This window comes from Paenibacillus sp. 102 (assembly GCF_039549175.1).
GTDB lineage: Bacteria > Bacillota > Bacilli > Bacillales > Bacillaceae_G > Bacillus_A.
In genome coordinates this window covers 115,343-163,271 of sequence record NZ_JBCGHT010000010.1, presented here as the reverse complement: position 1 = coordinate 163,271, position 47,929 = coordinate 115,343, and the positions used below count along the sequence as shown (strand labels likewise).

Below are 47,929 nucleotides of genomic sequence, written 5' to 3'. Positions count from 1 at the left end.
CATAACCCGAAGGTCGCAGGTTCAAATCCTGTCCCCGCAACCAAATGGTCCCGTGGTGTAGTGGTTAACATGCCTGCCTGTCACGCAGGAGATCGCCGGTTCGACCCCGGTCGGGACCGCCATTTATTTCTGGCTCGGTAGCTCAGTCGGTAGAGCAGAGGACTGAAAATCCTCGTGTCGGCGGTTCGATTCCGTCCCGAGCCACCATTTTCAATAAAATACGCCGGCTTAGCTCAATTGGTAGAGCAACTGACTTGTAATCAGTAGGTTGGGGGTTCAAGTCCTCTAGCCGGCACCATGTAAGTTTCGGAGGGGTAGCGAAGTGGCTAAACGCGGCGGACTGTAAATCCGCTCCTTCGGGTTCGGCAGTTCGAATCTGCCCCCCTCCACCATTTACATTTTATACAGGGGTATAGTTTAAAGGTAGAACAGAGGTCTCCAAAACCTCCAGTGTGGGTTCAATTCCTACTACCCCTGCCAAAATACAACATGGCGGTTGTGGCGAAGTGGTTAACGCACCGGATTGTGGCTCCGGCATTCGTGGGTTCGATTCCCATCAGTCGCCCCATTTTTATTTTTAAAATTACAAATAAATTAATGGTTACTTACATATAATGAATTAAAACTTCGGTGGGCTATAGCCAAGCGGTAAGGCAACGGACTTTGACTCCGTCATGCGCTGGTTCGAATCCAGCTAGCCCAGCCATTTTTGCGGAAGTAGTTCAGTGGTAGAATACAACCTTGCCAAGGTTGGGGTCGCGGGTTCGAATCCCGTCTTCCGCTCCAATTTAATTTCATATGGCGGCATAGCCAAGTGGTAAGGCAGAGGTCTGCAAAACCTTTACCACCGGTTCGAATCCGGTTGCCGCCTTTCTTATTATGCCGATGTGGCGGAATTGGCAGACGCGCACGACTCAAAATCGTGTTCCTTCGGGAGTGTCGGTTCGACCCCGACCATCGGTATCAAAAAGACGAGTGAATCGTCTTTTTTTATTTGTTTTTTAATCATTAATTAAACGTGAATATACAGTAATATCAAGCGTTCCTACTTTGTGGGGACGCTTTTTTTGTGTTCAAATCACTGTTAATTTATCGTCTAATACGTTGACTCCTATACGTTAACGTAATGCCTTCTAATCGTACGTAGTAAGTTTAATTCACTAAAGGAGGTAATTCGGTAATGGCAAGACGTAGCAACGTTTTAGACGATGGGGAATTAGCTATTATGCGGCGTAAAACAAAATCGTATGTAGAAACGTTTGAGGATGCAGTGAATCTCTTTTTAAAGGATTGTGATATCCGTAATTTAAGACCTTACACAATGCGTTATTATCGCAATGAACTTGCGACGTTTTTCAACCTATTGACGGAACAAGATATCGACATAGCACAATTAAAACCATATAACGTTACAGAGGAACATATAAAGGAAAATGTCATTCTATATATGCGAAAGTACAAGGGAACAAAGGTTATCTCAATTAATACTCGTTTGCGGGCATTACGTGCTTTCTTTAACTTTCTTCATAAAAATAAGCACATCCCCAATAACCCTATGGAGAATATTTCTTTATTAAAAGATAGAAAGCCAATCATTCCGACTTTTACTAAACACCAATTGAATCAATTATTTCGGCAACCTGATTTAAAATCATTCACTGGTGTTCGTGATTATACAATTATGATGTTGCTTTTAGAAACTGGAATTCGTATCCATGAACTTGTAGGGATTTCGTTAGCGGATATTCGTTGGGAAGACAATTTTGTTTGTATTCGTAATGCTAAAACATATAGAGAACGATTAGTTCCCATACAACGAGAAATGAAACAGCAAATGAAAAAATATATTGCCATTCGAGGTTATGTTGAAACAGATGCATTATTTGTAACAATTGATGGTACTCCCTTAACAAAGCGGGGAATTCAGCAGAGGATTGCAATCTATGGTGAAAAAGCACAAATAAAAAATGTCCGTTGTAGTCCACACACGTTTAGACATACCTTTGCGAAGTTAAGTGTACAGCAAGGGGCAAATATATTTGAACTTCAAGCAATTTTAGGACATACAAGCATGGAAATTGTGAAGACATATGTTAATTTGTTTGGGACTGATGTGCAAGATAGTCATAAGAAATTTTCACCATTAAAAGTAATTGAAAAGCGACATTTATAAAAATGTTACATAGAAAAAAGCCACCTATTGCAGTAGGTGACCAAGTTTAAATAAGTAATAGCAAAAATTAAATAACGGATATTCCGTACATTTAACACCTTCATTATAAATTTTTAAAAAGTATAATGCAAAGGTTTAATTTTCTATTGTCTTTTTTAGGTAACTTGTACAGGGATTTACGAACGTGGGAATGACCTAACACCACGCTAAACACTTGAACAGGTGAGAACCAGCCAACGTCAGAAAATGGGTTCGTAGACACGTTAGAAGCTTTCCTCGTTTGCTTGTGTCTAGTCTATGTGGAGAACGCACATAATCAGTTTGGTGGTTGCTTGGTGTACTACGGTACAGGTAGCAACGAATAAGAAAAATAACATTAGGTTACGAGTAATTAAGGGTATGTCAGCAGTACAATTCCTTCCCTAAGTTTTTCAGCATGTTGGACAAGCATGGCATGTTAAAAGTTCGTTGTAGGTGAAAATCTAGTGTTCAAACGAGGTGTTACTATACGGATTCCTTAACCCGATAGACCATGAGAAGTGACAATGAACGTCTGCTTTATGTTGCATTAACTTTCTTGTTTTTGCAATGTAAGGTAGTCATTCTCTGCCCTAGCCGTTGTCCTATTCCCTCATCCCATGATGAAGGACAGACATTCCCGGTCATTCTTATTCCACATTCATAAGTAAAATCACTTAATTATTGTTGTACGTATTATTCAGATAATTATCGTCGAAACTTATAATGCAAGGAAGGAGAGAGGGAGTATGATTTTAACTAGAAAAATTAAGTTAGTAATTGTATCAGAGAATCGGGAAGAGGGATATAGTTTAATTCGTACTGAGATAAGAGAACAGCATAAAGCACTTAACTTAGCCTATAATCATTTGTATTTTGAACATAATGCTATACAAAAATTGAAGCAGAATGATGAGGACTACAAACAGAAAAGAAATAAGCTACAAGAACTAATTAACAAGAAATATGAGGAACATCAAAAGGCGAAAAACTTAGAGAAGAAAGAAGCACTACGAGAAGCGTACAATAAAAAGAAACAGGAACTATATAATTTTGAAAAGGAATATAATGAGAAAGCACGTCAAGCTTATCAACAGGTAGTTGGGTTTACACAACAAACAAGGGTACGAAATTTAATTAACCGTGAGTGTAATTTAATGAGTGATACTAAGGATGGGATTACAAGTAAGGTAACACAAGACTATAAGAATGATTGTAAAGCGGGTTTATTAGCTGGGAAACGTTCGTTACGGAATTATAAGCAAGATAATCCTTTGCTTGTTAGGGGCAGAAGCTTGAAGTTTTATAAGGAAAACGGAGAGTATTTTATTAAGTGGAATAAGGGAACTATCTTTAAATGTATTTTGCATATTAGGAAAAAAAATATTGCAGAATTACAAAGCGTCCTAGAAAATGTCCTTCAGGGTGCATATAAGGTTTGCGATAGTAGTATCGCTTTCAATAACAGGGATATGATATTGAATTTAACGTTGAACATCCCCAATAAAGAAACACAAGATTATATCCCAGGTCGAGTAGTTGGTGTTGATTTAGGATTGAAAATTCCAGCTTATGTGTCATTAAGTGATAAGGTGTACGTCAGAAAAGGGATAGGGAGTATAGATGATTTCTTGCGTGTGAGAACACAAATGCAAAAGCGTAGACGCCGATTACAAGAATCTTTAACAGCTGTAAAAGGTGGAAAAGGAAGAAAAAAGAAATTAAAAGCGTTGGAACATCTGAAAGAGAAAGAAGCTAACTTTGCTAAAACCTATAACCATTTTTTGAGTACACAAATTGTAACATTTGCAGTCAAAAATCAAGCTGGTCAAATTAATATGGAGTTCTTGGAATTTGATAAGATGAAGAATAAGTCTTTATTAAGAAATTGGTCTTATTATCAATTACAAATGATGATTGAATATAAAGCAAAACGAGAGGGAATAATAATAAAATATGTTGATGCTTATCTTACCAGCCAAACTTGTAGTAAATGCGATTATTATGAAGAAGGACAACGTGAAAAGCAGGAAAAATTTATTTGTAAAAGTTGTGGTTTTGAAGTAAACGCTGACTATAACGCTTCACAAAACATTGCAAAGAGTGCAAGGTATATATCAGGTAGTATAGAGAGTGAGTATCAAAAGAAAAAGCAAGAAGCTTTAAAAGAAATATTAGGAGAGAACGACACGTTAAATGAACAGCTATCATTGTTCGATAATTGCGATGATATAGCTTAGGCGATTTAGCGTCTAAAGGGTGAGGGTGTTCTATTGTAGGGAACAAAAATCCACTCACCAAGGGTTAACTCTAGTCTTGTTGTGTTACCGACTAGACATTCTATATTGATATCAAAGGAACATTCCGTAGAGTTGCCGCAAAGCTAATTTTTGAATAATTTGCTGAAAGTATTGATACATAAGGACTTATGCTTATTTTTAAATGATAGTTGAAAAACTTATTGTAGGTTTACGGCAGAATAGTTGAATTTGGATGTGCCGAAGGGTTGTTATTGCAGCTTTTTTAAACAGATTTACGTAGGGTTTGATATCGACTATATGAAATGTAGATAATTGGGATTTTGTCTGAAAGTGTGGAAGAAACAAGTGTTTGATATTAACTATATGGAATGTAAATATGTATTATTCAAGAAGCACAGGTTCATTGTGCTTAGTTTGATATCAACTATGTGGAATGTAAATGTATTCATAATCTTTCCCTTGATTTTTAGCAAGTTCGTTTGATATCAACTATGTGGAATGTAAATATTACAGAACGCAATAAACCATTGAACAAGATACCGTGTTTGATATCAACGATATGGAATGTAAATAACGCCCAACGCTTCAATGTCTTCCAATCAGCACCGGTTTGCTATCAACGATATGGAATGTAAATTTAATCACATCAAGAGACTCTTCTTTGTTGTCATCAGTTTGATATCAATTTAGGGAATGTAAATTCAGGAGGTATAAACAGCGTGAAGGGAAAAGAACAGCGTTTGATACCAACTATATGGAATGTAAATCTCTCTCACTCAGATAGTTTGAACTAGTTAATTGCTTGATATCAACTATATGAGAAGGAGTTCTTATCAGTAGACTTCTTATTTTAGTGAAGTGATAAATATATTTTGAAAAACTTATAAATCAATGTGACAAACTACCGAAAAATATTGTATTTATTATTGTATAAGACGAGAAAGAAGTTAATACTACGCAACAATAAATTATGAAACCTTACGTAATACTAACTATTAACATTCAGTATCTATTCGGATAAATAAGCTAATAAGCCACGTACAGCAACCGAAGGGCGGTAGAAGGCGATTAACAATGCAATGGTATGTAAATCAAAAGTTAATTGCGTCAGAATGTGTTTCTCGGAGTTATAAAAAAGGGAAGGTAATAAAATACTGGTAAGGTTAGTATAGTGAAGGATATATGAAGGGAAGAATAGCCTGATAGTAAGGGATTTTGGTATACCATAGTGTACTTTAATTAACAAGTTGTTTTGTAAACTTTAAGTTGATATATCTTGAAAAAAGGGAAGCATTGAACGTATAATGTATTTAAGACAAAGTTTGAGTGCTTAGACTGACCAGTTGAGTGCCTGGACTAACTAGTTTTACCTTAGACAGCAGATAGCTGTCAGTATTAATTATCTGTTTTCGGATAATTTTTTTTAGACATCAATGTATATTGGATGCACATTGAATGTACGTTGAATATACATTACTTAACAAAGAAAAAACCTCTTAAGTGCTACCAACACAAAAGAGGCTTTATAAAAACAGGTGAGTCTAGAGGAAGAGTCTAAAAACATTGAACATCACAGTAAAGGTCACATTAAATACAAATCCCAAAACAGCAAACAAAACTTGAATCTTTTCATGTGTTTTCATGTTTATCTCACCACCTTATGAAGTTTACCATCTGACCATGGTAAACTTTTTTGTAATTCTCTTATCTCCCGATATTAGCAATTAACTTGCACGCCGGCATATTAATTTACTAATAGCTTAGATTAAGAGAATTTGTTGCATTTATGAAGGGAATAAATCCCATCGTTTCCCTAAATATTGTATTACGTTTCAAAACAAGACACAAGATATATGTATAAATTCTTTCTTTTTTTAACTTTTACTTTTCGACATAGCAAGCCGTTTTTTTCAATACAAAGACTATGAAATCACACCTTAAAACACATAGCAATAAAGTGCTTTTCAAAAAAGTTGTCAACGAATTTAACCATTTTCACAAAAATGCTAGCAATATTTTTTGTAAAAAAACGATAAATACTGGACTTAAAAAAATAACCTTTTTCATTCGTCTAAAAAAGAATAGACTCTATTAAGCAATCTATTTCAATTGGTTACACTTTATTGATTAAATACATAAATTATCTCTTATAGAAAAGGTGAAAATTTTATCCTATCTTCCACCTGTCGACAATACTAATTATTGTTTTCTAGTGCTATTTCTCTACATATATTCTCAATGTGTCGCAATCTCCGCACCCTTTCTTTAAAATATTTTACATCTTTATTTGTTCCAGATAACTCGAATTTTGATACATATGAAGCATGTATAGTTTTTTTACCTTCAATCCGAAAAAATATCCCTTATAAATAAATGATGAAAATACGCATCTGTATATAAAGGGGATTTTAATACGCCTAAATTGACTTATAGGGGGCATATTTCGCTATTTTTATAGGGTCTAACCGAACTTTTAGCAAATTGCGGTTTGATTGTGCTTGCAGTATATTAAATTCGAGACTAGCGTTCTAGTTTTTCGACTAATCCAGTAACAAGCGAAATTACATAACATGTCATTCTCCTCTAGATGGTATAATAAGGAAAAGAGGGGAGGTTCGATGAATATTCTCATGCTAGTTTTTGATGTCATATTCGATACACTGTATACGTTTTTTTCAAAGGGAATTTGGGTAGTCTTGTTCTTCTTTTTCCTGAATAAGTTGTACGAGAATCAAAGATTGGCGGCAACATTACGTGTGATTACTCCCGTTCTTCTTGGATTTTATCTCTTATACATTATTTTAAAACCGCTTATTATATTTTTGGATTAGCATGTTTTTTTCAAAAATGCTGACGGTACCCCTTATAGGTAAATAGCCCGTTTGACTCACGATGACCTGTCCCTTGTGCTGTGTGCTTAATAATATGATTCATACCGCATAGAATCGGTGTTTCTTGTGGTAATGAGGTACAAGGGACTGTATCCTAGGTTTTGTGATTATTAAAATGGAATATAATTCCTACAAGGGATTTTCTATTAAGCACAAAAGTTGTTACTTTAAAAAACTCAGTCGTATCAAGGGTTCATTTTTTGTCACAAAAATTTAACATTTTATTTCTTGTAAAAAGTACCTTCAGCTTGTGCTGTATATAGAGAGAGTTAAACGAACGAAATGAATAAGCGTTAGCTTAAATATGGTTTTAATGAATAGGTCTAACGATATATCGTTGAAGAGATATAAAAGATATACGAGAACTTCGTTCTCGTAGCCTTCGGCAAGTTTGTTTTATAACTATTCCTATAAATCTTTTTCCTGTTTCAACAATCTACAAACCATAGGGCGGTCTTTCCGCTTTTATTGCTAAATAATACTCCTTCCTTTGCCCGCGGTTCTTTGCCGTGGGTTCTTTTTTTATACCTTTATTTATACCTTCAAATAATTTTCTCATTTTGTCTAAAAAGTTTCATTTTCTTCTTGTAAAAGTTCTTCTTAGTTAGCTTATATAGTGGGAAAGCTTAACGGCTTCCCTTCCAATGCCAATCATTTCAGAGAGTATTATCGCTATTGAATCTTCCTAAATTTAGACGAACGTGATGTAGGAGTCATGTTCGTCTTTTTTCCTTTTAAAAAAATCAAATTCACATACACACAAAAAACGGGGGTTACGTTATGGAACAAAAAGAATTGAAAATCGCAGTTATTTTGAATCCAAAATCAATCGGTATTCTACGAAAAATTAAAGGTGTCACGGCTTCTCAATTAGCTGAGAGAATGTTTATTGGTCATTCGACGTTGATGAAGGTAGAAAGCGGATTTACACCAATTACAGACTTAATGAATGTGCGTTTATGGAAAGGTTTAGCGGGGCTTGGCTATTCCGTTGAAGAAATTTATTTATTAGATGCCTTTGTAAAGCATAAAGGGGGCGTTGTTGATGAAGCAGCGTAAACTTACACCTCAACAATTAGAGACCTTAGTCGATGTATTCGAGAAGCAAAGAAGCGGGCAAACGTTAACAGCTATCGCAAACGATATTGGAGTGTCCCGCAGGAATATTTACAATTGGCGAAAATCTGAAGAGTGGATAGAGATGGAACGTCAATTAAAAGAGAAACTTATTCAGGATGCTTATTACAGTGTCATGGACACGTTAGTTCGTCGGGCTATTGAAGGTAAATCACCAAAGTTCATTGAGTTGTACTTGAAGACACAAGGCAAGCTTAGAGAACAAGACGGCGTACAAGTTAACGTTAATAACAATATCGTACAAGACGGCGTACCAGACGATATATTTGCAGAACTGGACGCAATTTTACAGGGGGAATATTAATTATGAAAAACGCAGTAGAGACAGCAAATGAAACAGTAACAAAGTATACGGAAAAGCGTATCGAATTACAAAATAAATTAGTAGAATTAGACACGGATATGCGTAGATTAAACAAAGAAATTGAAGCCGATTTCCAAGCCACCGTTATGAATGGCGGCACGCCAAACGAAAAGCTACGCATGGAATTATCAGTAGTTCAAGGGACAAGAGAACAGGTGTTAATCATGTTAGGAAACATGGACAATTTACTTCAAGGTGCTTTAGAGGGAATGCGTGACCAAGTCGAAGCAGACCGCGACACGGTATTTGCAGGAATCCGTAAACAAGAAGAAGCACTTGCAACTGAAATCAAGGACGCAAAGCTAAACTATTTACAATTACTCGTAAAGCAGAACGAATTAATTATGCAAGGCAGCGGTGAATTAGGTGCGTTCCGTGATATTGAATCACGTTTAGGTATGAGACCGATTGATATGCGTACGCGTCGTTTAGTAGATTTTGATATTGCACAAACTTTTTACAAGGGCTTCCATCCTATTGTGACCGTTGAAGAAGTACGCAAAGCTTACTTTGGAGAACTTGAGTACCATGCCCAACAATATGCAGAACAAAAGGGAAGTAAGTAATGGCGATGACATCGAGAGAGAAAATCGCGGAACATTACAAGCGTAGTGCGATAGCGTTGGAAGTAACAAGAGAAGTATCAAGCGAAATGGATACTCAAAAGCGTACTGAAGGCGAAGTGCAAACCTTCGGGGAAATGCTGAATAATCCGTTTTTGAATGTTAAGGCGGGTTATGATAACCATAAAACAGAATAGGAATTATCAAAGGGCTAGTGACGTTGTAGGGGCGTTGCTAGTCCTTCTTTTTTAACCATCTAGTGAAAGATAGGGCGTCGATATGAGGACGATAGGCACGTTAAAATTGACGCTGTAACTTCCAAGAAACCGCCCATTTATGTAACAGATTTCATTTTAATATTTGTGTAGCGAATCCAAAGGAATCCGCATCATTACTAGCTTTATAAGTAATCACAAGGGATAGTAATATTAATAGTTGTGAAAACAAAAAGAACGCGGGGCAGCCGTGCCGCCTAGCGTCCTTCTTATAAAACGAATTGGTTTAAACTATCTTCAATTTCTTCTTCGGTGATTCCGATGTAAGTAAGCGTAATTTGCGGGTGGGAATGGTTAAGGATTGTTTGTAGTTTTGCAACGTCCTTTGTCTGTTTGTAGAACCAGTAACCGAATGTTTTACGCATTGTATGAGTGCCGATTCCTTCCGTAATATCAGCCATTTCAGCCGCCTTATTTAGCTGTCTGTATGCTTGCGTTGTTGTAATAGGCTTATCCCCTTTACGAGAAGGGAACAGCCATTCAGAATCTACCGTATTAGCGTATGCTTGTATTTCATCATAAATATTAACAAGGCTAATTGTCCGCGGCTTCTTCGTCTTTCCTTCTTGAATGGTAATCTTCTTTTTCTTTTTAACGTCGCTAGTCTTTAGTTTTAATAAATCGCCCACACGTAATCCCGTATTGATTCCAATTAGAAACATAATGTAGTCGCGTTCTGAACAATGGCGGCGTAAACTCCATTTCATATCTTCAATTTGTTCCTTGCTTCGTATAGGTTGCACGTCTTTGATTTGATTCATCATAAATCCGCCCTTTGTATATGTAGTAAAATCAATGATTTGAATGTACGTTTTTTTAAGATATTTATAGAATAACGGTATTTCAGGATGGAGTCAATAGAATCAATAAAACGAATGTAAGTTTTTATGTAGAAACATACATTTATACTATCGTTATTATTTTGGGAAATAAATCCTTTTAACCTATACATTACATATTTTGTATAGTATAATCAGAAACGGAACCTATGTTCTATTTTAAAGGAAAGTGAAAGGAGGAGATTGTAGTGGAATTGTACTTTATGTTATTCATTGCAGGAGTGTTTATAGTAAAGTGGATTTTAGAAGATAAACCACTTCGTAGTCTGTTAGCTAATGTTCTGGGATTACCGCTTGTAATTGCAGGGGAGAATTAAAGAGTTTTAGAATTGAGGAATTAATATGTTGCTTAACAAATGGGGTGCTATTTATTTAGTCCCCTATCTTTTTTTAGACGCACGTTTATTTTGTGGTGGGTCTATTCTATTGCGGTACGTATAACGTACCCCGCATCTTATCCCGTATCCCATCCTATCCCATATCCTACCCGATATCCTCACGCTATTATCTATTACTTATATCAATACTAATATCATAATGATATATCTATGTCCCTATCCCATATCGTAATGCGTATCATATCCCGCATCCCTACATTATAATCATTACTATCTAATAGTATTATAGATGTTTCAATAACGTTGAGTTCTGAAACAATAACATTAGTTATCTACTTACATATTATTAGTATTGATTTAATAATGTTTATTATGTTTCATTAATATGTTTCAAAACCTTTTAATATATTTTGTTTTATTTTGTTAAAAGATTTATTATTTCTTCGTTCATCCTTCGATTGTTGTGTGTGAACAACATAGTTATGATACAACGTAAATAATTTGCATATAAAAGAGTGAATTTTCTGAATTTACACCCACCATGGGGGACGGCGGCTTAGTTTTGCGGGGTAAAGGGTATTTAAAATACACGTATCAAATTTTAACCATATGGAAATTAATTCCCAAGCGTTAACAATCCGATAACATTCGAATAGTCCCGTATTTTTATTTTAATTAATCACAAGTTATGTGTCACAAAATTAAAGCACTCGTACGAATAGAGGATGTAAAAGGAAAAATATCTATTCGGAGGAATTTTATTATGAACACAACCATTACAAACCCTGAAACATTCATTATTGACGGCAACATTCGTGAAACTTACATGAACCGCGTGGACGTATTGGAAAAAGTGAAAGATTTATTACTATTACCTAATTTAGAAATGGCGACAACAAAGCAAGTTGCGGATTTCTACGAAGTTAACACAGAAGCCATTAAAAAGATTATGGTACGTCATCGTTTTGAACTAGAAAGCGACGGAATGTCGTTAGTAAAACGAGGAAATATTGGTGATTTTCTAAAGGGACAACATGTCCATATAGAAACCGTGTCTAGTGTTGCCATCATTAAAGACGCAAACGGAAATGACTACAAATTTACAAACAGAGGTTCAATGCTGTTCCCGCGTCGTGCAATCCTACGTGTCGGAATGTTGCTTCGCGATTCAGCTATTGCGAAAGAAGTGCGTACGCAACTATTGAACATCGAAGAAAAAGCAACCCAAGAAGTTAAAGTCGCGGACATTAACGAAGAACAATCATTACAAATTGCCGTAGGACAGGCGTTTATGTCGGGAGATATCAACGCACTAGCACAAGCCGCAACGGGTTTAATGGCGTTTAAGAATCGTCATATTACCGAAATTGAAAACAAGTTGAAAGAAAAAGAACTAGTCGTTAAAACATTAGCAAAAGAAGAAGTTTCTTTTAAAAATCCAGAAAAGGTACTTCAAAGTTTAGCGGCTAGATACGGTAAAGCACATGGGGACAATTATCTGATAGCGTGGAAAGACCTTCGAAGTCATCTGCGGTACAAAGTAACGCCGGGAATAAATTTAAAAGCAAGAAAAACACGGGCTATTAGAAGTGGGGGAAAAGGTGTTACGTATCCAAAAGTTATTAAGGAACACGAATTCCCTAAGGTTATTTCCGCAATGGTAGCGTTATGTGAAAATAAAGGTATCAAAGTCACAGACATTTTAAAAGAAGCCGTAATCTAATTCTTTTATTTTTATAACAAAAAAGAACGCCTAGTGTGAGGGTTTGGCGTTCTTTTTTCGTTAATTAAATTGTTTCACCATGTTCTTCTAGTTTACTTATTCCACCGTCCCCACGGTTATCAGCAGGTGAACCAGTGTTGCCATCAGCTTCATTACTTACAATACCAGTATTTCCATGTGCATAAGATGAAGACCAAGTGTCACCAAGATTTTCAGCAGGTGCACCACCACCATCACCATCAGCATCACCTCTATTATCGGCAGGTACAGGAGTATCACCTATATTTAATGCTAAATCAGGTCTTTGTGGTGCGGGTGTGTCACCTTTGTTTAATGCCGAAAATCCTGGAATGTTGTTAACACTAAAAGTCATAATTCCAGCTAACGCTAATCCTGTTATTGTTAATCCAATCTTTTTCATTACTTTAACGCCCCTTTAGCTAATAGTTTTTTTCTTGCTTCATTACTAATGTAGAAATATTTACTAGCCTTCGCATGATTTTCCTCTGCATAAAATTTATTCGCTAGTCGTTCTGCATATTCTTCAATACAATCCCATAATTCTTCTTTTTTAAAGTATGAAACTCCTGCTAATACAGCAGTTTCTAACTCTGTAGTGTTAGATGTGTTGTTCATTTCTCTTAGAATTGTAAAACGGTATTGATATTCCTTATTCCCTAATTCATTGCAGATAGTTAAACCCTTTTCAATGAGTTGAGACGCAATTTCTGTTTCACCTAATTTTAAATTTTCATCTGCTTGTAAATATATGGCTTTAAAGTGATTTGGTATGTTTTCTGTAACCTCTGATAAGTGACGAATTGCTAAAGAGGAAAGATTTTGATTTGCATACAATAGTCCGATGTTATTTCTAACACGTAGTAACAGTGTTCTTTCATTTTTATTTTTTAGAATATCTATGGCGGCGTTAAAGTTTTCTTCGGCTTGTTCAAATTGTCTTAAATCTATACAAGATAACCCAAAAATGTTATCACATAAAGCTACATTGATTTCATAGCCCACATGTTTAGAAAATATATCTTTTGCTACTCGTATGTGGTCAATAGCTAAAAGCGGTTTATAGATTTGATAATAAAATGAAGCTAAACGATAATTAAATTCAGCTTTCTCTAATTCATTAGGTACATACATTAAAAATTTTTCAGCTTTCTCAAAATGTTCTTTTGCTACATTGTAGTCTGCAAGAATGGTGCTGTGAATTGCTTTGAAGAAGTGATAATAATAGGATAGAAAGCTGTTATCAGGTATATCAAAGGAGTTAATTTCATTAAAACTATCTTTTGTAATGTTAAGTCCATCTGTCAGCACTTTATATCTGAAGTTTAATAATGAATAATATAATAATAAATTTTCGTCTTCCTGTTTATTGGAAAGTTTGTCCTCAATCTCTTGTTTAAATGGTTTTGCTTTTTCTACTTGTTGCTGTAGTATCACCTGATACCAGTCATTTAGTAGCTTTGAAATTTGTTCATTCCCCTTCATTTGAACGTTCATGAAATCCCCTCACCTTTTTTGAATATTCTTATAAATAATGATAGCAAGAATAAAATATAATAGAAATTGAATTTCAATATTTCTCAACATTTGTGTAACAATTAAATCTCCATTATTAGACATCTTGTATGTTAGCGAATAAGTGTTGATTGTAAATTGGCAAGGGGTTGTTCCTTGTCTTTTTTGTGTTTCAGTGCCGTCATCCCATATGAAAAATAATTTTTATCGATATAGTGTCACGTTTTGTGCGTGTAGAGACGAATAGAAGGAGGGAGAGGTAGTTCCTTTCCTGTCTAAGACATACATAAATACAACATTTTTTTGCAGTTTTGTCACAACAAACTTAAAAATTATGGGGGTTGCAACATGAAATTATACAAAAAAGAAAAGAGAACACACATTCAAATACAGCAGGAAGATAAGGTGGAACGAATAAAGCGAATTTATGATGATAAAAAAATAAAGCAGGTGCTTGCGGTAGAAAAGACATGGAATAAGTATGCTATGCTTCGATTAGACGAGGGGGAAGATGCTTTCTATATCGTGTTTAATAATTATTTAATAAAGGGTTTGATGCGGTCTATTTTGAATAAATTTGAAAGTGCATGGAAAAATAAACGGATTTTTCGAGATGATTTCGAGAGTGTATTTTGGGAGAAGTTATGGCGTGTTTGCCAAGAACATTCGTGGAATGATGAGTATTACTTATATGAAAAGATTAAAAAAGCCTTGGAGTGTGCTGCCTATAATCTTATAAAGTCAAAGTTAAGAACTGATAAACGAAAGGCTAATCATCAAAATGTTGACCTTGTGGCAGACTTAGAAAAGATTGATTCGACGTTTCGTATTGAAGGTAATGTAGAAACTAGGTTATTAATCGACCAGTATTGTAATGATGTTGAAGTGAGTTTAATAACAACTTATATAGAAAGTCCTCATTTATCATATAGAGACTTAGGGCGTTTACATGGGATAAATCATCCTGAAAGAGTGAGACGGATACTTGATTCTGCAAAGGGGAAGTTAAGGAAGGCTTTATCACAAAACATATAATATATTTTGCATAGTATTTTTGTAAGTAATCTATTCTTAAAATTAACGTTTCATTACGCTATTACGTTTTTGGGGTATATACAAATTGGGGAGATGGACAGTAGTATAAGAGTGGGGAGGGGGAAACATGAGTATAACTCTTAATTTGTTAACAGATAGGCGTGTGCCTATTAAAACGACGATGAAAATATTATCAAAATTAGGATTTGAAATGAAAGAATCGATAACATATTATTGGTTTGATGAATTCCAATCCAAAAGAGGCTGTTGGTTAAATGTTAGACATTATACGGAAATGCACAACAGGAATTTAGGAAGAAAGAGAAGTAAGGTTATTTTTGAATCGACTACTACTGAAGGTCGCAACTATCATGATTTGGAGATGCAAAATAAAGTTATAGAAAAGCTATATGAAGTTTTTGGAGGAATTATATATTCTCCTAATGATGAGACATGTGGATTTCTAAAAAATGATTTGCCAGAGTTAACACAAACAGAAATAGCTTTTGAAGCTACGTATTGGCACTTTAAACAAAATCTAGAAAGATGTAAACTCCTTATAGAAGATATAGATTATGACAATATAAATGATGATTATTTTTCTTTAACTCATGATGTTTCGGTAATAAAAAATAATGTATTGATACTTTCTATGTTCTCCATTTTTGAAAATTTTTTAAGAAAAATATTCAGTGGGTATATGGATACTAACGAGGAAGCATACGATAAAATACTTAGTCCAAAAGGGATACTATATACAGAAATAGAACAATTAGTGTCTGGTGAGAAATCTATTGCAGAGATGGAAGTAGACAAATACTCACTTCAAAACATTGAATCTATCATCAATGCGTGTAAAAAATATATGAATTTCAATGTTGAAAAAGAAATCTTGAGTCAAAGTACATCAACGTATAACTACGGTGAAAGATTTAATTCGGGAGATGTTTTAGAAGAGTTTATAGGAGTGAGAAATCAATTGATGTATAAGGCTGATTTAAATATAAGGCTAACCAAATACGAAATAAGCAAATACTTATTCAGTTTAAACGATTTTGCTATGAGACTTGTATCTTCCTTTTTAAAAAACAAAGATTTAGGTTCTTAATAGGAAAGGCTATAAGAAATTTATTTCAAATATGCTATTTTTATGAACGAGTTTCTTCCTATTATATATAAGAAGATTTTTTGGGGGCTAAGTAGATAGATTATCTATTTAGGTAGGGTTAATTTTCCTGTCTATTAATTAAAACAATAAGAAATAATTTCTCAAATTTCTTGCAGTGGTAAGAAGATTTCATTTATAATTAATATTATTAGTTAATCGTACGAATAGAATGTAAGACGATAACCACAATTAACGATTGAATATACTGTAATATCACATACAAATAATGATAAATACAAATAAAACTCGTTCATTACCGACTCAAAATCGTGTTCCTTCGGGAGTGTCGGTTCGACCCCGACCATCGGTATCATGTAACATGATGAAAAAAGACTTCAACAGAAATGTTGGAGTCTTTTTTTGTTTTTCAACACGACAAAAATAATCCGAAATCGTGTACCTCGATCGTGGACACTTAAGAAAGTTCATGAATCGGGGTTTTTGTTTATTTTTACACTTATTCCTCATTATAAATGTTTGAAACGTTGAAGAAAACATATGAACAATTTGGTAAAGAAAGATTCTATACGGAGCGCCGTGTAAAGGAAATGGGTATTAGGCAGTCTATGTAACGTAGAGGGAGTCGTCTAGATAACTCCCAGAATTTCTTCCGCAGTTTTTAATTCGTCCAAATTTCCCATCGCCTTTTTGAAGTTCACTATCAATTATAATAATTACTTGAAAATTAATCATCAATTTACCAATATTACATATAGAATACATTTTTGGTATAATATTCTTCATATAGGGTATTTAATGAGTGTAAGATGGGGGAATAAGATGCAAAAGAAAATAATAATTTGGTCGGGTTCAATTGTAGGATTAATTGCTCTTACTATCGGTATAACTTTTGGAATGCTTGAGCTTGCGGACAATCCAGCAGATAAAAAAGCTGGCGCAGAGATAGATACAAGCGAGTATGCAGAAGCTCCAAGAGAAAAAGAATCAATTAGTGGTGGAATACAAGGAGCAGATGAAAAACTTCGTATCACTAAAAATTCTACAGAAAATGATGTTGTTACAGCAATGCATAGTATGACTCACCAAAAAGTAGTAGCAGCTCAAAAGTGGGGAGCAATCCCAATGACGAAGAAGAATGCTGAGACAGTAAAAAATATCGTAAGTCAAAGTAATTTTGAAAAGAAACAAGAACTTTTAGCAATTGCTGAAAGATGGATAAATAGAGATTTTAGTAAAGTTGTAGATGACCATAACTACTTTTGGACATCACAAGAAGGAAACATTGGTAAAGCTACAGGAGTTATGGATCCATTAGAAGAACAAAATTTCTCTTTAAATAATTTCGGAGATGAAGTAACACGTCAGCTGCACAACTCAGGAGACCTTAAGCATATTTCAGGAAAATAAACATCCATAGTTTATAGTTAGAAGCTTCCTTTGGGAGGCTTTTTTCATTGACACTGTCAAATCATGTTATTTGATTGTTAAACTCGTAATGAATTATAGAATTAAGGTATAATATAACTTGGTGAATGAACAAAATTATATCGATGTATATTATGTCAATAATGTGAGTCGATAATGAACTTTTTGTATTTATTTTGAAAAAGTGTTGAATAAACATTATATTTCATATTAATATTTTTTATGTAGATTTAAATGTGAAAGAGAGTGGAACAGAATGGGTCGTAAATGGAATAATATTAAAGAGAAAAAAGCATCAAAAGATGCAAATACAAGCCGTGTATACGCTAAATTTGGACGTGAGATTTATGTAGCGGCAAAACAAGGTGAACCAGATCCAGAATCAAACCAAGCTTTAAAAGTTGTACTTGAGCGTGCAAAAACGTACAGTGTACCAAAAACAATTATTGACCGTGCAATTGAAAAAGCAAAAGGTGGTTCAGAAGAAAATTACGATGAACTTCGTTATGAAGGATTTGGACCAAATGGATCTATGGTAATTGTAGATACACTTACAAATAACGTGAACCGTACTGCAGCAGATGTACGTGCTGCATTTAGTAAAAATAGCGGTAATATGGGTGTAAATGGATCTGTAGCATATATGTTTGATGCGACAGCTGTTATTGGGCTTGAAGGGAAAACAGCAGATGAAGTGCTTGAAATACTAATGGAAGCAGATGTTGATGCACGTGATATTTTAGAAGAAGAAGAGGCAGTTATCGTTTATGCTGAGCCGGATCAGTTCCATGCGGTACAAGCAGCGCTTAAGGATGTTGGTATTACAGAATTTACAGTTGCTGAACTAACAATGCTTGCACAAAGTGATGTAACACTTTCAGAAGATGCACAAGCACAATTTGAAAAAATGATTGATGCATTGGAAGATTTAGAAGATGTTCAACAAGTTTACCACAATGTGGATTTAGGCGAATAATATAGGAAAAAGGGACCTTTTGTATTTAAAGCAAAAGGTCTCTTTTTATGTTCGAAAAGAAAAGGGTAATTCTTGTTAGTGGTGAATATTAAAATATAAAGTATTTTAAATTTTCGTTTTCTGGAGGATGCATAATGGAATATATAGTACCTAAGCATATTATTGCTGTTTCTGCTTACATAATGAATGAAAATAACGAAATTCTATTAGTAAAGGTGCAGTGGAGAGGTGATACGTGGGAAATGCCTGGAGGACAAGTAGAGGAAGGAGAACCTCTGGATCAGGCAGTTTGCCGAGAAGTGCTTGAAGAAACGGGGCTTACAGTAAAACCAATTGGAATTACAGGCCTTTACTATAATACTTCAAAGCATATTTTATCAGTGGTGTTTAAGGTGGAGTATGTGAGCGGAGAAATAAAGGTTCCAGCTGAAGAAATAAAAGAAGCAAAATTTATTGCTTTGAATGAAGATAATATTGATGAATATATAACGCGTCCTCACATGAAATCGAGAACCCTTGATGCCATAAAAGCAAAGAATTTCATTCCATATGAAACTTGGAAAGTAGATCCTTACAATTTGGTAGGCCGGTTATAGAACAAATAAAGTTATTATATCTAAAAAGAACAAGTGATTTGATAGATTTCAATTCACTTGTTCTTTTGTCTTATGTTGTATGAGAAAAAATGTCTAATCTGAAGTTGAAGAGGAAAAACTAAGTAATGAATTAGATAGGTATATTGGTGATTATTTAGAATAAATATATCGATTGATAGAACGTTTGTTTGTTGTTATAATTATAGTCTCTTAATTAAGAGTGAACCGTTTTATCCAATGTTTAAGACTATTTTTTAGAAGTAGTTTAGCTAGAAACTACTTAAAATTGAAAAAACACGAGATGGTATAATAGAAGAATGGATATGTGATTTTAAAAGCTATCAACAGGAATAGAAATTTATTATGATTTCAGTTAAAATATGTATTTTATAGCTTACAACATTGTAAGGTAAGTGTAAGAGAAATCAATTGGAGATTGCTTTGAGAAACAGTATTCTAAATGTAAGGACTATATATGTTGTAAGGAAAAGAGGTGTGCACGATGAAAGAACGAGTACTGTCTAGGGTTAACTATCATCAAAAAGTTTCATTCAATCCAATTACAAAGTTTCTTTATAAAGCTATTATTTTATTATTACTACTTAGTTGTACATTATTATTGATTGGAAATGTAATGATTGAACGAAGTGATATTAGTAAGCTACATGTACCCGCTAAATTAGAGGTACCAGAATCTCTGGCTCATGCATTTATTGCGACAGAAGATAAAAGGTTTTATCACCATAACGGTTTAGACTATATAGCAATTGTTCGAGCTTCTATTGAAAATATAAAAGCTGGTGGTGTTGTACAGGGCGGAAGTACAATTACACAGCAGCTTTCCAAAAATGCTTTTTTATCTAATGAACGTACATTTTCTCGTAAATGGAAAGAAATTTTTTATACAAAAAAAATTGAGCGCACATTTACTAAAAATGAGATTTTAAAATTATATGTGAGCAATATTTATTATGGAGAAGGTGCATGGGGGATTGAAAAAGCATCCCAGCTATACTTTGGTAAAAAGGTAAATCAATTAACATTAAGTGAGAGTGCAATGATGGCTGCTATTGTGAAAGCTCCAGCTTATTATTCTCCTGCTCAGAATTATGATAAAGCAATAGAAAGACGAAATGTCGTTTTGAAATTAATGGAACGGGAAGGGTATATTAGTCATGATGAATATATGCAAGCAATTGGTGAAAAATTAGTAATTCGTCATGATATTCCAAATAAGCATTCATTGCAAAAAGTAGCTCGTGAAAAAGCAGTAAGCTAAAAGCGAAGTTCCATAGAGGGAACTTCGCTTTTTTGAATAGAATAGCCAAAGAAGAGACACAATATTGACACATTTGTCGTATTTTTGGAAATTATGTGAGCGTGTTCATTGCATGATGTATAAAAGTATTGATATCATGTGTAATGTGTACAACAATGTATACAGAATATGAATTTAAAGAGGAATGTATATGAAATCATCAAATAAAATCATGGCTCTTGGTATTGTTTTTTCTATCGCAGTATTGATTGTAATTGGGACAATTGCATACAGTATCATAAATGACAAAAAAGATAAAGGGAATGAGATGTTTGCTTATTCCACGCAGCAATCTTTAGGTAAAGAGGATGCTCCTATTAAGGTTGTAGAATTTGGAGATTTTAAATGCCCAGCTTGTCGAACTTGGGATGCGACGGTATTACCTCGTTTAAAAGAAGAGTATATTAATAAAGGTAAAGTACAGTTTTATTTCATTAACTTCCCATTTATCGGAAAAGATTCTGATTTAGGTGCAGCTGCTGGTGAAGCGATTTATAAACAGGATCCAGAATCCTTCTGGATATTCTATGATGAAATCTATCAAAGTCAGAAGAAAGATACTGAAGAATGGATTACAGAAGAACTGCTTCTTAATATAGTGAAGGAAAAACTTCCAAAAGTTAATGTGGATCAGTTTACAAAAGACTTACACAGCAAAGAAATTCAAGAGAAAGTAAGTAAAGATTCAGACCGTGCACAAAAACTGAAAGTACAAGGTGCTCCTTCAGTATATGTAAACGGAAATCTTGCGAATCCAGATTATGATAGTATAAAAAAAGCAATTGATAAAGAATTGAAAAAGTGATGAGTATACTCATCACTTTTTCGACTTTTTTCGATAAAATTCTTGCTTAGGCTTTTGTGACATGCTATACTATTTTACATAAGTTATTCAGATAACTTAAATTTTTTTCACATTTGCGGGTGTAGTTTAGTGGTAAAACAAGAGCCTTCCAAGCTCTGGTCGAGAGTTCGATTCTCTTCACCCGCTCCAAATTTTATTTTATATTCTCATAATAAATTGTGATCAACGCAGTGTTTCGTTTCTAAGATAAACGAGGCATTGCGTTTTTTAATGTTTGGAAATGAAGATTTTATGCGAAAATAGAATTAAGAACTATGATGACGAAGTGAATTGCTAACCATCGGTAGGTGATTACTTGTTTGATGAGGATATGTATTCATCGTAGAAGGAGGCAAAACATGGATTTTGAACAATTAAAGCAAGATGTAATAGCGTATAGTAAAACAATAGGAATAGATAAAATAGGCTTTGCAAGTGCTTCACCATTTGAAGAATTAAAACAACGTTTAATTCAGCAGCAACAATTAAATTACCAGTCTGGCTTTGAAGAGCCTGATATTGAAAAAAGAACTAATCCACAGTTACTATTGCCGGGAGCAAAATCCATTATTGCAATTGCATTAGCGTACCCATCAAAATTGAAAAATGCACCGTTAAGTAAACGAGGAGAAAGACGTGGTATTTTCTGTCGTGCTTCATGGGGACAAGATTATCATCTTGTTTTACGGGATCGTCTGCAAAAATTAGAGGCGTATTTAATTGAGAAGCTTCCTGATATAGAAGTAAAATCAATGGTGGATACTGGAGAATTGAGTGATCGTGCTGTTTCAGAGCGTGCTGGTATTGGATGGAGTGGGAAAAACTGTTCCATTATCACGCCAGAATTTGGCTCTTATGTGTATTTAGGAGAAATGATTACAAATGTACCATTTCCACCGGATCAACCGATAGAAGACCAGTGTGGAAGCTGTACAAAGTGTATTGATATTTGCCCAACTGGTGCACTTGTACAAGGAGGGCAATTAGATTCAAAAAAATGTATTGCTTTTTTAACACAAACAAAAGGCTTCCTTCCAGAAGAATATCGAGATAAAATTGGAAATCGTATTTACGGCTGTGATACGTGTCAAACAGTTTGTCCAAAGAACAGAGGGAAGGACTTTCATAATCATCCAGAAATGGAGCCAGATCCAGAGCTTGTTAAACCATTATTAACTCCATTATTAACGATAAGTAACCGAGATTTTAAAGAGAAATATGGCATCATGTCTGGATCATGGCGCGGGAAAAAACCACTGCAACGAAATGCGATTTTAGCCCTTGCTCATTTTAAAGAAACCACAGCAATTCCTGATTTAATTGGTGTTATGAAAGATGATCCAAGACCTGTAATCCGTGGTACAGCAGCATGGGCTCTAGGAAAAATCGGTGGTGAAGGTGTAGGGGAAGCGATTGAAAAGGCGTTGGGACGTGAAAAGGATGAAGAAGTTCTTCATGAAATGAATCGCGGTCTTGAAATGTTGGCTGAGAAAAAACAGTAGATAATATCTCCTTTTTTCATATTGTAATATGGGAGGGAGAGGAAATGCTGGTAAAACAAAAGCTTGAAAAACAGATGCAACAATTTTTAGCGTATATTACAAATAAACGCGTAAGTGTCGATGAAATTCCTGCTGATTTACTACAAGTATTACAGAGAAAAAGAAATTTGTTTCAAAATCGTGATGCTGAAATTGTAAAGGCAACAGCAGATGTATCTTTTATAAGACAATGGAATAGTAAGCAATATCAAGAAGTAGATTATCGAGTTCATTTGAAATATTTAGTTCATCACCATGAATTATTCTATATGGAAGAAGAACAATTAGAACGACGTGTTTATTTGAAAGATGGACGTATTGTAGAAGATAAAGATATTGAAACAAAAGAAGAAAGATTCCAAGGTGAAACATTAGAGCGTGATGTAGCAAAAGGAAAGTATGATTCATATCAATATAATCGCTTAGAAGCTGTCAAATATGCGGAGTATTGGTGGGATGATCGGAATCCAGCATATCGAAATTTTCCTGATAATTGTACGAATTTTATTTCGCAATGTCTGCATGCTGGTGAAACACCAATGACGGGGTATCCTAACATTCGTAAAGGATGGTGGCAAAGGGAGAATCAATGGAGCTGGAGCTGGGCAGTTGCTCATTCATTTTATTGGTATTTATCAGGAGCTACAACGGGACTTCGTGCTAAAGCGGTAGAAAATCCAGAAGATCTTCTACTTGGGGATGTAATTGTTTATGATTTTGAAGATGATGGTAGATGGAATCATACAACAATAGTTGTAGCCAAAGATGCGGATGGTATGCCGCTTGTAAATGCCCATTCTGCTAATAGCCGTAGGCGGTATTGGAAGTATGAAGATTCCAGTAAATATACGCCGCGAATGAAATATAAATTTTTTCATATTATTAATGGGTAGAGATTTTTCATTCAAGTGGTATAATACGTAGTAGACAAAAGATTGAGGTGAATATCGCGTGGGAGTACATGTTGTTTTATATCAACCAGAAATTCCAGCAAATACAGGAAATATTGCACGTACTTGTGCAGCCACTGGAACAGAATTACATTTAATTAGGCCATTAGGATTTTCAACGGATGATAAAATGTTAAAGCGTGCAGGCTTAGATTATTGGCAGCACGTAAAAGTTACGTATTATGATTCAATTGAAGAGTTTTATGAAAAAAATAGTGACGGTGAATTTTTCTATTTAACAAAGTATGGTGAAAAAGCACATACAGCGTTTGATTATAGTAAGCCTGAGAAAGATTATTACTTTGTATTTGGTAGAGAAACAAACGGATTGCCAGCAAACGTAATCGAAGAAAACTTCGATCATTGTTTACGTATTCCAATGACTGACAAAGTACGTTCTTTAAATTTATCGAATACAGCAGCAATTTTAATTTATGAAGCATTCCGTCAACAAAATTATCCAGGTTTAGATTTAGAAATTGTATACTAAAAATTGGATGTAATAGATAACAAAAAGTGATGGGCCTAGGCCCATCACTTTTTGTTTGTACCTGGTTTATCATTATAACCTGAAGTGAAAATTGCAGTAAGAAACGTAAGCGATACACCTAAAATTAATAATAATTTCATATGAACCCTCCTTCTTCGTATTTTATTTTAGCTAATTTGGGTTTGAAGTTTATGTAGATTCTGTGGAAGTAAAGAAGAGATATCTATAAGAATAAGGGAGACGTTCCCTGATAATCTCATTATACCGAATTTTCTTTTAACTTTGGAATGAAATTTATAATGTTTGTAGGAGATTTCATTTTGATTTAAAGAATGTTTAAGGACATCCTCGCATACCTTTTATAATAATCCGATTGAACAAGGAGATGGGGGAGGAGCTATAATGGATATTCTAAAGAAAATTGAACAGCATCGAGAAGCAGAAGAACGTTTACAATGGGAAGGTACGTTTGCGGAATATTTGGAGCTTGTTAAAGAACGACCATGGGTGGCTCAAACTGCACACTCTCGCATTTACAATATGATTAAAGATACTGGCATTGAAGAGGTAGAAGGTAGAAAAAAATATAATTTTTTTAGCAATCAGCTATTTGGATTAGAAGATGCATTAGAGCGTCTTGTAGAAGAATATTTTCATCCGTCTGCGAAACGTTTAGATGTTAGAAAACGGATTTTATTATTAATGGGGCCAGTTAGTGGTGGGAAATCAACGTTAGTTACTATGTTAAAACGAGGATTAGAGACATACTCGCGTACAGATCGCGGAGCTGTTTTTGCGATAAAAGGTTGCCCGATGCATGAGGACCCACTTCACCTAATACCACATCATTTGCGGGATGATTTTTACGACGAGTATGCCGTAAGAATTGAAGGGAACTTGTCGCCATTAAATGTGATGCGACTAGAAAAAGAATACGGTGGAAGAATTGAAGATGTAATTGTAGAAAGGATTTTCTTCTCGGAAGATCGTCGGACAGGAATTGGTACATTTAGTCCTTCAGATCCGAAATCACAGGATATTGCAGATTTAACAGGAAGTATTGATTTTTCTACAATCGCAGAATATGGATCAGAGTCAGATCCACGTGCATATCGCTTTGATGGAGAGTTAAATAAAGCAAACCGTGGCATGATGGAATTCCAAGAGATGTTAAAGTGTGATGAGAAATTTTTATGGCATCTATTATCTCTTACACAAGAGGGGAATTTCAAAGCTGGGAGATTTGCGCTTATTTCAGCGGATGAATTAATTGTAGCCCATACGAACGAAACAGAGTATCGCTCTTTTATTTCCAATAAGAAAAATGAGGCCTTACATTCAAGAATTATTGTGATGCCGGTTCCATATAATTTACGAGTTAGTGAAGAAGAACATATTTATGAAAAGATGATTTATGAAAGTGATGTTGCAAATGTGCACATTGCGCCGCATACACTTCGCGTCGCAGCGATGTTTACGATTTTAACACGCTTGAAGGATCCGAAGCGCCCAGATATTGATTTAATTAAAAAGATGCGTTTATATGATGGAGAAATGGTCGAAGGATACAATGCAATTGATGTCGAAGAGTTGCAGCGTGAATATCAGGATGAAGGTATGAGTGGTATTGATCCGCGTTATGTCATTAACCGTATTTCTTCTACTATTATTAGAAAAGAAGTACCATCGATTAACGCACTTGATGTATTACGTTCGTTAAAAGATGGATTAGATCAACATCCATCCATTAGCAATGAAGACCGCGAACGCTATATGAATTTCATTTCATTAGCACGAAAAGAGTACGATGACATTGCCAAGAAAGAAGTACAAAAAGCATTTGTATATTCGTATGAAGAATCAGCTAAGACGCTTATGGATAATTACTTAGATAACGTTGAGGCATATTGCAATAAATCAAAATTACGGGATCCATTAACGGGTGAAGAAATGAGTCCAGATGAAAAACTTATGCGTTCTATTGAAGAACAAATTGGTATTTCAGAAAATGCGAAGAAAGCATTCCGAGAAGAAATCTTAATACGAATTTCTGCCTATGCTCGTAAAGGGAAACGTTTTGACTACAATTCACATGAGCGTCTTCGAGAAGCAATCCAGAAAAAATTATTTGCCGATTTGAAAGATATTGTGAAAATTACAACATCTACGAAAACACCAGACGAAAATCAGCTTAAGAAAATTAATGATGTTGTAGCACGCTTAATCGATGAACATGGCTATAATTCTTCATCAGCGAATGAATTACTTCGCTATGTAGGTAGCTTGCTGAATCGATAGTTTGATAATAAAACGCTGTCTCTTATGAAACCAGAGGCAGCGTTTTTGTATCTATCTGATTGAAGTAAAGAAACGATACTATATAAATTCATCTTGATTTTCCAACATCTAAATTGCGGCTATGAAAACAAAAGAAAATCTCACTCATTTCTTACTTTTGTTTTCACACGGCATGGGGCTAAAAAAGGAAATGACCGCTACTACACTTGGCCAGATGCTCTTTTCTACCTAAAAAGTAGGTTTGATGTCGATTTTTCAAAGTAAATGTTTCATTTCATATATGGACTTGTCCAAATATAATAAATTAAGGTGCAATTTCATGAATTTATTGTCAATTATTTTTACAATACGCATATGATAGAGTAACCAACCATTCATACAGAAAAAGCCAACACAATACAATATGTTGCAGAGTGGAAAAGTGTGCAACAATGAATTGTGTTTCTTTCGTATCAGCTAAAGAAATTTCAATTTAAAATGAATGCAAAAATTTTTTGTTAAGGAAGTTCGGAGCAATACGTAAAAAGCTATGGGTGCCTTATGATTATATTATGGAAAAAGTAAGTTCTAATGAACAGATACTTTTTAACTATTCTTGCTGCTACATTAAAACCTCAAATTCGTATATTACTGTTTATTAGAGAAAATAAGGAAAATTACAGTAAGGAGGGAAAAGGATGGGCGAAGAAAATCAACCAAATTATACAATTTCACAGGAAAACTGGTCCCTCCATCGCAAAGGACATGATGATCAACAACGCCATCAAGAAAAGGTGCAAGAGGCAATTAAGAATAACTTACCAGACCTTGTGACAGAAGAAAGTATCGTGATGTCTAATGGTAGGGACGTTGTAAAAATACCAATTCGGTCATTAGATGAATATAAAATTAGATATAACTACGATAAGAATAAACATGTTGGGCAAGGAACTGGTGATAGTAAAGTTGGCGATGTGGTTGCAAGAGATGGATCAAGTGGTCAAAAGCAAAAAGGACCAGGAAAAGGGCAAGGTGCAGGAGATGCAGCTGGAGAAGATTATTATGAAGCGGAAGTATCTATTTTAGAATTAGAGCAAGCGTTTTTTAAAGAGCTGGAGCTACCTAACTTAAAGAGGAAAGAAATGGATGAAAATCGTATTGAACATATTGAATTTAATGACATTAGAAAGACAGGGTTATGGGGGAATATTGATAAAAAACGGACGATGATATCAGCTTATAAACGAAATGCCATGAATGGAAAGCCTGCTTTTCATCCGATTCGCCAAGAGGATTTGAAGTTCCGGACGTGGAATGAAGTGTTGAAGCCAGATTCAAAAGCGGTTGTATTAGCAATGATGGATACAAGCGGATCTATGGGGATTTGGGAGAAGTATATGGCACGGAGCTTCTTCTTTTGGATGACAAGGTTCTTGCGTACAAAGTATGAAACGGTAGATATAGAATTTATTGCCCATCATACAGAAGCGAAGGTCGTAACGGAAGAAGAGTTTTTCTCAAAAGGAGAAAGTGGCGGGACAATATGTTCCTCTGTTTATAGAAAGGCACTTGAGCTTATAGATGGAAAGTATTCACCGGAACGCTATAATATTTATCCATTTCATTTTTCAGATGGAGATAACTTAACATCAGATAATGCTCGTTGTGTGAAGCTTGTGCAAGAATTAATGAAGGTATGTAATATGTTTGGGTATGGGGAAGTAAACCAGTATAATCGTCACAGTACACTTATGTCTGCTTATAAAAATATTAAAGATGAGAATTTTAGGTACTATATTTTAAAGCAGAAAGCTGATGTATTCCATGCAATGAAGAGCTTTTTTAGAGAAGAATCAGGAGAGAAAATGGCGTAACCCCTTTTTTAAGGGGTTTTTTATTGTTTTTAACTGTAAAGGGATGAGGAGGAATTATGTAGATTTTGTATGTAATTTTCATTTTTTACGGCATTTGCTTTGCTTGAACAGCGACGTCTTCCTAGCGCAGTTCCTTAAAAAGCGAAATTATCATTAAAATGACAACAATAGAGAATGGAAATGCTGTGATCGCTGCAATTGTTAATTCCAAAATGAGTTTTAAACTGTTCTTCGTTGATAAGTTACCATTACTTGTTTGCATAGAAACAACAAATGTTGCAGAGTCAACAGAGGTAACAAAGAATGTTGAGAATGGTAAATGTGAAATAGTAGCGAATAATCCAATTTCTGTTCCACTTTTCGCCATTTCATCAGCAATCCTAAGTGATTGGAGTATTTCCATATGAATAGCTGTGCCGCCAAAAATCGCAAACAAAAATACATACTCATACAAATAAAGGGTTAATTGTAAAATAAATGTATATATAACTTTACTTTTTATACAAAATAGTATATTATATAGATATACAATATATCGGTTATTTACTAGGAGGAGCCTGTCACTATAGGCTTCTCCTGTTCTTTTTTAAGCGGCCTGTTGCACAGGTTTTCCTTTAAAGTTTAAATAACTGAAAATTAGGAAAAATAAATTTTTGAAAGAGGTGAGGCATACATATAACAAAGAGAGAAGCGATAATGAAAGGGGGATAAGGCATGACATTGTTTGGTTATCCACTTGAAACAATTTATTTATATGGATTTATTATTGCTACCGTACTTACCGTTATTTATATCTTTTTTGGAGATATATTTGAATCTATATTTAGCTTCGGAGGTGGATCTACATCCATTGTAACGTTACTACTTAGTTTCTTTGCAATGCTCTGTGGTTTTAGTTATATAGGAGAGTATTTATTTACTTGGAATAGTATTGTTATTTTGGCTCTTTCTTTTGGCATATCTTTTATTGGTGTTTTTTTAATGAAGATATTGATTTTAAAACCAATTGCAGAATCTGAACAAAATACAGTGCAACGTATGGATGAATTTGTTGGTTGCAAAGGAGAAGTGATTATTACTATCCCGAAAGAAGGCTTTGGAGAAGTATTAGTTTCTTCGCAATTTGGAAGTAATGCGATACCAGCTAAAGCAATTGGAAAGAAAGATATTATGCAGGGAACACAAGTTATTATTGAGGAAGTTCAAGACGGTGTTTTGTTTGTACAAAACATCGCTTATTCTTTAAAAAAACCAAAGTTATAAGGGGGAATTTGAATGATTCCATTAATTATCGGTGGTGTGCTACTAGCAATTTTACTTTTACTTATTTTGGTGTTTATTACAAAATACCGTACAGTTGGTCCAGATGAAGCATTAATTGTTACCGGGAACTGGCTTGGTGGCGGAAAGAACGTTGTTACAACAGATGATGGAAAGAAGATTAAAATTATTCGTGGCGGAGGTACTTTTGTAGTACCGATTATGCAACGAGCAGAACCTCTTAGTTTATTAAACTACAAGTTAGAAGTTGGAACACGTGATACGTATACAAAGCAAGGGGTACCGGTTACAGTAAATGGTGTTTCTATTATTAAAGTAGGCTCAACAATTGAAGAAGTATCTACAGCGGCTGAACAATATTTAGGAAAAGAAACCGAAGAGTTAAAAGTAGAAGCGAAAGAAGTATTAGAAGGTCATTTACGTGCTATTTTATCTTCAATGACTGTAGAAGATGCTTATAGTAATAGAGAGCAATTTGCTCAAAAAGTACATGAAGTTGCTTCAACTGATTTGAAAAAAATGGGTCTTCGAATTGTTTCGTTTACTATTAAAGAAATTATGGACAAAAATGGTTATTTGGATGCACTTGGTCAACCGCAAATTGCAACGGTAAAGCGTGATGCAACAATTGCAAATGCAGAGCGTGAAAAAGAGGCACGTATTGAAAAGGCACGTGCGGAAAAAGAAGCAAAAGAGGCTGAATATCAACGTGATGCACAAATTGCGGAAGCTGAAAAGCATAAAGAATTAAAAGTGCAAGCCTATAAGAGAGAGCAAGAGCAAGCTCGTGCGGATGCTGACCTTTCTTATGAATTACAACAAGCAAAAGCGCAACAAGGTGTTACAGAAGAACAAATGCGTGTTAAAATCATTGAGCGTGAAAAGCAAATTGAATTAGAAGAAAAAGAAATTGCACGCCGTGAAAAACAATATGATGCAGAAGTAAAGAAAAAAGCAGATGCAGATCGTTATGCAGTTGAACAATCAGCGGAAGCGGAAAAAGTAAAACAAATTAAAAAAGCAGATGCAGAACAATATAAAATTGAAGCAGAAGCAAGAGCGCGTGCAGAAGAAGTGCGTGTAGAAGGTTTAGCGAAAGCCGAAATTGAAAAAGCACAAGGTCAAGCAAAAGCGGAAGTTGAAAAGGCCCAAGGTACAGCGGAAGCGGATGTTATCAGGTTAAAAGGTTTAGCGGAAGCAGAAGCAAAACAAAAAATTGCAGAAGCATTTGAATTATATGGTCAAGCGGCAATTATGGATATGGTTCTTAAAATGCTTCCAAGCTACGCAAAAGAAATTGCAAGCCCACTTAGCAACATTGATAAAATTACTGTTGTGGATACAGGCGGCGGTGGAAAAAACAGCGGCGCCGGAAAAGTTGCAGGTTATGCGACTGACTTAATGGCAACGATGCAAGAAACATTGAAAGCCTCTTCTGGCATTGACTTGAAGGAACTATTAGAAGGATTTGCTGGAAAAGGTGCGGTACAGCAAGCGGTGAGTGAGAAGCCTGTTGTGCAGGTAGTGGAAGAAAACGATAAAAGTGAAAAGTAACGAAGGAAGGCCCCTAGTAGTAGGGGCCTTTTGACATGCTATTTAGAATTGTATTCCATTTCCTCTATCCTATCTAACACCCTTCTTTTCTTATAAAGCATCTTACCTACCTCAGCAATTTCCTCAATTGTTTTTCGATTTAAATAAGCACCGAAGATCATTCCAGCAACAGGAATGATTTGAAATAGCTTTTTCCAACCGTAATTGTCACGATACACAGTAAACACTTCTCGCCATGATTTAATTTGCGACATGCTGTCATCATGATTGATACGAGCATCAAAATGTTTTAATTCATGAAGAATTGTCTGTTTCCCTACAATATCAGATGAAGAGAATTGCAAGCATTTTACGATAAATAACCTTTCTTGCATATCTTCAGGATTATAACCGTAGCAAATTGCAATTTCTTGCAAAACGTTTAGTGACATACTTAAAACAGCCGGAATATCAATTGCTAGGGTGAAAATACCGCCAAATCCAGTTGTGGCTCCTTGGGCAGTTGCGACAGATTTTCTATTTTCGATGATTTTATCAACGATTGTATCCATCTCACTTAAAGGGAATTTTTGAACATCTGTTAAGGAAGCTGCGTTTTCAAATTTCTTTAGCGTTGTTTGGGGACGAATTAAATATTTACTTCCAGAATTGAGATATTGAATGAGCTCATCTAGTAAAATATTAATTTTTTTATGGATAAACTTTGGTGTTAGCTTATCAAGAATAGCAAATGGAATTTTCCCCCACTTTTCAAAGAACCAAAGATCTTCCTGATCTCTCTCCCATTTTTCAATTATTGCAATTTCTTTTAATAAAAGCTCTTTTGACTCCATTTTTTTACCCTACTTTCGTATAGACATATATGTTTATTTTACTTAACAGTTTTTAAATAATAAACAAAATTTAGTATATTTAGTTATAATGGATACATCATTTAAAAAAGATAATAGGTAAATTCTTTTTTCATTTATGCTTCACAAAGTAATATGCAATGAAAGTTAGGGGAATGATTTTGAAGTTAAAAAAATTAAAACTACAGCCAAGAATTACATTGACGATTGGTACACTTATTTTCTTTGTTATTGTTTTGACGAGCTTTCTTTTTTATTATATCGTATCTAAAACGGTGGAAGATCAAATTGGTAAAAGGGCATTACATGTTGCTAAAACAGTCGCTGTCATACCTGAAGTTCAAGAAGCGTTTCAGAAGGAAAATCCATCTGCTATTATTCAGCCAATTGTTGAGAAAATACGGATAGAAACAGATGCTGATTTTATCGTAGTGGGAAATAAAGATGGAATTCGTTATGCACATCCTTTGCGTGAGAAAATCGGAAAAGAAATGGTTGGTGGGGATAACGAAGGGGTTTTAACGGATGGAAAATCATATATTTCACAGGCAACTGGGACATTAGGACCTTCTTTACGCGGGAAAGTGCCAATTCGTGATCAGACTAATCGTATTATCGGGGTTGTATCTGTTGGTTTTTCTATGGAGGATATTCATGAGGTGGCAGAAGCATACGGTAAGAGAGTATTTTGGATTGCTCTTGTTGGATTGATAATTGGGATATTTGGTTCTATATATTTAGCACGTAGTATAAAAAAAATAATGTTTGGCTTTGAACCAGAAGAGATTTCCTCTTTATATGAAGAGCATAGTGCTGTCATTCAATCTGTACGGGAAGGAATTATGGTGATAGATAAAGAAGGGTGCATTCGTTTAGTTAATCAGGCAGCGTATGAAATTCTTTCTCTTGAAAAACAGCAGACTATCATTGGGGACTCTATTTTGAAAATTATTCCGAACTCATCAATACTAGAAGTGCTCCGAACTGGAGAAGAGCAATTTGATCGCCATTTAGATATAAAGGGACGGGCTGTTATTGTAAATCGATTGCCTATTAAGGTAAACAATGTGGTAATTGGAGTCGTTTCTAGTTTTCGTTTAAAGTCAGAGATGGATGAATTAACGGAAGAACTATCTCAAGCGAAGCGTTATACAGAGGCGCTTCGAGCGCAGACACATGAGTATAACAATTTATTGTATACGCTTTCAGGTCTTATCCAATTAGAGTCATATGATGAAGCGCTAGAGCTCATTCATAAAGAGACTGCTGTATATCAAGATTTTGTTCAATTTATTATAAAGCGTATACACAATCCGTGGTTAGGTGGAATTTTAATAGGATTTTATAATCGCGCTAGGGAATTGAAAATTGATTTTATTTTAGATCGCGAGAGTAGCTTACAAAGTTTAGGCGCTCATATTGATAGTAATCACGTTGTTTCTATTTTAGGGAATTTAATCACCAATGCGTTTGAAGCAGTTGAATATAAAAAGGGGTATGAAAAGCAAGTTAGAATGTTTGTAACAGATATGGGAGAGGAAATTGTCATTGAAGTTGAAGATTCGGGACTTGGGATTGATGATGAGGTAATTACATATATATTTGACAGAGGCTTTTCGACAAAAGAAGGAGAAAAGCGAGGTTATGGATTAGCGAAGGTAAGAGAGTTAGTTGAAGATTTAAATGGGAGTATTGCGCTAGAAAAAGGGGAGCTAGGTGGTGCACTGTTTATAATTGCATTGCCAAAGGAAAGAGGCGAATTGTAATGAATGAGGGGATTGAAGTACTAATTGTAGAAGATGATATTCGGATTGCAGAGATTCATCGTCGGTTTACTGAAAAAGTAGGGGGATTCAAGGTAATTGGGACTGCAACAACAGGAGAACAAGCGAAAGAGTGGTTAGATCTTGTCTCGCCACAGCTTGTTTTATTGGATGTTTATTTACCTGATATGCAAGGGACGGAACTTGTGACGTATATTCGGCGTAACTTACATGATACGGATATCATTATGATTACAGCGGCATCAGAAGTCGAAGTTGTCCGTCATGCACTTCGAGGAGGAGTATCGGATTACATCGTAAAACCGCTTATGTACGATCGCTTTAAAAAGAGTTTAGAAAACTACCGAGAGAAAATACAGCAACTACAGAAAAGGAAACAGTTATCATCAGAAGAAATTGAAAGTTTGTGGTTTAAGGAACGGTTGGAAAATAATCAAAGCAGATATGCTCCAAAAGGTATTGATCCTTTAACATTATCAAAAATAAAAAAATGTGTCTCTAAAGTAGGTCATGAAGGAATTACAGCAGAAATGTTGAGTTTGGAAGCAGGGATAAGTCGATCAACAGCAAGGCGTTATTTAGAATATTTGATTTCTGAAAAGAGGATTTATGCGGAACTTATATATGGGAATGTGGGAAGACCAGAGCGAAGATATTTTCTAGTTTCTTCATAATTATGAGGTAGAAAAAAGTAGAGGTTCTTATAGCCTCTACTTTTTTGTTCGAAGAAGTCGTTATCCTGTTTTATGAACATTAGATTTTTTGCCATGCAAATATCCATAAAGGAATTTAAAGAAAATAGGAAGCAATCCAAGAATGGTAAGAACGCGTATTACTTGAACTGTGACTACAAATGTAGCATCTGTTTGTAAAATGATAGCGGTTGTTGTCATTTCTGCAATTCCGCCAGGTGCAAGAGCTAGTATAGAAGTAACTAGTGGAATATTTGTGACGGAAGAAACAAAGAATGCACACGATATAGAGATTCCAATCAGGCCGATAGAACTAAATAATCCTAGTATGATTGTTTGTTTTACACCAATAAACATTTCTTTATTAAAACGACATCCAATGCTAGTTGCAATGAAAATTTGAGCTAAAACCATAATCCATTGTGGCCACCAGGCTGTCGGACTATTACTAACATAGTGTGTAGATAAAGCTTGTATGAGTGCAACGCTTATCATGCTTCCGACAAGCCAAGGGGAAGGAAGTTTTAAAACTTTTCCGATTCGATAACCAATCCAAGCGATAAAAATTAAAAAGATTGTCCAAAATGGAGAGCTGGTAGGGGCGTTTTTTAGGTGAGATACAATTGGATTATGGGGAATCCAATAGACAGAAAGAAGTGGAATTGTACCAAGCACCAAAAAGACGCGAATTGTTTGAACAATACTAACTATTGCGGTATTCGCACCTATTTCTGAGGCGAGTGTAGGCATAACAGATAACCCGCCAGGAGTGGCGCTAAATAGGCTCGTAAATAAATCTACTTTCCCGAAACGCCATAAAATCAAACCAGAACATAAAGCAAGAGCAATGGAGCCAATAATCATCATAATAATGATTAGCCAGTGCTGTTGAAACGTAAAAAGAATATCAGTTGTTAATTTTTGTCCTAATTCAATACCAATGATACATTGACCAATATGTTGAAAGGAAAGAAGGACTTTTTCTTGTTGTGGCTGTTCTTCTAATCTTTGCATCCAGAATGGTTTGAAGTAAGCAAGAAAACCTGTAATACTTAGGGAACCAAGTAACCAACCAATCGACAAACCAGTTAAAGAAAGTATGTAACCACCTAGGCTTGCGAATATCAATAATAAAAGATTGGATAATATCATATTGTAGCCTTCTTTCTTATTTGTATTGACTGAAAAAACGAAACTCCTTTCAAAGAAGTTTCGTTACGGATTATATCGGAATGATGCCAGTAATAATACCAACAAGTAACATGACCAGTGTTGTTCCAACTGCCCATAGTAATGTAAAGCGTTGATGTTCACCGAAATCAACTTTGGCCATTCCGACTAATAAATAAGTGGAAGCGACGAGAGGGCTTAGTAAGTGAACGGGTTGTCCGAGTAACGAAGCGCGTCCCATTTCAGCTGCACTAATTCCGTAAGTAGCGGCTGCTTTTGTCAAAATAGGTAATACACCGAAGTAAAAGGCATCATTGGACATGAAAAATGTGAACGGCATACTTAGAAGAGCTGTAATAATTGGAAGTTGCGGTCCGAGTGCATCTGGTATGAGAGTAACTACACTTTGAGCCATCGCATCTACCATCTTTGTTCCAGATAGAATACCTGTGAAAACTCCAGCAGCGAATACGAGAGAAACAACTGCTAATACATTTCCAGCGTGAGAAGCAATACGTTCTTTCTGTTGTTCTAAGTTTGGATAGTTGATCATAACGGCAATAGCAAAAGCGACTGTAAATAAAACTGGTAACGGCATAACTTCTAGTATGAGACAAACGAGTAAGGCAGCTGTTAATAAAAAGTTAATCCAGAGTAGTTTAGGGCGTTTATGTGATACAGCTTCGACTGTTGCAGCTTGCTCATCCATTGTTTGCATTTTCTTTAAATATTGTACATCCATAATTCCTAAACGTTTTCTTTCTTTTTTTCCGAGATAGTAAGCAACAAAAATAACCCAAATTGCACCAGCAATCATTCCTGGAATAAGTGGTGTGAAGAGTTCGGATGCATCAAGTCCAAGTGCACTCATAACTCGAGCGGTTGGCCCACCCCAAGGTGTAAGGTTTGTCACTCCTGCTCCTAACATAACAACCCCAGCTAATATAAGTGGATTCATTCCAAGGCGTTTATAAAGTGGATACATTGCAGAAACTGTAATCATATATGTTGTTGTACCATCACCATCTAAAGAAACGATAATAGTTAGAATAGCTGTACCGACAACAATTTTTAAAGGATCGCCTTTTACAAATTTCAAGATTTTACTAATGACAGGGTCGAATAAACCACTATCAATCATGATTCCGAAATATAAAATTGCAAACATAAGCATAATACCAGTAGGTGCTAATTTCGTAATTCCATCTAGCATCATAGGTCCCATATTTGCGTAAAATCCCCCAATTAATGCAAATGTAATAGGAATTAATATTAATGCAACTAATGCTGACATACGTTTTGTCATAATTAAAAACATAAAGACAAAGACCATTGCAAATCCGAGTATCGCTAACATGTAATCTCCCCCTCAAAAAATGATTACGCTTTCAAATTGTGCTGAAAATTCAGAAAAACTTTTTTGTTTATCATAAAGGATGAAATATGGATGGTAAATAATTAGAGAAATAACGTTATTAAACGCATAATTGTCATTTTGTTCATTTTGTTCATGAATTTTATTTTGAATTTTTAAAAACATAATGTGTTTACTACAGGAGTGGTAGAATAGATGAGAAAATAGAGAAGCGTGAAGTAGGGAGTAGATTTTGAATGCAAGCGATGATTGAAGAGATTTATAGTTCATATAACGGGAGAATAGAAGAGATTTTCGTTGATGAATCATCTTACGTATATGAATGGGAAAAATTAATGACGATTCGAAAAAATGATGGAACACTGGAGAAAGTAGCAGTGGGAATTAGTGGCCATATACAATCTGTAAATATAGAAACTGGTCAGGAAATCGATGTGGATACATTGTTACTTAAGTTAGAAGATGATTTGCTCATTACTGGCTGTGAATAAGATGAAGATGTGTAGAAATTGCTACACATCTTTTTTTAATTAGTAATAGTTCTCATATATAATGCAAACAGCTGTTTACATTATATACTTGTTCTCATCTTTGATAATATAGGCATAGGATATATTAGGAAAGAAGAACGATTTTAACTATATATTATTCTTGAAAAACAGTGAGGGGAGAATAAACATGGGGAAAGAATTGTTTGTGACGATGGAATGTGCGTATACACTTCAAGGAACTTTAACACTCCCTACATATTATTCTGAATCGTATCCAGCTATTGTAATCATTGGTGGTACTGGAAAAGGGAATCGTGATGGAAATACAAGTCGTTTACAGTTAAACTTATATAAAGAATTAGCGGGTTATTTTACCTCTCTAGGATTTGCAGTACTTCGTTATGATAAGCGTGGTACTCATAAAAGTAAGGGGGATTATTATAAATCAGGGGTGACAGACTTTATTGATGATGCTGTTTTATGGATTAGATTTTTAAAGGATCATCCACAAATAGACCCAAAACGTGTTATTATTGCCGGACATAGTGAGGGAGCTTTACTTGCACCAGCTGTCTATGTAAGAGAGTCAGCTGCGGGATTAGTATTACTTGCTGGTGCAGCAGAATCATCTAAATTACTCTTGGAAAGACAAATAGATAAAGTTGTCAACGAGTTAGAAAATGAATCAGGATTCACGGGTTGGTTATCTAAAATGTTGAAGATTCCACAACGGATGAAAAAGCAGAATGAAGCACTTACGAAAAAGGTGCAAGATTCAACAGAAGCTGTTATATGGATAAAAGGGACAAAAGTGAATGCAAAATGGTTAAGAGAACAGTTACAATATAATGTAGTTACATATTTAGAGCAAGTATCATGTCCTGTTTTAGCAATTACGGGAGACAGGGATATACAAGTGCCGCCTGAGCATGCTAAACTGATTGCTTCATATGTTAATGGTGAAGCAGAATGGCATATCATTCCAAACATGAACCATATTTTAAGAAATTATGACCATAAGCATACAATGATTCGATTAATGAAGGAATATAAGGGGCTTATGGATAAATGTATTGAAGAAGAGTTGTTACATGTGATGAAGGGATGGTTAAAAAAACATTATCTTTCATAGGAGCTGTAAGTTGTGAGGAAACAAAGGTTTTTATTATTTGTGTTGTTAGGGCTTTTCATTATGATAGTAGCTTGTGAGAAGCAAGAAGAGGTTGAATCTAAGCCGGTTCAAGTTAAAAATGAAAAAAAACAAGAGAAGACACATAAAGAGGAAGAAGAGAACAAAGAGAAGAAGAGTATGAATTTAATGGATAAGCAATTATTACTTTCTGCGACAATTGGTGATACAGAAACAGCTATGAAATTAATAAAAGATGGGGCTAACATAAATGTAGCAGGGGATAAAGGGGAAACACCTGTAATGGCGGCGACGTATCATAATCATGTTGAGACAGTGAAGGCATTGATTGATGCAGGTGCAGACATCGAATTGCAAGATGAAAATAAAGAAAATCCGTTTCTTTATGCGAGCAAAGAGGGTTATGTTGATATTGTGAAACTAACAATTGATGCAGGAACGAACATTAGAGAAATAAATCGTCACGGTGGAACAGCGCTCATTCCAGCGGCTGAAAGAGGGCATGTGGAAGTTGTAAAAGAATTAGTGGGTCGTACTGATATTGATGTGAATTATAGAAATGACCTTGGTTGGACAGCATTACTAGAAGCAATTGCTCTTGGAAATGGCAGTGAAAATCATAAACAAACTGTTCAGTTACTCATTGACCATGGTGCAGATGTAAATATGGCAGATCGAGACGGCGTTACTCCACTAGAGCATGCGGAAAAACGAGGTTTTAAAGAAATCGCAAATATGTTAAGGCTAGCAGGAGCAAATGAAATTATCAAACAAGCTACAGAATAATGTAGGGTATGGAAAAAGAGATAAGAGGGAATCTTATCTCTTTTTTTGTTTAAAACCGATATTTTTTTGCCATCGGTTCTATACAAGTATTTAATATCCAACCTAAGATTTTCCAGACTCTTTGCTGATTACGTGGCAAATGAGCATTATATATATAGCTGTATTCAATCTGCTGTTGTGCACCACGATTTCGTTTGAATTCGCCAGCTCCAGCACTACAATGACAAATTAAATTTTTTTCGATAGAATCGATCGTAATAAGGAAAGAGAGAATACGATATAAACCTTGTTGCTGATCGGAGTTTGTATCATAGCCAAGTATAGGAGTTGTCATAACTCCATCTCTAATAAAATAAGCAATGACACCATCAATCTTCCCCTCTTTTTTTATAACTTTCATCTCAAATAAATGATGCTGAAGTGCATTCCAAAAATAAGCTGGTGTAAACATTGGATTATGGTCGGAATATTTCTCGATATATAGTTGATTGTATAACTCGGAAATCTGTAAAATATCCTCTTTTGTTAACTCCTCATTCGTAATTATTTCATAATTACTTTTCTTTAATAAACTTTTATCATTTAATAAGTCTTTTCGTGCTTTTCGGTTCATTTTTTTATAGTCTTTGGGATTAAATAAATATACAGAACGAGACATAATTTTGTTGTAACCTACAGTAGACAATGCTTGTGTAATTGTAGGGTATAATTCGCTATTTAAAGAACGGAATAGAATGGTATGCTCTGGAAATTTCTCAATAAGTAAATTCGTAACCTGTTCGATTTGTTGTTTATTGATAGAATGATAAAGGTTTGTTGATAGCATCCAATTATTCACTACAATTACTTTATTAATATTCGTTCGGCGTAGCCAGCTTCCGATAAGATGAATCGGATAGGTTAGTAATTTCTCTAACCAGGGCTTCTTTAACTCCCATAACTCTTCTAGTGCATAGGATATGTAATGTGTATAAGGAGAACATACATATGAATTTTCAAATCCCTCGTTATTAACAGTAACTGGTAAGATAAGATCATCAATTTCTAAGAGAAATAGCTGCGTGTTAACATTTTCAATAAATGCTGTAACGCCATTTTGAAAGAGCGGCAGGAAGCTGTCTCTTACATATGCTCCATCTCGTTTTGTAGCCCAGTCGATGCTGTGCAAGGAATGAATATCATGTAACTTAATCATAGACTCTCACCATGCTTTATAAGGCTTTCTATTCTTTTTAATTTTTTATCATATAATTGAATATCATAATGTGAAAAGAGAAACTGTGGTACAACACATTTTTTTGTGGACCATAGTGTACGTAACTCTTGTATCACATTTGATTTACATGATTTGAAATGTTCAGGAGGTATTTTTAGTTTAATCTCAATTTTGTCTGTGCTGTGCTGAATCACTTTAAATTCTTGAATTTCATTAGATGCAAACATAATTGCTCTTCGAATGAAATCAGGAAAAATAGATATTTCACTCTTATCCAATTCATTTATCCCAGTAAATATATCATCGCATCGACCATCAATTCGTTCTAAAGCTAAGAAAGGAGAACCGCAGGCACACGCTGTTTTTTTCTCAATTAATATGTCATTGAGGCGGTAGCGGATTATAGGTTGTGTCTTCCTCATGAAATCAGTAATAATGGGAACGAATATCCCATTTTCCTGATCTAAGTATTCTTTTTCAATATGAACGAGATCTTCATTGATGTGTAATGTACCGTGTTTACATGTTGTCGCAAGAAAGCCTTCTGTACATTGGTAAACTTGGTGTACTGTCTGTTGAAAAATTGTACTGATAAACTCTCTATCAATATCTTCAAGTACTTCTGCTACAGAGATGATTTTTTTGGGACAAATCGTAATAAGTCCTTCTTGTTGCCAATGAGCGATTTTTCGCAACATAGAAGGAGGTGCAATTAAAATAGATGGATTTACTTTATTTAGTCGAGCGATATGTTGATGAAACGAATCTAGTAAATCAAAAAAATGAAACGAAATTCGCTTATTATTTGTCGCTTCATATAAATTGCTGTTCGCTCGTAAGAAAAAAGCGATAGTGTGTTTATGTAGAATGCTAGAAGGAAGGACTTTACCGATAATAGAACCGGCCCACATCGTTTGTTCTTCCTCAGAAACGAGAAAAACTCCACGATTTCCACTAGTGCCTGATGACAGCCCAACAGTTATATTACGAATAGTTGGAGAAAAATTTCGGGTCTTTTCCGCTTCAAATGCTACATGAAAGGCTTCTTTCTTTGAAATATTAACTGTATTTAATGTATCAAAGTGTTCCATCATTACTTCTTTGTCAATGATGGGGAGTGCAGCTAAATTTCCCTTTTCGATTTCTTTTAAAAAAGGTGTATATAATTGACGATAGAAAGGAGACTGATCTATAGCAAACAACAGTTGTTTTGTTATATTTTGCTTATGAAATTGTTCTAGTTGCTGGTGATTTGAAAATTGTAAGCGATATTTTGTTTTCAAATATTGCTGGAGAATCCGTAATTTATTCATAGTACACCCCTGCTTTAATTTGATTCCATGTGCGTTCGCAATGAGTTGGGAGGATTTCGATTTTAGGTGATATTTGCGATAAATGATGTAATTTTTCAATGTTGAGACGATAAGATTTTGCATCCCCAGTTAAAAGATTGGCAATCTTACTTGGAAATACAAGGTTTTCATACGTTTTACTTAGCCACACTGCATCTGCGCAAAGAAAAATAATTTTATTACTATGTAAATGGACGAATACACCAAATTGTCCAATTGCATGTCCCGTTAAATCAACAGCTAGTAATGAACCATCACCAAATACATCATATCCCTCTTCAAACTTTCCATATGTAGGAGATAAGCTAAGTGATGGAGTTTGATCAATAAATGTCATCCGTTGTTCTAAATCAATTGGTAATGTATCTTTTAAGCAACCTTTTAATAGGGCACCAAATTTACTTCTCTTTTTTATATCTTCATAAGCTTTCGCGAAGGTTAGTATTTTTGCTTTCGGAAAGTCAGGTAGCCCTGCTGTATGGTCACCATGAAAATGAGAAAGAATAATATACTTGATCTCTTCTGGTTGAATACCATCAAGAAGTAGTTGCTGTTTAATAGATTGCTCTTCTGTAAAGTGAACAGGAGTAAGTTTAGCATATACAGAGTAAGGAAATTTTCTTGTTGCTTCTATAAAATGCTGGGCATACCCAGTATCAAACAAAATATAACCTAAGCTTGGATGTTGAAGTAATCCCACTGTAGCTGGAAAGGAAATTTGTTTCCAACTACCCTTGGAATATGCAACTTTCTCAGGGTGTGTACAATATCCTGTATCGTATAGCTTTAAAGATTTGATTTTCATTGTGTTTTCCACCATTCTACAAATTTTGTGATTCCTTCTTCTATGCTGATATTCGGAGCATAGCCTAGTTCTTTTTGAGCTTTATCAATGCTTAAAGTCTGACTTTTTGAAAGTACACTAACTGTATATTTTGTGAGAATAGGTTCTTTTCCAAGTAAAATGGTTTTTGAAATACCTTCTAGTATAGCGGCAATTGTAAAAGCGGCTTTGTAGGAAATCTTTTTATATTGAACCTCTTTACCAAGGCGTTTCATCACATTCTCAATTACTTCATATAAATTTACACGTTCACCATTTGTTATATTGTATTTTTGGCCTAATGTATGTTTAGGTGAATGCATACAAAGAAGTAAGGCATCTACAACATTATCGATATAGGTAATATCGACGAGTACATCTTCTGTACCGATTCTTGGTAGAGCGCCTTTTTCACATACTTTAATAAGGCGCGGGAGAATGGCGTTATCTCCTGGACCAAATAAAGCACGTGGGCGTATCGTGATAACAGGTAAACCATGATTGAATGCTTGATCAATAGATTGCTCAGCTAAGTACTTTGTTTTCGCATAATGGTTTACAAATGTATCAGGAAGTTTCGCATTTTCTACTACATCTTGTCGCTCATCATAATAGAAATAAATACTCGGTGTTGATACATGGATAAGGCGTTTTATGCCAGACTTTTGACTTCCTTCGATAATATGCTTTGTTCCTAACACATTCGCATTGTAAAAATCTTTATATTTGCCCCAAGGAGAAGAAAGGGCGCCGCTATGAAAGATATAATCTTTATCTTTACAAACTTGTAGAACACGATGTCTATCTTCAAGAGGACAATGTACAAATTCAATGCCATTTTGTTCTAATAATTTGCCGATTGTTTTATTTCTCCCGGTTGCTGTTACTTCATAGCCCATATTCATTAATCGAAAAGCAAGTTTTTGTCCTAGAAAACCAGTTCCACCAGTTACTAGCATTTTCATAAGTTTTCACCATCCCATGATATGTCATATGTTGTTTGCTCCAAAATAGTCCGTTCATGTTTATAGCTTTCACACCATAATTTATACATGCTATAAAACTGATAAAAAAATGGTTTCCAATCAGAGTGACTATAAATGATATCTGGATAGGAACATAGAACTTTCAGCCATCGCTTACCTGTTTGTTTGCTTTTTAAGTAAGGAGGTCCATATAAAAGCATTGCTAATCGAATTGCACATTGGGAGTTGTGCTTAGGAATGCGTATATTGTTCACCTTTTTAGCAAAAAAAGCGGATACTACTTCTTCGTCGAATAAATGTAATCCACTTGTGGTACGTGGATTACATTCAATCGGAATGAGATTTCCATCTTCTGTAATGATAAAATCAAAGGCGATTTGCCCAGAGAAATTGAGTTCCTTTACGATATGTTCAACAAATTGGTCAATTTTTGGATGGTTAATATGCTCGAAAGCAATAGTAGCACCTAAACCCGCCGTGAATTCCGTTTTGTAAACAGAGTGAGCTAATACCTTCCCAGATTGTACAATACTGTAGGAGCAATGCTGCGTTCCTTTTATAAACTCTTGCATAATATAATTTTGCTTGTCCATCGTGATGCCTTTTTCAATATCTTCTTTTGTAATAAACGCTACTTTGTCAGAAAAACGAGAGAAAATAGGTTTTAACACAAAAGGAGTGGCGGGTGATGTTTGCTGAATCATTTCCTGTATGATTTGTTCGTTATTTGTTCTATATGTTGCAGGAACTTGCCAACCTAATTTCGTTACTAACTGAATAAATTCCCACTTATTATGAAGTAATGCAAGTTTTTGAAATTCGTCTACAAATATATGACAAAATCGGCTTAATTTCTCTTTATGTCTGGATATATAAAATATTTCTTCACAAGTAGGAATAAGTAAATCTACATCATGACTTTGAATAATTAATTGTAGTGCAGAGATACATTCATCTGTTTTCCATTTTGGAGAAGGAATTTCATAAAAATAATCAGTGCTCGTTGAAACTTTGCTTAATGGATAAGGAATACTATCTGCAATAATGACGGTATGTCCGTTTTTCTTAAGCAGCCTGCATAAATGTAATGCTGCTGGTGCGCGTGCGCCAGTAATTAATACTATTTTCTTAGTACTCAAGGAGAATGCCTCCGATAGAAAGCCCAGCAGAAGTACCTAGTAATAATATTTTATCTCCGCGTTGTACTTTCTTTTGTTTAATTGCTTCGAAAAGAGCGACCGGAATGGATGCAGAAATCATATTCCCATAGTCTTCAAAAATAGTCATAAAGCGATCCTCATCGACACCTAGCTTTTTACGAATTAGTTTCATAGCTGGTCCACTTGCTTGGTGTGGAACAACTAAATTGATATCATTTAACGAATAACCTGTATGCATAAGTAGTTTTTCGATAAAATCTAACATATATTTAGAGGACAATTTGAAAATAGCCCTGCCATTCATATCGAATAAGAAATCCTCTTTTCGTTCTTCGCTATATTCTCTAGGATGAATCATCGTTCCCCCGCCGCGAATTTCCGATAGATGTGCGCCAGAGCTATACGTTTCCATATGAGAAGCTATAATGGAAGAAGTGTGATCACTTTTGGTTACAACAACGGCCGCTGCGCCATCTCCGAATAAAATGCTGCTTTCATTTTGTCCCCAATTTAATCCTACAGAAGAAATTTCAGAAGAAATGATAACCACATTTTTGTATCTTCCGCATTCAATTGCGTAAGAAATTGTATCAAGTGCTGTTACGAAACTTAAGCATGTTGAGTTAATATCAAAACATGGAATACCAGAATGCTGTAGTCCAAGTTGTTCTTGAATAAGTGATGCAGTAGAAGGAATTGCTTGCTGAATTGTTCCGCTTCCGCAGATGATACAATCGATATCTTTCCATGTTAACTTAGCATCTGCTACAGCTTTTTTCGCAGCTTCAGCTCCCATATAAGAAGAAGTTTCATCATCGACAAAGTATCGCGTTTTCACTCCAGCTTTTTTTAAAGTCCAGCCTTCAGAGACACCTAACATACGATCTATTTCAAAAGAATCTACTTTTCGTTTGGGAACATATACACCAATGCCTTTTATTTTAATATATCTTTTCATCCCATATCGCCTCTTAATCTTTTATAAATTTATAAAATTCTATCATATATATATTATTATAGAAAAAATATGGAAAAAAGTATTTTTGTGAAATTTATTATTTTTATAAATTATTTCTATTTCATTTGTATCGTTGTAAAAAAGACAGTACTAAATTTATCACGCTATTTGAGGGCTAATAATCAGTGGAGGATGAGGAAAACACCAGTTGATTTATTTTTTGAATGGGGTTTCGGGATGGGAATCTGAAAATTTAGATATCGTGAGTTATAATATGGAGTAAATCACTCTAGAAAGAAGGAAAATAGATGAAGCGAATTCTTGTGATAAGTGATATTCATGGAGAAATAGAAAAATTTGAAAAGCTGTTAGTAGAGACACAATACAATGCGAAACAGGACCAGTTAATTTTACTAGGTGATTACGTTGATCGTGGTTCAAATGCAAAGGCCGTAATTGAAAAAGTGATGCAATTAAAGGAAGAAGGTGCTTTTGTTTTAAAAGGGAATCATGAAGATATGATGATAAAGGCATTAACGACCAATGAGGAAAAATCATGGAATCATTGGGTGAAGAGAAATGGCGGGAATAAAACATTATATAGCTATGATTTTTCAGAGAGTGATATTGCTGTAAATAAAGAAGATTTTGAAAAACCAGTTTTAAAGTCTGATATATTAGAAAATCATTTAAAGTTTATACAAGAACTAGATCATTATATCGAAACAGAAGATTACATATTTGTTCACGCAGGTGTAGAACCAACAAAACCAGTTGCTGAATCTGAGCCATACACGTTAATGTGGATACGGAATGAGTTTCATAATGGATATAATGGTGAAAAAACTGTTGTTTTTGGGCATACAGAAACAAAAACACTCCATGGCGACGAGGAGAATTGTAATGTGTATTTTGGGAGTAATCGAATTATCGGAATCGATGGGGGAGCCGTATATGGTGGGCAGTTAAATTGCTTAGAATTACCCAGTCAACACGTATATGTAGTGAAAGAATAGTATAAAAAGAGATAAGGGATCAAAATAAAGATTAAACCTTATCTCTTTTTATATGTCTATATACCTTATTATAATATTTTCTCGTTTCATTATCGATTTAACTCCATTTCAACTTGTTTTCCGTTTACGAAAACTTCTACCACCGCTACTATAACTTCAATCATTTTTTGCATCTCTTATCTCTCCTTTGTTGTTGCTTCATTTCTTACTTTAAGTATAGCGGGATGCAAGTCTTGTAACTATCGAATTAGGTGACGTGAGGATTACAGTGTTGTAAGATACAAATTCTTCACTTTTGAAACTTCTTTTTGTTAAGGGAAAGTTAAGAAATTGATTTCATAATAAAGCCTATATGCAGAACGTTAGATAGAGAAACGAGTAAGAAAGTTATTAAGGCTATGAGAAGTGGGTATACAATAATTTAAAGTATGTATGATTTAAAGGTATTGAAGTAAGCAAGTCGAATTGTTCGGATACAAGACGGGGAAGTAGGTTGAGTTTTCTTTTTTGTTATTATAAAAATGGTTATAGATGAGTAGAAAAGATTTTTATGTTAGATGAAAGGTGAGAACGTGATATGCGCTTATTAGTTGTAGAAGATAATCCCCCCTTATTGGAATCAATTACACAAATTTTATGTGATGAGTTTGAAGTTGATACAGCAATGAATGGAGAAGATGGCCTGTTTTTGGCATTACAAAATATTTATGATGT

41 protein-coding genes, 11 tRNA genes and 3 pseudogenes (1 of these 55 only partly in view) are annotated in these 47,929 nt (G+C 34.8%); 41 read left to right on the top strand and 14 right to left on the bottom strand.

The annotated features are described in order from the left end of the window. Positions 1–46: 46 nt before the first annotated feature. The 12 genes from AAIE21_RS19930 to AAIE21_RS19875 all read left to right on the top strand — a co-directional run bounded on the left by AAIE21_RS19930 (position 47) and on the right by AAIE21_RS19875 (position 4,431). Positions 47–122 (top strand) — tRNA-Asp (locus AAIE21_RS19930). 9 nt (positions 123–131) lie between these two features. Beyond that, positions 132–207, top strand: a tRNA-Phe gene (locus AAIE21_RS19925). 15 nt (positions 208–222) lie between these two features. After that, a tRNA-Thr gene (locus AAIE21_RS19920) sits at positions 223–298 on the top strand. A gap of 10 nt (positions 299–308) precedes the next feature. Continuing rightward, positions 309–392 (top strand) — tRNA-Tyr (locus AAIE21_RS19915). Positions 393–406: 14 nt separating this feature from the next. Further along, positions 407–480: transfer RNA gene (locus AAIE21_RS19910), tRNA-Trp, on the top strand. 12 nt (positions 481–492) lie between these two features. Continuing rightward, positions 493–568: transfer RNA gene (locus AAIE21_RS19905), tRNA-His, on the top strand. A 63-nt stretch (positions 569–631) separates the two neighbouring features. Next, positions 632–706: transfer RNA gene (locus tag AAIE21_RS19900), tRNA-Gln, on the top strand. A 5-nt stretch (positions 707–711) separates the two neighbouring features. After that, a tRNA-Gly gene (locus AAIE21_RS19895) sits at positions 712–786 on the top strand. Between the two features lie 14 nt (positions 787–800). Further along, positions 801–871, top strand: a tRNA-Cys gene (locus AAIE21_RS19890). Between the two features lie 10 nt (positions 872–881). Next, positions 882–963 (top strand) — tRNA-Leu (locus AAIE21_RS19885). A 217-nt stretch (positions 964–1,180) separates the two neighbouring features. Continuing rightward, positions 1,181–2,173, top strand: coding sequence for a tyrosine-type recombinase/integrase (locus tag AAIE21_RS19880; protein WP_343268373.1), 993 nt, complete (start codon positions 1,181–1,183; stop codon positions 2,171–2,173). 767 nt (positions 2,174–2,940) lie between these two features. Next, positions 2,941–4,431, top strand: coding sequence for an RNA-guided endonuclease TnpB family protein (locus AAIE21_RS19875; protein ID WP_343268372.1), 1,491 nt, complete (start codon positions 2,941–2,943; stop codon positions 4,429–4,431). 2,256 nt (positions 4,432–6,687) lie between these two features. On the opposite strand, the pseudogene AAIE21_RS29630 reads toward AAIE21_RS19875, so the two are convergent. Continuing rightward, positions 6,688–6,767 (bottom strand): annotated as a pseudogene (locus AAIE21_RS29630) (class Ib ribonucleoside-diphosphate reductase assembly flavoprotein NrdI); the annotation flags it as partial. A 303-nt stretch (positions 6,768–7,070) separates the two neighbouring features. On the opposite strand from AAIE21_RS29630, the gene AAIE21_RS29625 reads away from it, so the two are divergent. From AAIE21_RS29625 to AAIE21_RS19855, 5 genes are all read left to right on the top strand, one after another. After that, positions 7,071–7,283: a hypothetical protein gene (locus AAIE21_RS29625; RefSeq protein WP_481858695.1), complete on the top strand. Its 213-nt coding sequence runs from the start codon at positions 7,071–7,073 to the stop codon at positions 7,281–7,283. A gap of 840 nt (positions 7,284–8,123) precedes the next feature. Continuing rightward, entirely contained in the window at positions 8,124–8,402 is a 279-nt protein-coding gene (locus AAIE21_RS19870; protein WP_343268371.1) for a helix-turn-helix transcriptional regulator, read from the top strand. Beyond that, positions 8,389–8,784, top strand: a complete 396-nt coding sequence (locus tag AAIE21_RS19865; RefSeq protein WP_343268370.1) for a phBC6A51 family helix-turn-helix protein — start codon at positions 8,389–8,391, stop codon at positions 8,782–8,784. Before AAIE21_RS19870 ends, AAIE21_RS19865 begins: the two co-directional genes overlap by 14 nt. Positions 8,785–8,786: 2 nt before the next feature. Continuing rightward, entirely contained in the window at positions 8,787–9,410 is a 624-nt protein-coding gene (locus AAIE21_RS19860) for a hypothetical protein (protein WP_343268369.1), read from the top strand. Then, on the top strand, positions 9,410–9,604 hold the full coding sequence (locus AAIE21_RS19855) for a hypothetical protein (RefSeq protein ID WP_343268368.1): 195 nt from the start codon (positions 9,410–9,412) through the stop codon (positions 9,602–9,604). Before AAIE21_RS19860 ends, AAIE21_RS19855 begins: the two co-directional genes overlap by 1 nt. Before the next feature lie 287 nt (positions 9,605–9,891). On the opposite strand, the gene AAIE21_RS19850 is transcribed toward AAIE21_RS19855, so the two are convergent. After that, positions 9,892–10,443: a tyrosine-type recombinase/integrase gene (locus AAIE21_RS19850; protein WP_343268367.1), complete on the bottom strand. Its 552-nt coding sequence runs from the start codon at positions 10,441–10,443 to the stop codon at positions 9,892–9,894. Positions 10,444–10,709: 266 nt separating this feature from the next. On the opposite strand from AAIE21_RS19850, the gene AAIE21_RS19845 reads away from it, so the two are divergent. Both AAIE21_RS19845 and AAIE21_RS19840 read left to right on the top strand, forming a co-directional pair. After that, a complete protein-coding gene (locus AAIE21_RS19845; protein WP_343268366.1) occupies positions 10,710–10,838 on the top strand; it encodes a hypothetical protein in 129 nt (42 codons plus the stop codon). Between the two features lie 784 nt (positions 10,839–11,622). Beyond that, positions 11,623–12,582 carry a hypothetical protein gene (locus AAIE21_RS19840; protein WP_343268365.1) on the top strand — a complete coding sequence of 320 codons (960 nt, stop codon included), beginning with the start codon at positions 11,623–11,625 and terminating at the stop codon, positions 12,580–12,582. 64 nt (positions 12,583–12,646) lie between these two features. Here AAIE21_RS19840 and AAIE21_RS19835 read toward each other — a convergent pair whose 3' ends face one another. Continuing rightward, positions 12,647–13,003, bottom strand: a complete 357-nt coding sequence (locus tag AAIE21_RS19835) for a Phr family secreted Rap phosphatase inhibitor (protein WP_343268364.1) — start codon at positions 13,001–13,003, stop codon at positions 12,647–12,649. Continuing rightward, a complete protein-coding gene (locus tag AAIE21_RS19830; RefSeq protein WP_343268363.1) occupies positions 13,003–14,097 on the bottom strand; it encodes a response regulator aspartate phosphatase in 1,095 nt (364 codons plus the stop codon). Before AAIE21_RS19830 ends, AAIE21_RS19835 begins: the two co-directional genes overlap by 1 nt. Before the next feature lie 366 nt (positions 14,098–14,463). On the opposite strand from AAIE21_RS19830, the gene AAIE21_RS19825 reads away from it, so the two are divergent. From AAIE21_RS19825 to yhbH, 13 genes are all read left to right on the top strand, one after another. Next, positions 14,464–15,150, top strand: coding sequence for a sigma-70 family RNA polymerase sigma factor (locus AAIE21_RS19825; RefSeq protein ID WP_343268362.1), 687 nt, complete (start codon positions 14,464–14,466; stop codon positions 15,148–15,150). A gap of 127 nt (positions 15,151–15,277) precedes the next feature. After that, the gene (locus AAIE21_RS19820; RefSeq protein ID WP_343268361.1) at positions 15,278–16,258 is read left to right on the top strand and encodes a hypothetical protein; all 981 of its coding nucleotides are present in this window, start codon (positions 15,278–15,280) and stop codon (positions 16,256–16,258) included. 840 nt (positions 16,259–17,098) lie between these two features. Next, positions 17,099–17,686, top strand: coding sequence for a PRK06770 family protein (locus AAIE21_RS19815; RefSeq protein ID WP_343268360.1), 588 nt, complete (start codon positions 17,099–17,101; stop codon positions 17,684–17,686). Positions 17,687–17,960: 274 nt separating this feature from the next. Next, positions 17,961–18,680, top strand: coding sequence for a YebC/PmpR family DNA-binding transcriptional regulator (locus AAIE21_RS19810; protein ID WP_343268359.1), 720 nt, complete (start codon positions 17,961–17,963; stop codon positions 18,678–18,680). 134 nt (positions 18,681–18,814) lie between these two features. Next, entirely contained in the window at positions 18,815–19,276 is a 462-nt protein-coding gene (locus AAIE21_RS19805; protein WP_343268358.1) for an NUDIX hydrolase, read from the top strand. Positions 19,277–19,778: 502 nt separating this feature from the next. Beyond that, positions 19,779–20,555, top strand: coding sequence for a transglycosylase domain-containing protein (locus tag AAIE21_RS19800; RefSeq protein ID WP_343268357.1), 777 nt, complete (start codon positions 19,779–19,781; stop codon positions 20,553–20,555). A 190-nt stretch (positions 20,556–20,745) separates the two neighbouring features. Next, entirely contained in the window at positions 20,746–21,399 is a 654-nt protein-coding gene (locus tag AAIE21_RS19795) for a DsbA family protein (RefSeq protein WP_343268356.1), read from the top strand. 115 nt (positions 21,400–21,514) lie between these two features. After that, a tRNA-Gly gene (locus AAIE21_RS19790) sits at positions 21,515–21,588 on the top strand. A gap of 209 nt (positions 21,589–21,797) precedes the next feature. Continuing rightward, positions 21,798–22,940, top strand: a complete 1,143-nt coding sequence (queG, locus tag AAIE21_RS19785) for a tRNA epoxyqueuosine(34) reductase QueG (RefSeq protein ID WP_343268355.1) — start codon at positions 21,798–21,800, stop codon at positions 22,938–22,940. 44 nt (positions 22,941–22,984) lie between these two features. Continuing rightward, positions 22,985–23,872: an amidase domain-containing protein gene (locus tag AAIE21_RS19780; RefSeq protein WP_343268354.1), complete on the top strand. Its 888-nt coding sequence runs from the start codon at positions 22,985–22,987 to the stop codon at positions 23,870–23,872. Between the two features lie 58 nt (positions 23,873–23,930). Beyond that, positions 23,931–24,419 (top strand): tRNA (uridine(34)/cytosine(34)/5-carboxymethylaminomethyluridine(34)-2'-O)-methyltransferase TrmL, encoded by a 489-nt coding sequence (gene trmL / locus AAIE21_RS19775; RefSeq protein ID WP_343268353.1) that lies wholly within the window; start codon positions 23,931–23,933, stop codon positions 24,417–24,419. 402 nt (positions 24,420–24,821) lie between these two features. Further along, complete coding sequence (locus AAIE21_RS19770; RefSeq protein WP_343268352.1) at positions 24,822–26,717, top strand: PrkA family serine protein kinase; 1,896 nt, start codon at positions 24,822–24,824, stop codon at positions 26,715–26,717. Positions 26,718–27,394: 677 nt separating this feature from the next. Next, positions 27,395–28,570, top strand: coding sequence for a sporulation protein YhbH (yhbH, locus tag AAIE21_RS19765; RefSeq protein ID WP_098335747.1), 1,176 nt, complete (start codon positions 27,395–27,397; stop codon positions 28,568–28,570). Positions 28,571–28,691: 121 nt separating this feature from the next. Here yhbH and AAIE21_RS19760 read toward each other — a convergent pair. Next, positions 28,692–29,069: pseudogene (locus AAIE21_RS19760) on the bottom strand (BCCT family transporter); the annotation flags it as partial. Positions 29,070–29,284: 215 nt separating this feature from the next. Between AAIE21_RS19760 and AAIE21_RS19755 the strand changes: the two are divergent. Beyond that, positions 29,285–29,833: an NfeD family membrane protein gene (locus AAIE21_RS19755; RefSeq protein WP_343268351.1), complete on the top strand. Its 549-nt coding sequence runs from the start codon at positions 29,285–29,287 to the stop codon at positions 29,831–29,833. Between the two features lie 12 nt (positions 29,834–29,845). Then, positions 29,846–31,405 (top strand): flotillin family protein, encoded by a 1,560-nt coding sequence (locus tag AAIE21_RS19750; protein ID WP_343268350.1) that lies wholly within the window; start codon positions 29,846–29,848, stop codon positions 31,403–31,405. A gap of 38 nt (positions 31,406–31,443) precedes the next feature. Here the strand turns inward: AAIE21_RS19750 and AAIE21_RS19745 are convergent, their stop codons facing one another. Next, positions 31,444–32,238: an EcsC family protein gene (locus tag AAIE21_RS19745; RefSeq protein ID WP_343268349.1), complete on the bottom strand. Its 795-nt coding sequence runs from the start codon at positions 32,236–32,238 to the stop codon at positions 31,444–31,446. 173 nt (positions 32,239–32,411) lie between these two features. On the opposite strand from AAIE21_RS19745, the gene AAIE21_RS19740 reads away from it, so the two are divergent. Both AAIE21_RS19740 and AAIE21_RS19735 read left to right on the top strand, forming a co-directional pair. Further along, positions 32,412–34,022 (top strand): ATP-binding protein, encoded by a 1,611-nt coding sequence (locus AAIE21_RS19740; protein WP_343268348.1) that lies wholly within the window; start codon positions 32,412–32,414, stop codon positions 34,020–34,022. Further along, entirely contained in the window at positions 34,022–34,714 is a 693-nt protein-coding gene (locus AAIE21_RS19735) for a response regulator (protein ID WP_343268347.1), read from the top strand. The genes AAIE21_RS19740 and AAIE21_RS19735 overlap by 1 nt, the downstream gene beginning before the upstream one ends. A gap of 60 nt (positions 34,715–34,774) precedes the next feature. Here AAIE21_RS19735 and AAIE21_RS19730 read toward each other — a convergent pair whose 3' ends face one another. Beyond that, the gene (locus tag AAIE21_RS19730; protein ID WP_343268346.1) at positions 34,775–35,884 is read right to left on the bottom strand and encodes an AbrB family transcriptional regulator; all 1,110 of its coding nucleotides are present in this window, start codon (positions 35,882–35,884) and stop codon (positions 34,775–34,777) included. Positions 35,885–35,954: 70 nt separating this feature from the next. Next, positions 35,955–37,259, bottom strand: coding sequence for a CitMHS family transporter (locus tag AAIE21_RS19725; protein WP_343268345.1), 1,305 nt, complete (start codon positions 37,257–37,259; stop codon positions 35,955–35,957). A gap of 254 nt (positions 37,260–37,513) precedes the next feature. Here AAIE21_RS19725 and AAIE21_RS19720 point away from each other — a divergent pair, with 254 nt between their 5' ends. From AAIE21_RS19720 to AAIE21_RS19710, 3 genes and pseudogenes are all read left to right on the top strand, one after another. Further along, the gene (locus AAIE21_RS19720; RefSeq protein WP_343268344.1) at positions 37,514–37,768 is read left to right on the top strand and encodes a hypothetical protein; all 255 of its coding nucleotides are present in this window, start codon (positions 37,514–37,516) and stop codon (positions 37,766–37,768) included. Positions 37,769–37,955: 187 nt separating this feature from the next. Next, entirely contained in the window at positions 37,956–38,900 is a 945-nt protein-coding gene (locus AAIE21_RS19715; RefSeq protein WP_343268343.1) for an alpha/beta hydrolase family protein, read from the top strand. Continuing rightward, positions 38,873–39,704: pseudogene (locus AAIE21_RS19710) on the top strand (ankyrin repeat domain-containing protein). The gene AAIE21_RS19715 and the pseudogene AAIE21_RS19710 overlap by 28 nt, the downstream one beginning before the upstream one ends. Positions 39,705–39,753: 49 nt before the next feature. On the opposite strand, the gene AAIE21_RS19705 reads toward AAIE21_RS19710, so the two are convergent. The 6 genes from AAIE21_RS19705 to AAIE21_RS19680 are packed head-to-tail and all read right to left on the bottom strand — an operon-like array spanning position 39,754 to position 46,199. Continuing rightward, positions 39,754–40,899 (bottom strand): hypothetical protein, encoded by a 1,146-nt coding sequence (locus tag AAIE21_RS19705; protein ID WP_343268342.1) that lies wholly within the window; start codon positions 40,897–40,899, stop codon positions 39,754–39,756. Then, on the bottom strand, positions 40,896–42,233 hold the full coding sequence (locus AAIE21_RS19700; protein WP_343268341.1) for a F390 synthetase-related protein: 1,338 nt from the start codon (positions 42,231–42,233) through the stop codon (positions 40,896–40,898). The genes AAIE21_RS19705 and AAIE21_RS19700 overlap by 4 nt, the downstream gene beginning before the upstream one ends. Continuing rightward, complete coding sequence (locus AAIE21_RS19695) at positions 42,226–43,077, bottom strand: MBL fold metallo-hydrolase (protein ID WP_343268340.1); 852 nt, start codon at positions 43,075–43,077, stop codon at positions 42,226–42,228. The genes AAIE21_RS19700 and AAIE21_RS19695 overlap by 8 nt, the downstream gene beginning before the upstream one ends. Further along, positions 43,074–44,060 (bottom strand): NAD-dependent epimerase/dehydratase family protein, encoded by a 987-nt coding sequence (locus tag AAIE21_RS19690; RefSeq protein ID WP_343268339.1) that lies wholly within the window; start codon positions 44,058–44,060, stop codon positions 43,074–43,076. Before AAIE21_RS19690 ends, AAIE21_RS19695 begins: the two co-directional genes overlap by 4 nt. Then, the gene (locus AAIE21_RS19685) at positions 44,057–45,220 is read right to left on the bottom strand and encodes an ATP-grasp domain-containing protein (RefSeq protein WP_343268338.1); all 1,164 of its coding nucleotides are present in this window, start codon (positions 45,218–45,220) and stop codon (positions 44,057–44,059) included. Before AAIE21_RS19685 ends, AAIE21_RS19690 begins: the two co-directional genes overlap by 4 nt. Continuing rightward, positions 45,210–46,199, bottom strand: coding sequence for a beta-ketoacyl-ACP synthase III (locus AAIE21_RS19680; RefSeq protein WP_343268337.1), 990 nt, complete (start codon positions 46,197–46,199; stop codon positions 45,210–45,212). Before AAIE21_RS19680 ends, AAIE21_RS19685 begins: the two co-directional genes overlap by 11 nt. Positions 46,200–46,507: 308 nt before the next feature. Here AAIE21_RS19680 and AAIE21_RS19675 point away from each other — a divergent pair, with 308 nt between their 5' ends. Together AAIE21_RS19675 and AAIE21_RS19670 are read left to right on the top strand one after the other, a co-directional pair. Further along, the gene (locus tag AAIE21_RS19675) at positions 46,508–47,215 is read left to right on the top strand and encodes a metallophosphoesterase family protein (protein WP_343268336.1); all 708 of its coding nucleotides are present in this window, start codon (positions 46,508–46,510) and stop codon (positions 47,213–47,215) included. 577 nt (positions 47,216–47,792) lie between these two features. Continuing rightward, positions 47,793–47,929, top strand: the 5' portion of a protein-coding gene (locus tag AAIE21_RS19670) for a response regulator transcription factor (protein ID WP_343268335.1). Its footprint extends 535 nt past the window's final position; the window shows 137 of its 672 coding nt (coding positions 1–137); its start codon is at positions 47,793–47,795; its stop codon lies off the right edge, out of view.

Bases quoted from the DNA above. Each gene is read 5' to 3' on its own strand.
- AAIE21_RS19880 (WP_343268373.1), top strand. From the start codon at position 1,181: ATGGCAAGACGTAGCAACGTTTTAGACGATGGGGAATTAGCTATTATG.
- AAIE21_RS19875 (WP_343268372.1), top strand. From the start codon at position 2,941: ATGATTTTAACTAGAAAAATTAAGTTAGTAATTGTATCAGAGAATCGG.
- AAIE21_RS29625 (WP_481858695.1), top strand. From the start codon at position 7,071: ATGAATATTCTCATGCTAGTTTTTGATGTCATATTCGATACACTGTAT.
- AAIE21_RS19870 (WP_343268371.1), top strand. From the start codon at position 8,124: ATGGAACAAAAAGAATTGAAAATCGCAGTTATTTTGAATCCAAAATCA.
- AAIE21_RS19865 (WP_343268370.1), top strand. From the start codon at position 8,389: ATGAAGCAGCGTAAACTTACACCTCAACAATTAGAGACCTTAGTCGAT.
- AAIE21_RS19860 (WP_343268369.1), top strand. From the start codon at position 8,787: ATGAAAAACGCAGTAGAGACAGCAAATGAAACAGTAACAAAGTATACG.
- AAIE21_RS19855 (WP_343268368.1), top strand. From the start codon at position 9,410: ATGGCGATGACATCGAGAGAGAAAATCGCGGAACATTACAAGCGTAGT.
- AAIE21_RS19850 (WP_343268367.1), bottom strand. From the start codon at position 10,443: ATGAATCAAATCAAAGACGTGCAACCTATACGAAGCAAGGAACAAATT.
- AAIE21_RS19840 (WP_343268365.1), top strand. From the start codon at position 11,623: ATGAACACAACCATTACAAACCCTGAAACATTCATTATTGACGGCAAC.
- AAIE21_RS19835 (WP_343268364.1), bottom strand. From the start codon at position 13,003: ATGAAAAAGATTGGATTAACAATAACAGGATTAGCGTTAGCTGGAATT.
- AAIE21_RS19830 (WP_343268363.1), bottom strand. From the start codon at position 14,097: ATGAACGTTCAAATGAAGGGGAATGAACAAATTTCAAAGCTACTAAAT.
- AAIE21_RS19825 (WP_343268362.1), top strand. From the start codon at position 14,464: ATGAAATTATACAAAAAAGAAAAGAGAACACACATTCAAATACAGCAG.
- AAIE21_RS19820 (WP_343268361.1), top strand. From the start codon at position 15,278: ATGAGTATAACTCTTAATTTGTTAACAGATAGGCGTGTGCCTATTAAA.
- AAIE21_RS19815 (WP_343268360.1), top strand. From the start codon at position 17,099: ATGCAAAAGAAAATAATAATTTGGTCGGGTTCAATTGTAGGATTAATT.
- AAIE21_RS19810 (WP_343268359.1), top strand. From the start codon at position 17,961: ATGGGTCGTAAATGGAATAATATTAAAGAGAAAAAAGCATCAAAAGAT.
- AAIE21_RS19805 (WP_343268358.1), top strand. From the start codon at position 18,815: ATGGAATATATAGTACCTAAGCATATTATTGCTGTTTCTGCTTACATA.
- AAIE21_RS19800 (WP_343268357.1), top strand. From the start codon at position 19,779: ATGAAAGAACGAGTACTGTCTAGGGTTAACTATCATCAAAAAGTTTCA.
- AAIE21_RS19795 (WP_343268356.1), top strand. From the start codon at position 20,746: ATGAAATCATCAAATAAAATCATGGCTCTTGGTATTGTTTTTTCTATC.
- queG (WP_343268355.1), top strand. From the start codon at position 21,798: ATGGATTTTGAACAATTAAAGCAAGATGTAATAGCGTATAGTAAAACA.
- AAIE21_RS19780 (WP_343268354.1), top strand. From the start codon at position 22,985: ATGCTGGTAAAACAAAAGCTTGAAAAACAGATGCAACAATTTTTAGCG.
- AAIE21_RS19770 (WP_343268352.1), top strand. From the start codon at position 24,822: ATGGATATTCTAAAGAAAATTGAACAGCATCGAGAAGCAGAAGAACGT.
- yhbH (WP_098335747.1), top strand. From the start codon at position 27,395: ATGGGCGAAGAAAATCAACCAAATTATACAATTTCACAGGAAAACTGG.
- AAIE21_RS19755 (WP_343268351.1), top strand. From the start codon at position 29,285: ATGACATTGTTTGGTTATCCACTTGAAACAATTTATTTATATGGATTT.
- AAIE21_RS19750 (WP_343268350.1), top strand. From the start codon at position 29,846: ATGATTCCATTAATTATCGGTGGTGTGCTACTAGCAATTTTACTTTTA.
- AAIE21_RS19745 (WP_343268349.1), bottom strand. From the start codon at position 32,238: ATGGAGTCAAAAGAGCTTTTATTAAAAGAAATTGCAATAATTGAAAAA.
- AAIE21_RS19740 (WP_343268348.1), top strand. From the start codon at position 32,412: ATGATTTTGAAGTTAAAAAAATTAAAACTACAGCCAAGAATTACATTG.
- AAIE21_RS19735 (WP_343268347.1), top strand. From the start codon at position 34,022: ATGAATGAGGGGATTGAAGTACTAATTGTAGAAGATGATATTCGGATT.
- AAIE21_RS19730 (WP_343268346.1), bottom strand. From the start codon at position 35,884: ATGATATTATCCAATCTTTTATTATTGATATTCGCAAGCCTAGGTGGT.
- AAIE21_RS19725 (WP_343268345.1), bottom strand. From the start codon at position 37,259: ATGTTAGCGATACTCGGATTTGCAATGGTCTTTGTCTTTATGTTTTTA.
- AAIE21_RS19720 (WP_343268344.1), top strand. From the start codon at position 37,514: ATGCAAGCGATGATTGAAGAGATTTATAGTTCATATAACGGGAGAATA.
- AAIE21_RS19715 (WP_343268343.1), top strand. From the start codon at position 37,956: ATGGGGAAAGAATTGTTTGTGACGATGGAATGTGCGTATACACTTCAA.
- AAIE21_RS19705 (WP_343268342.1), bottom strand. From the start codon at position 40,899: ATGATTAAGTTACATGATATTCATTCCTTGCACAGCATCGACTGGGCT.
- AAIE21_RS19700 (WP_343268341.1), bottom strand. From the start codon at position 42,233: ATGAATAAATTACGGATTCTCCAGCAATATTTGAAAACAAAATATCGC.
- AAIE21_RS19695 (WP_343268340.1), bottom strand. From the start codon at position 43,077: ATGAAAATCAAATCTTTAAAGCTATACGATACAGGATATTGTACACAC.
- AAIE21_RS19690 (WP_343268339.1), bottom strand. From the start codon at position 44,060: ATGAAAATGCTAGTAACTGGTGGAACTGGTTTTCTAGGACAAAAACTT.
- AAIE21_RS19680 (WP_343268337.1), bottom strand. From the start codon at position 46,199: ATGAAAAGATATATTAAAATAAAAGGCATTGGTGTATATGTTCCCAAA.
- AAIE21_RS19675 (WP_343268336.1), top strand. From the start codon at position 46,508: ATGAAGCGAATTCTTGTGATAAGTGATATTCATGGAGAAATAGAAAAA.